Raw genomic sequence first — 56,196 nt, 5'->3', positions numbered from 1 at the left:
CTGGAGCTGGTTGATTATATGGAAAAATATTCACCCAATGCGTGGATGCTTAACTACTCCAACCCGGCAGCAATTGTCGCAGAAGCCACGCGTCGCCTGCGCCCGCAGGCCAAAATTCTTAACATCTGCGATATGCCTATCGGCATTGAAGGACGGATGGCGCAAATTGTCGGTCTGAAAGACCGCAAAGAGATGCGGGTACGCTACTACGGGCTTAACCACTTCGGCTGGTGGACATCAATTGAAGATCTGAACGGTAACGATTTGATGCCGAAATTGCGCGAATATGTGGCGAAACACGGTTATGTTCCGCCAGCGGATAACGCACATACCGAAGCAAGCTGGAACGATACGTTCGCCAAAGCGAAAGATGTGCAGGCGCTCGACCCGGATACCATGCCAAACACTTATCTGAAGTATTACTTCTTCCCGGATTACGTGGTTGCTCACAGTAACCCGGAACGTACGCGTGCCAATGAGGTGATGGATCATCGTGAGAAGCAGGTGTTTGGCGCTTGCCGGGCGATTATTGCTGCCGGGAAGTCTTCCGCCGGTGAGCTGGAGATTGACGAACATGCCTCTTACATTGTCGATCTGGCTACCGCCATTGCCTTTAACACCCAGGAGCGCATGTTGCTGATCGTGACGAACAATGGTGCCATTCATAATTTTGATGCCGATGCGATGGTAGAAATTCCTTGTCTGGTGGGGAAAAACGGCCCGGAACCGCTGACGGTCGGTGATATTCCGCACTTCCAGAAAGGGTTGATGAGCCAGCAGGTGGCGGTGGAAAAACTGGTGGTTGATGCCTGGGAACAGCGCTCCTACCAGAAGTTGTGGCAGGCGATCACACTGTCGAAAACTGTGCCCAGTGCGACGGTGGCGAAAGCGATTCTCGACGATCTGCTGGAAGCGAACAAAGCGTACTGGCCGCCGCTGCATTAATTCTCCTGTCCGGCACCGTCAGGGTGCCGGCTTTCCATTGCGCGAAAGAGTCGAAAAGCGTCAGTTTATCCGCTACTTTGAAGGCCTGGCCGGAGCGGTTTTTCCCTTTACCGTTGCAAGAAGGGGTAATGCCGGCAAGGTTATCAACGTGGAAGGAGAACAGATGAAAATTTCCCGCGTCGGTGAAGCGCCGGACTACCGCTTCTCGCTGGCGAATGAGCGCACGTTTCTTGCCTGGATCCGCACTGCTCTGGGGTTTCTCGCGGCGGGCGTTGGGCTGGACCAGTTAGCGCCGCAGTTTGCCACGCCGCTGATTCGTGAAGTGCTGGCGCTGCTGCTGTGTCTCTTCTCCGGCGCGCTGGCGCTCTATGGCTATCTGCGCTGGCTGCGCAATGAAAAAGCGATGCGCCTGAAAGAAGATCTGCCCTATACCCGCGTGCTGATGGTAATAAGCGTGGCGCTGCTGGCGGTTGCGCTGGTGGTGATGGTGCTGGTGTTCTATGCCGGATAACCGCAAAGCCCGGCGCGAAACGGATCCTGGTCTGCAACCGGAACGGACATCGCTGGCATGGTTGCGCACGCTGTTCGGCTACGGCGCGCTGATGGCGCTGGCCGTCAGGCATAACTGGCAACATTCGGGCATGCCTTTCTGGATCTCGCTCATCATTCTGGCGCTGGCAGCGTTACTGCTCTGGCGCTATACCCATAAGCGTATCTTAATGGACGTCAATAAAAGCGATTTCGCCTTACCCGGCGCAATACGTGACAAATTATTGATCTCCCTCGCGGTGCTTTCCCTCGCATTACTGTTTGCTGTAACGCATATCCGTCAGCTTATTCTTATCTTGTGAGGATGTTTGCATGCCAGGCTGCCACGTTATGGCTAAGCCCGCCAGTTCACGCTGCAACCTTAACTGCCGCTACTGTTTTTACCTCGAAAAACCGCAGCAAAATGTTATGGATGACACCACGCTGGAGGCATTTATTCGCCAGCAGATCGACGCCCAGCCGGGCGAAAGCGTGCCGTTTGCCTGGCAGGGCGGCGAACCGACGCTCTGCGGGCTGGAATTCTTTCAGCGCGTTGCCGCCCTGCAAAAAAAGTACGCCAACGGCAAACGTATTGAAAATGCCTTCCAGACGAATGGCATTCTGCTGAATGAGGAGTGGTGCCGTTTTTTTCACGACCACGGCTGGCTGGTGGGCGTTTCCATCGATGGCCCGGCGGATTTGCATGATGCTTACCGTGTGAACCGCAGCGGCAAACCATCACACCCGAAAGTCCTTAATGCCATTGCGACGCTGAATAAACATCAGGTCGAGTACAACCTGCTGTGCGTCGTCAATAATCTCAATAGCCAGCAGCCGCAGCGCCTGTATCGCTATTTACGTGCGCTTGGTACGCCGTTTTTGCAGTTTATTCCGTTGGTGGAGCTGGACGCGCAGGGGCGCTTGTCTGCCGAATCGGTCAGCGGCGAAGCCTGGGGAAACTTTCTTACCGCGATATTCGACTTGTGGGTGCGGGAAGATATTGGCCGCGTTTACGTGCAGTTATTTGACTCCACGCTCGGCGTCTGGAGCGGCTATCCGTCGCAAATGTGCAGCTTAGGCGAGACCTGCGGCCACGCTTTTGCGCTGGAAGCGAACGGCGATCTCTACCAGTGCGATCACTATGTCTCCCCGGATTACCGGCTGGGCAATCTGCATCAGATCCCGATTAAAACGCTCAACGCCAGCCATGAAGCAGCGGCTTTTGGGCAGAGTAAAAAAGCCAGCCTCAGCGAAGTCTGCCTGCGTTGTGACATGCTGCGTTTTTGCCGGGGCGACTGCCCGAAGCACCGCATCGTTGAGGGAAGAAGCGCGCTTTGCCACGGTTATCACCGCTTTTTCAGCCACAGCGCGCCGCATATGCGCGTGATGCGCGATCTGCTGCGCCAACGGCGCTCCCCTGTCGAACTGATGGCCTGGCTGCGCCGGAGCGGCTGATTTAGCGGGCTTTCGCCAGATAGTGCGCCATCTCATCGGCGGGCACCATTCCGCCGCCGGTGGCCCATACCAGGTGGGTGGCCTGCGCCAGTTGTTCAGGGCTAAAGCCGTGCAGTTGATGATAGCCGCTGTTGCTGCAAATCCGTTGCGGCCCGGACATTCCCGCCAGCGCTGACGGCTCCAGTTGAATGCCCTCTTCCTGCGCCAGCCAGCCGAGTTGCTGGTAAAGTGTGTTGTCATCAACGGTGTAGAAGCCGTCCAGCAGGCGCTCCATTGCCCGTCCGACAAAGCCGGAAGCGCGCCCGACCGCCAGACCATCGGCCGCCGTCTGGTTATCAATCCCCAGATCCTGCACCGCAATGCCGTCATGCAGCCCGGTATACACGCCCAGCAACATACAGGGAGAATGCGTTGGTTCGGCAAAAATACAGTGTACCGCGTCGCCAAACGCCAGCTTCAGACCAAAGGCGACACCGCCAGGCCCGCCGCCCACGCCGCACGGCAGATAGACAAACAGCGGATGCGCGTTATCCACCACTTTGCCAAGCCGTGTGAACTGATCTTTCAGGCGCTGTCCGGCGACGGCATAGCCCAGAAAGAGGGTGCGGGAGTTCTCATCATCAATGAAAAAGCAGTTCGCATCCGCTGCCGCCGCTTTGCGCCCTTGTTCAACGGCCACGCCGTAATCTTCGGCATACTCCACCACGTTTACGCCGTGGCTGCGCAGTAGCGCTTTTTTCCATGCCCGGGCATCGGCTGACATATGTACCGTGACGTGAAAACCAAGCCGCGCGCTGATAATCCCGATCGATAACCCCAGATTTCCCGTGGAGCCAACGGCGATGCTGTACTGGCTGAAGAAACGGGCAAATTCAGGCGACAACAGTTTGCTGTAATCGTCATCCGGCGTCAGTAATCCGGCGGCGAAAGCCAGTTTTTCCGCGTGGGTCAGTACTTCATAAATGCCGCCGCGCGCTTTAATAGAACCGGAAATCGGCAAATGGCTGTCTTTTTTCAGCCACAGCTCGCCGGTGATATCCGGACTGAAGCGGCGCTGCATTGCCGGAATCGGAACCACGTCAGATTCAATCATGCCGCGGCTTGCCGCCGTTTCCGGGAAAGCCTGCGCAATGAACGGTGCGAAGCGGGCAAGCCGCGCGTGGGCCTCGCTAACATCCTGTTGTGTCAGGCCAACATGCGGCAAAGCGCGTGCAACGGAGGTACTATTAGGGTTAAACCACTGCGTTTCTTTCAGCGCGATCAACTGCTCTATAAGCGGAAACTGCTGGATGAGTTTCTGAATGTCGGCGTTTTTCATCGGTTCGTTTTCGTAAGAATCGGAGCGTTAAAGAAAACAGGAATCAGCCAGCGGTGCAAGTGGGTCGCGGTTTTGAGAATTTATTACGTTTTGCTGCTACACGTGTAAACGCAAGCATGCTAAATACATGTATTCATCCCTGATTTTCACAAGGTCAACTGTGTTAAAACCACTGATTGCAGTTGTTATGCTGTTGGCGGGAACCTCTGTGTTTGCCGCTGATACTCCGCTGACGGCGGCGCAATATGCGCAAAAGCTGGGGGTGGGGATGGATGTCGACTGGGCGCGTACCGATCGGGGTATCCGCGAGTTCGACCCGCTGATTGTGCGTGATTTCTACGACGCTGGTATCCGCCATGTACGCATTCGCGTTGCCGATAATATGACGGAAGCGCGGCTGATCCACCTGCGTAAACTGGTGGAGGCCTGCGAACAGTATGGGGTGATTCCGGTAATTGCCTATCAGGCAGACAGCTTCAAAGCCGATCCGGACGCCAAAAACGAAGCGCAACTGGTGGCGTGGTGGTCAACGGTAGCGAATTTTTTCGGTACCGGGCACCCGATGCTCGGTTTTGATGTGATTTATGAACCGGCTGACAAACTTAACCGCGATTTGCCCGCCCTGAATCGCGCTTATGAAAATGTCGTGCGCACCCTGCATGATATCGACGCTCAACGCATGATTTTTATTGCCCCGCGTATGCGCGCCGCGCCGGAAGATCTCTCCTCGTTGAAACTGCCGCCACACAGCCAGAACTATCTGTTGGCCGAGTGGCACATTTTCCCGTGGGGGCCACTGAAAAATAACGGTAAATATCCGTGGACATCGGGCACGGCGGCGGAAAAAGCCGCCATTCGCGCGCGGATTAATACAGCGGTGCGCTGGCAGCAGAAATCCGGGCATGCCAGCTGGGTTGGCGGCTGGGCGGTAGGCGAATCCATTAAAAATGCGCCCACCGAATCACAAATGGCTTTCGCCCGTTTTATGGCCTGCGAACTGAATAAGGTGAAAATTCCCTATGCGATCAATACCGATACGCAATTTTATGACGGGGAAGAGGGCGCATGGCGGCCAGGGCCGGAGCCGTTACTGAAAATGATGATTGCGCCGGAGTGCGACAAGCCCGACGCGAGGCCGGGCCATCATGAGGTTAAATCACCGGTTCATGGCGAGAAAAACGCGTCGCCAGCGGCAGCCAGCACAACAGAATTAAAAGCCCCGCCAGCGTCATCAGCATCCCAAGGCTAAACTGGCCGTTCTGCGGCAGTTGTGAAGAGAGCCACGCCAGGCCGCCAGAGCCGATGTTCTGCAACCCGCCAACCAGCGCGCCCGCGGTGCCCGCCAGAAACGGGAATGGCTCCATCGCGCCGCTGGTCGCCAGCGGGAACAGCATTCCGGCGCCGAAGAAAAACAGCGCGGCGGGCACGATCAGCGTCCAGATATTCATCACCCCGACAATGCCCGGGAGCCACATCATCAGACCGGCCGCAAGGCAGCAGATCACCGACTGCCACATCAACGAAGTAAAGCGCTTGTTCTGCCGCCCGGCAAACCACGCGCCGAAAAAGGCCGCTGGCACTGGCAGAATAAACAGGACGCTGACCGTCATGCTGTTCAGGCCCAGCACGCCGCCCATCAATACGCCCGAGCTGGCTTCAAAGACCGCAATCCCGGCCAGACCGCCAATCAACATCAGCAGGTAACAGTTAAATGCGCCGTTGCCGAACAGGGTTTTGTAGCTGGCCAGCAGGCGGATGCGCGGCGCGTCTTTTGGCCGGGTTTCCGGCATCCAGCGCGCCATACTCCAGGTGACGACCAGGCACAGCACCAGCAAAAAGATAAAACAGGCGCGCCAGTTAAACAGCGTATTCAGCACACCGCCGATCAGCGGCGCAAGCAGCGGACTAACCAAAATCCCCATATTCAACAAACTGTTGGCGTGACGCAGTTCCGTACCGGCATACAGATCGCGCGGCAGCGTTCGCGCCATCACGCCGCCCACGCCGGTGCCAATGCCCTGTAAGGCGCTGGCCAGAATTAACATCGACAGGCTGTGCGTGGTAATGGCGATCAGCGTCGCCAGCAAAAAGATGCTCATTCCGGCCAGGATCACCGGGCGGCGACCGACTCTGTCCGCCAGCGGGCCATAGAAGAGCTGAGAGACACCGTAAGTCAGCAGATATGCAGCCATGACGCTTTGTACCGCGCCTTCGCGAACATTCAGGGTGAGCGCCATATCCGCTATCGCCGGGATATAGATGGTTTGCGCCATCTGCCCGACAGCCACCAGAAGCACCAGCATCAATAACAAATTGACGTTTCTCTGCCTTTTCATGTCGATGATTACTTTTAAAAAATGGAGGATTAAAGAATATATGGCTGCAATACAGCCTTAATACCGGAGAAATCTAGCACAGCCAGATGACAGAACCACAATTATCCGGTGCAAAGACAGGAGGGAGACAGGCAGGTTTTATAGACAACATTCGGCAACTTTTGTTGCCAGTAAGTTTCAGGAAAGGCGCAGCAGTATCGCACCGGCGGCAATGCCACAGGCGGCAACAATCCGCAGCCCGGCAACCTGCTCTTTGAGAAGAACAAACGCAATCAGAGCGCCGAACAGAATTGAGGTTTCGCGCAGCGCAGCGACGACCGCCAGCGGCGCTTGCGTCATCGCCCACAGCGCCAGGCCGTAAGAGCCCATGGTGCCGATGCCGCCGGGAATGCCCTTTTTCCAGTTGGCGACCAGATAACGCGTCACCTCTTGCCGCCGCGCCAGCATCGCCCACAACAACAGGCAAAAACCGTTAAGGAAGAAGGTCCATAATGTGTAGCCCAGCGCAGAACCGGCAAGACGAACGCCGGTGCCATCGACCAGCGTGTAACCCGCGATGAACCCCGAATTAATCAGCGCCAGCCAGATCCCTTTGCGTGACTGCGTGCGTCCGTTAAACGCCATCGCCAGTATCGACAGGCAGATCACGGCAATACCGCCCCACGCCACGCCAGAAAGCGAATCGCCGAGGATCAGTACGCTGATAAGCGCCACCAGCAGGGGCGCGGTGCCGCGCATCAGCGGATAGGTCTGGCTCATATCCGAAACCTGGTACGTTTTTGCCACCAGCACGGTGTAAACCACCTGCAACGCGCACGAGACGGCGAGATAAGGCACGCTGGCGAGCGTCGGCTGTGGCGAGAAAGGTAACAAAATCAGCGCGATCAGCGCGGCGGAACCGCTGACGGCAATTGCCGAATAGAGTTTGTCGCTGCCGGATTTCACAATGGCATTCCAGCTGGCATGAAGCAGAGCGGCAAATAGCAAAATGCAGAAAACGGAGAGTGTCATGGTGGCCCGGGCGAGTGAGTTGTCAACAAAATGTAACATGCCGCCCGCAGCGGATACCAGATTAGCGGTGTTAAAGAGGGGCGGTTGCCCGCCCCTCTTTGGTGCGGCTTGAACCTGAATTAACGCAGGAATTTCAGGACAGCTTCAAGCAGTTGCAACAAAGCAACAATGAGTTTCAGGATCAGAATAAACAGTTCCATTCCGCTCATACGCGTCTCCTCTGGTTCAGGAGCACCGGCTGGCTTACCTTTCCGCTGCCTGTTGTCAGCCGTGTTGTTGGCGTAACGCAGTGTGCTCGCTTAGGGGTTAAGGCGCTGACGGCACCACCCGTTTCAGCCAGGACTTGTTTGCGCCGTAGAATTGCGGCCCCTGCACACTGATTAGCAAGGTCAGTATATATTAACACTGTTTATATATACAGTATTTATTGGACGAAATTTTGACCTTGATCCATACTCAATGCGGGAAAAAACGCCTGAAAATTGCGCGGCGGCCTGTTTCCGCGTATAGTTCCACTGTTGACGTAACGCAGTGTGTTTGCGGCCACCAACCGCAAAAAACTGTATAAAAACCTCGCTCCGGCGGGGTTTTTTGTTTTCAGCGGCTGCATAACCAAACGTGATCCGCCGCGCAGTTTTCTGCGGGTGCGTAAAAAGCAGTTGTCGGCGACGAAATCCTGTGTTTGTATAAATCCTGTTAATTACATGACAGACAGGTCCCTAATGAACGCTTCCACAATGTCGATGAACCTACTAAAAACCGCGCATAACGCCGCGGTGGTCGTCGTGCGTGTGGTGGTCGTCGTCGGCAATGCGCCGTAGGGTCCGGAACAACACACGATTCCAAAACCCCGCCGGCGCAAACCGGCGGGGTTTTTCGTTTAACCCCCTCCGGAAAGCTGGCCCAGAAGAAAAGGACTGGAGCATGGCAAGTTCGGGCAGCACATCACAACCCACGCGCTACACTGGCGCGCAACTGATTGTTCATTTACTGGAACGACAGGGCATCACCACGGTAACCGGCATTCCTGGCGGTACGGTTCTGCCGCTGTACGACGCGCTCAGCCAGAGCAAACAGATTCGCCATGTGCTGGCGCGCCACGAGCAGGGCGCAGGTTTTATTGCGCAGGGCATGGCGCGTACGCAGGGTAAACCGGCGGTATGTCTGGCCTGTAGCGGGCCGGGTGCGACCAACCTGGTGACCGCCATCGCCGATGCGCGCCTCGACTCCATCCCGCTGGTTTGCATTACCGGCCAGGTACCCGCCTCGATGATCGGCACCGATGCGTTTCAGGAAGTGGACACTTACGGCATCTCTATCCCCATCACCAAACACAACTACCTGGTGCGTGACATCGCCGAACTGCCGCAGGTAATTTGCGATGCGTTTCGCATTGCGCAGTCCGGCCGCCCTGGCCCGGTGTGGATAGATATTCCTAAAGATGTGCAGACGGCGGAAATCACCCTGAGCGAACTGCCGGAACCTGGCTACAAAACCCCGGCCCCGGCCTGGAATGCGCAGGCGGTGCGCGAAGCCGCAGAGATGATCAATGCCGCGCAGCGTCCGGTGCTCTATCTCGGTGGCGGGGTAATCAATGCGCCGCAGCAGATTCGTCATCTGGCGGAGAAAGCCAACCTGCCGACCACCATGACGCTGATGGCGCTCGGCATGCTGCCGAAGCAACACCCGCTGTCGCTGGGCATGCTGGGGATGCATGGCGCACGCAGCACCAACTTTATCCTGCAAGAGGCGGATTTACTGGTGGTGCTTGGGGCGCGTTTTGATGACCGGGCAATTGGTAAAACAGAGCAGTTCTGCCCGAATGCCAAAATTATCCATGTCGATATCGACCGCGCGGAGCTGGGCAAAGTGAAGCAGGCGCATGTAGCGATCCAGGGCGATGTCGGCGAAGTGCTTGACGCGCTGATCCCGCACGTTGAGGCGCACTCCCGCCACGCCTGGCGTAACACAGTTGAGCAACTGCAACGCGAGTTTCCGGGCGCCATTCCGCAGGGCGGCGATCCGCTGAGCCACTACGGTCTGATCAACGCCGTTGCGGCTTGCGTTGATGATAACGCCATTATTACGACCGATGTGGGCCAGCACCAGATGTGGACGGCGCAGGCGTACCCGCTTAACCGTCCGCGTCAGTGGCTGACTTCCGGCGGGCTGGGCACCATGGGTTTTGGTCTCCCTGCCGCCATTGGTGCCGCGCTGGCGAACCCGGATCGCAAAGTTATCAGCTTCTCCGGCGATGGCAGCCTGATGATGAACATTCAGGAAATGGCCACCGCCGCAGAGAATAACCTCGATGTGAAGATCGTGTTGATGAACAACGAAGCACTGGGGTTGGTTCACCAGCAGCAGAGCCTGTTTTATAAATCTGGCGTGTTTGCGGCAACCTATCCGGGGATGGTTAATTTTATGCAGATCGCCGCAGGTTTCGGCCTGCAAACGTGTGATTTAAACGCCGCCGCCGATCCGCAGGCCGCGTTGCAGGAGATCATCGCTCGTCCTGGCCCGGCGTTGATCCATGTCCGTATCGACCCGCAAGAAAAAGTTTATCCGATGGTACCGCCGGGCGCGGCAAATACAGAAATGGTGGGAGAATAAGCCATGCAAACAACTGATAACGTCATTCTCGAACTCACCGTGCGTAACCATCCGGGCGTCATGACGCATGTTTGCGGGCTGTTCGCGCGCCGTGCATTCAACGTGGAAGGTATTCTCTGTTTACCGCTACAAAATGGCGAACAGAGCCGCATCTGGCTACAGGTTGCCAACGACCAGCGGCTGGAGCAGATGATAAGCCAGATCGACAAACTGGAAGATGTGGTGCAAATCATCCGTCACCAGAGCGATCCGGGCGTGTTTAACAAACTGGGGCTGTTCTTCGAGTAATCGCGCTATTTATGCGAAGCGCCCGGTAAGCCGATAATTAATTGTCGGCTTACGGCTGTTTTTACGGCTGTGCGTCAGAGGGGATTTCCCCGTATGATGAGCCTCTTTTACGCACCGGGAGCAGGTATGATTTGGTTGATGTTGGCAACGCTGGTGGTTGTTTTTGTGATTGGCTTCAGAGTGTTAACCTCTGATTCCCGGCGGGCGATCCGCCGTCTCACCGACCGGCTTAACATTCAACCCGTTCCGGTGGAATCGATGATGGATCAGATGGGCAAAACGGCGGGCAATGAGTACTTAAGTTACCTGGCGCGCCCGGATGAAGCACATTTGCAAAATGCGGCGCAGGTGCTGCTGATCTGGCAGGTTTCCATTGTCGATAGCAGCGAACAGAACCTGCAATACTGGCACCGGCTGATGCAAAAAGCGCGGCTTGCCGCGCCGATAACCGATGCGCAGGTGCGCCTGGCACTCGGGTTTTTACGCGAGCTGGAGCCGGATACCGTCGAACTGAACAACTTCCAGCTGCGTTATAACGCCCAGTTTATCGCGCAAGAGGGCGTCCACTGGCTGCACTGATCCCCATCATAAAATGAGTTGCCGAATTGTTAATTGCGTCACAGATGATGAATGTTACACTGCGCGACCTTCACGACGAATAACTAAGCAGGTGACAAATGAGTGAGCAAACTGTGGCGCAACCGGACGCGGTAACCCGTCCTAACTGGTCAGCCGTTTTCGCGGTGGCTTTTTGCGTTGCCTGTCTGATCACCGTGGAGTTTTTACCGGTGAGCCTGCTGACGCCAATGGCGCTGGATTTGGGCGTTTCCGAAGGCATTGCCGGGCAAACGGTCACGGTAACCGCGTTTGTGGCTATGTTCGCCAGCCTGTTTATTACGACGGTGATCCGCGCCGCCGACAGGCGTTATGTGGTGATCGCCTTTGCGGTACTGCTGACCCTCTCCTGCCTGCTGGTCTCTTTTGCTACTAACTTTACGCTGCTGCTGGCAGGCCGCGCTTGTCTGGGGCTGGCGCTCGGCGGTTTCTGGGCGATGTCGGCCTCGCTGACCATACGTCTGGTGCCGATGCGTACCGTGCCGAAAGCGTTGTCGGTGATTTTTGGCGCAGTGTCGATTGCGTTGGTGATCGCCGCGCCGCTGGGCAGTTTCCTCGGCGGCATTATCGGCTGGCGCAATGTCTTTAACGGTGCGGCGTTGATGGGAGCGATCTGCATTCTCTGGGTGTGGCGGGCGTTGCCGTCGCTGCCGGGCAAAACCGAACATCACGAGAATATGTTTGGCCTGCTCAAACGCCCTGGTGTACTGGCGGGCATGATCGCCATCTTTATGGTCTTCGCCGGGCAGTTCTCGTTCTTTACCTATATTCGTCCGGTATATATGAACCTGGCCGGGTTTAGCGTCGATGGCTTAACGCTGGTGCTGCTGAGCTTTGGTATCGCCAGCTTTGTCGGGACGTCCTTCTCTTCGGTGGTGATGAAGCGTTCGGTCAAAATGGCGCTCGCCCTTGCACCGCTGACGCTGGCTGTCAGTGCGCTGGTACTGATTTTGTGGGGCAGCGATAAAGTCGTTGCTGCGGGGATCGCCATCGTCTGGGGGCTGGGTTTTGCGCTGGTGCCGGTGGGTTGGTCAACCTGGATCACCCGCACGCTTGCCGATCAGGCGGAAAAAGCCGGTTCCATTCAGGTGGCGGTGATTCAGCTTGCCAATACCTGCGGTGCGGCGATTGGTGGTTTCGCGCTGGACCATTATGGTTTGCTGTCGCCGCTGGTGCTCTCTGGCAGCCTGATGCTGCTGACCGCGCTGCTGGTGGCGGCGAAGGTGCGGGTAAAAGCGTAAACGCCACAATTCGCCAGGTGGCGCTGCGCTTACCCGGTCAGAGTGTTCGCGTATTGCACAGCGCGTAGGCCTGATAAGGCGTTGCCGCCATCGGAGAATGTCACGCCGAGGCGCTGGCGAGCCGCATTTTGCGGCGCGAATCCCAGGAGATCAGCAGTACCGACGAGACAATCAACAGCGTGCCAAGCCAGTCCGGTAAAGAGTAAGCAACGCCAAGCAGTACCACCGAGAGCAGTGCGCTGCTCAGCGGTTCCGCGCAGCTCAGAATGCTGGCCTTCGAGCCGCCAATCATCTGCGCGCCTTTCAGATAGAGGCTAAAGGTGAGCGCCGTGCCGATCACCACCAGATAGAAGAACGCCATCAGCAGGTGCCCATCTACCGCCACACTTTCCGCTTGCCCGCCAAAAAACGGCGCCAGCATCAGCCCTGCCAGCAACATACTCCAGCCGACAATCGGCAGTGTGCCGTACCGGGCGATCAGCGCCGAGGGATAAGTGGTATAGAACGCGGCGGAAAACGCCGAAACGATCCCCCACAGCAGCGCTTGCGGCGAGATAGACAGCGACGTCAGATTGCCGTGCGTCACCAGCAGGAAAGTCCCCATCAGTGAGGTGAAAATCGCCGTAACAACCGGCATGGTGGGGCGTGCTTTCCGCACCAGCGCAAGCCAGGTCACGATGATCGTGGGCGATAAAAATTGCAGTACCGTGGCGGTAGCGGCGTTGGATTTTTCGATGGTCAGCAAAAAGGTCAGTTGTACGGTCAGCGCGCCAAACAGTGAGAAGATCAGCAGGCTGATGGCATCTTTGCGGTTTTTCAGGATGGCGAAAATTTTATCGCCGTGCACAAAAGAGAGCGTAAGCAAAATGATGCCGGTAAACAGCAGCCGCGTCATGGTTAACCACGGTGACGGGATATGACTTTTCTCCATGATGTACTGCGCGCAAACCCCGGAACTGCCCCATAACACCGCGGCTGCCAGTACATAAAGCATCCCTTTTTTTGTGGAACCCATCTTTTAACCCAACTCTGTCATGCTGATTGCTTATTGATAAGGCGCGCATCATAACACATGTACAGAGATTAACCGGAGGCGGCTGAGGGTGACCGCCTCCGGTTTTACATTAGAACCAGGCCTCCCACATTGCGCCGACGTTAAACGAATCGAGCGTACTGTCGTCGGTGCCATTGACCCGCGCGGTACGTTTGTTATCCACTTCACCGCCGGTCACGTAGAAGCGCAGCATCGGACGGAATTCCGGCCCCATCGCAATTGAGATGTTCTGCGACAGCGTCAGTTTCCAGCCGTGGTTATCGCCGCCATTGTCATAGTCGACGCGCTGATAACCGGCTTCCAGCCAGGTTGAATGGACATCGTTCCACCAGTGCATCGGGCGAATAATCGCGCCGTAGTTGCGGCGGTTATCGGCTTTGTTGGCGCTGTTATCGTAATCATGGAAGGCCAGCAGGTATTCCACCTGGGTTTGCTGGCTGAACTTGTAGTTGCCTTCGAAGCTGGCGTAAATCGCTGTCAGATCGTCGGTTTTGTTGAATACGCTGTTGTCCGCGTTATCGGAATAACGGGCAATCACTTTGTTCACGCCGTGGTCATAGGTGTGGCTCAGCACCACGCCGCCCTGCCAGGCGCGCTGGCGGTCTTCACTTTCGATCGCTTTGGAGTCAAAGCCGTAGTTGGCATAGATCTCCAGATCGAGCGGGCCGACCTTCATGCCGTGAATTTTCGAGGTGACCGCATAGTTACCCTTGTCCCCGACGTTCGAACTGCCCGTACAGGTAATACGTGACGGGTTGGCTTCATCCTCCAGCACTTCCGGGCTACAGGATTCCACGGCCGCCACGGCAGCTACGTCAAACTGTACGCCGCCAATATCAAAGTTTTTCACCCCGGCGCCCTGACCATCATGGTTCATCCAGAAGTAGTCGTTGATGCCCTGTTGCGGACGCTGGTGGAAGTCGCGCCCCGCCCAGAAGTAAGCATTCGGGTTCGAGGCCAGCAGGTTGGTTACCCCGGCATAGGCTTTTTTCAGGTTAACTTCGTCGCCCCAGTGATCGAACATCACGTTAACGTCCCAGATTGCGCCGTTGTCGCCTTTAAACGCTTTCGAAAGCTGGAACTCGCCGCCGTTGCCTTCGTTACCCAGACGACCAATGGCGGAGGCGCCATTATAGGAACCATCGACGCCGACATATTTCTGATCGCCAGACTGGAAGTGCGCGCCGTAGCGGGCATAGCCGCTGAATTTCACGCCGTAAGGAATGGCTTTATCCGGCTCCTGGGCGGTGGTTTGTGGTTCAACAATGACATCTGCTTTTTTATTGATGGCGGCATCCATTTTGGCCTGCCGTTCCGCCAGCGCTTTATCGACCGCTTTGGCGACAATGGCATCGATTTGCTCTTGCGTAAATTCTTGTGCGAAGGCGGAGCCAGAGCAAAGGGTGGCCGTAACCGCCAGCGCCACTGGAAGTATTTTATTTATTCTCATGGTTATCTCAATTTAGTAAGTTATTCGCAGACAATAGTTACCCTGCGCTGGCAGGGTAAAAATATTGCCATCACCAAAAACTAATATTTATTTTGTAGAGTCGGGTACAGATTAATTAAGATTTACCGTAATCAATTCTCCATTTATTACTGTCGATATAATGAATGCAGTTGAATAATTTCTTCAGATAATTCGCGGGCCAGTAATGACGTCATTAAATGATCCTGGGCATGCACCATAATTAACGTCATTGGCTGACGGCCTTCACCGGCATCCTGCTCAATCAATTGCGTCTGCATTTTGTGCGCCTGGCGCGAATAACCATCGGCCTCACGCAGCAGGCTGCGGGCTTCTTCAATATTGCCCTCCCTGGCCGAGCGCAGTGCCTCAAAGCACAAGCTACGCGACTGTCCGGCGTTGACGATAATTTCCATTACCGCTTCTTCAAGTGCGACCATAATCATTATTCCTGAGTAAAACCATTAAGCGCGGCGGTGGCGGCAAACCACTCTCCACTTTTCTTAATAGTGCGTTGCTGAGTTGCCAGATCTAATTGCACAAAACCATAGCGGTTTTTATATGCGTTACACCATGACCAGTTATCAATAAATGTCCACATATGGTAACCAAGACAATTACAGCCTTCGCTGATTCCTTTATGTAGCCATTTCAGGTGATCGCGAACAAAGGTAATACGATAACTGTCGTTAATTTGTCCGTTTTCAATAAAGCGTTCTTCATTCTCGACGCCCATACCGTTTTCAGAAATAAAACAGCGTGGGTTGCCATAATTCAGACGCAGGTTGGTGAGAATATCGTAAATACCTGGTTCGTAAATTTCCCACCCGCGATACGGGTTCATTTTACGACCTGGCATTTCGTAATAATCAAACAACCACTCAGGCATAAATGGCGCATCGGGATTGACCGCACTGTCCCGGCACTTTACCCGCCGCGGCTGGTAATAGTTGATGCCGAGCAGGTCGATTTTCCCTTCTGCAATCAGCGAGATATCTTCCGGCTGGCAGGCGGGGAGCTGATCGTACTCTTTGAGCAGCGCCACCAGGTCAGCGGGATACTCGCCGCGCAGTACCGGGTCGAGAAAACTGCGGTTAAACAGCAAATCCGCGTGGTGTGCCGCTTTCACATCCGCAGGATGTTGCGAGCGCGGATAAGACGGCGTCAGGTTCAGCACAATGCCGATGTCGCCGGAGTGGTGCCCGGCGCGAAACGCTCTGACAGCGCTGGCATGAGCCAGTACCGTGTGGTACGCCACCGTCGCCGCGCGTTTGAAATCCACCACGTTCGGGTAATGGAAATCGTACAGATAGCCGCCTTCGACCGGAACGATCGGCTCGTTAAAGGTAAACCAGTGCTGCACCCGATCGCCGAATAGCTCAAAGCAGATTTGCGCGTAGCGACTAAAAGCCTCAACCACTTCACGGCTTTCCCAGCCGCCTTTCTCCTGCATCACCATCGGCATGTCGAAGTGAAACAGCGTGATAAACGGCGTAATTCCCTGCGCCAGTAGTTCGTCGATGACGTCGTTGTACCAGGCGACAGCCTGCGGATTCACTTCACCGGTTCCATCCGGGATCAGGCGCGACCAGCTCAGCGAAGTACGAAAACTGTTGTGATTAAGCTGCTTCAACAGCGCGATATCTTGCCGCCAGTGGCGGTAAAACGTCGAGGTTTCCTGCGGCCCAACCTGCTGGTGAAAACGCCACGGTTCGCGAGCAAACCACGTATCCCAGGTAGTGGCGCTTTTACCGCCTTGCTGGCTTTCCCCTTCGGTTTGCAATGCCGAGCAGGCGCTGCCCCACCAGAAGTTTGCGGGAAAAACGTATTTCATTACCGACTCCTTTTAGTTACTGCGGACGGTTTCCGTCATCGGTGCGCTGGTCTGCGCTTTTTGTTCTTCTGCTTTCATCAGCGAGTGTTCATACGCCCGCAGGAATGGCAGATACATCAGGGCAGACATCACCATACAAATCAGGCACATCACCACCGGGCTAAAGGCCCAGTTCGCCGCCCATGAGGCACCGATTGGCGCGGGTGTTGTCCACGGCGTCAGCGAAACCACCTGTGCCAGCAGGCCCATTTTGGTCGCGGTGTAAGCCAGCACGGCGTTAACCAACGGCACACAGACAAACGGCACAAACAGCATCGGGTTCATGATGATGGGCGCACCGAAAAGAATCGGTTCGTTGATGTTGAAGAAGCTTGGCACAACGCCCATTTTGCCAATGGTACGCAGATGTGCGACGCGGCTGCGCAGCAGCAGGAACGCCAACGGTAAGGTCGAACCCACGCCGCCAATCAGCAGATAGTGATCCCAGAAGCCTTGCAGATAGACGTGCGGCAGCGCAGCGCCCGCTGCCAGCGCGGCCTGGTTGGCAGAGAGGTTGGCCATCCAGAACGGGTTCATAATACCGGTGACAATCAGCGAACCGTGAATACCGGCGAACCAGAAGATTTGGCACAGCAGCACGGAGAGCAGAATGGCGGGCAGGGAATCAGAGGCGGAAACCAGCGGCTCCAGCAGGTGCATAATCGCCTGCGGCAGGATCATCCCGGTTTGCGCTTCGATAAACAGGTTCAGCGGGTGCAGCGTACCAATGATCACCACCACCGGAATCAAAATCTCAAACGAACGCGCCACGCCGGTTGGAACCTCTTTCGGCAGGCGGATGGTGATGTTGTGCTGTTTGAGCCAGGCGTAAACGCGCGACGAGTAGATGGCGGTCAGCAAGGCGGTAAAAATGCCCTGGCCGGAGAGATACTGGGTGGAGATTTTGCCGTCCGCATACGGCGCGGCAACCAGCAGAAACGCCATAAACGCCAGCAGGCCGGTCATCACCGGGTCGAGGTTAAACTGGCGACCGAGGCTGGCGCCAACCCCAACGGAGATAAAAAACGTCATCACTCCCATGCTGAGGTTAAACGGCAGCATCAGTTGCGCGCGGTATTCGGTAGAGAAATCGAGCCAGGCGCGGGCAAAACCGACGGTGGTGTCGGCGGAAAATGGTGGGAAGATAAACACCAGCATAAAGGAGCCGATGATCATAAACGGCAGCGCAGCGGTAAAACCGTCGCGGATGGCGATAACGTACTTCTGCTGTCCAAGACGACCGGCCAGCGGCGTAATGGATTGCTCAATAATCGTAATCATTGATTGATATAAGGAACTCATAAGAACACCTTTTTAATGCGCCGCTTCAATCAGCGACAAAGCGTAGTCCAGTACCTCATTACCGCGTTGCATGCCGTAATCCATCGGATTGATGGGTTGAACCGGAATGCCGTGTGCGGCGGCCTTTTCTGACAGTGTATTTAACATGTACTTAACCTGCGGTCCGAGAAGCACGAGCTGATAACGCGGAAATTGTGTGTCGAATTCCGCGACGCCGTACGCGTCGATCTCCACTGGCAGCTCCCGTTCCTTCGCCGCCTCAAGCATTTTTCTCACCAACAAGCTGGTGGACATCCCGGCAGAGCAGCACAACATAATCCTGAACATCGTTAACCATCCTCGAAGTGTAAAAAGTTATTGCGGGGATGATTGGATATCATATGGAAACCGGTTTCCATTTTTTCTCCACAGAAGTGTGATAGCTATCAACATCTGCTATCCATAAGGCTTTTTTATTGGATTTACATCACGGAATTTTGCGCTTCGTTGATAGCAAAAGAGGTGAAATGGAAAATCGGTTTCCATCAAAAAGGGAAACCGTTATACTGCGAGTGGTTATAGATTGAACCGATTTTGCAGGACGAATTTTCAGGCGCAGGCTACGCGCTGTTCAGGGGAGAAAGATGTCTACAATCAACGATGTATCACGTTTAGCTGGGGTCTCCAAAGCCACAGTCTCACGGGTGTTGAGTGGTTCGCGCGGCGTTAAGGAAGCCAGTCGCCTCGCGGTACTGAAAGCGGTCGAAGAGCTGAATTATCGGCCCAATGTTATCGCCCAGTCATTGCTCAGCCAGTCGACAGGCTGCATCGGGGTGATTTGCGCCCAGGAGAATATTAACCAGACCACCGGTTACCTGTATGCGCTGGAAAAACATCTCAGCCAGAATCAGAAACATTTGCTGTTGCGCTTCGCCAATACCAAAGCCGGGGTGATGAGCGCGCTGGATGAACTGACCTGCGGGCTGTGCGACGATGTATTGATTATCGGCGCGCGTTTCCCTCTGAAAATTGAAGATGAAAATGTGATTCTGGTCGATTGCGAAGAATCCATCGATTCCACGCCCAACAGCATTCAATTCGATCACGCTTTTGCGGCGGAAACCGCCTGCAACTACCTGATTAGCCAGGGCCGCCGACAAATTGCGCTTATCCATCCCGATACCGCTGCGGCTGAGCAGGTATTGCACGGCTACAAGCTGGCGCTGGAAAACAATTTCCTGCCGTTTAACCGCAACCTGGTTTTTATGGATGACACCAGTTCATCGGTGGCGTTGCAGGTGCTGCTCAATAATGCCACCACGCTGAATTTTAACGCGCTACTGGTGGCTGACGAGCAGGAAGCGCAGCGCGTGATCCCGCAACTGCAAGCGTTTAATAAATCGGTGCCGGGCGACATTATGGTCTTCAGCCTTGCTGGCTCTTTGCATTTACCGGGGATCCCGACCATCCCGGCGATTGAATATTCAATGGATGCGATGGCGGCGCGCATTGTGGCATGGCTGAATGAGAAAACGCAGAGCGTGCTGGGTTCGTACCGCGTGCGCGGCGATTTAATTATTCCTGACGTCGGTAAGCGCTAATAAATAAAAAGCCTCCATGCGGAGGCTTTTTTAATGGCATTTCAGACGTTACGCAAGGCTATATTCTTTAACCAGCGTGTGAATATCCAGTTCATCCGAATAATCCACCCCCGCTATGCCAAAGCCGTTCAGTTCGTGAAACTCCTGCAAATAACCGGCAAAATCGCCAATGACCATAAAGTTATCCGCAGTCACCTGTTTTCTGAGTAATTCCACCGCGTTTTGCACATCCGGGCGAAGTTCATAATCATCCATGCGAATCAACCGTTGAGCATCGGTAGTCACCTTGCCAAGAGGGGGATAAAGATGATCCAGCATCAGCCGGTGCATTTGCTCAATACAGGTTTCATGTAACCGTTTCTGTTTCATGACTTTATACAACAGGGTGATATACAGCGGAAACACAGGAATAAACGCGCTGGCCTTGGTGACCAGCGCTTTACAAATAACCGCATAAGCATTGCCGCTGATACGTTGCAACTGCGCATTAATTTCATCGGCGGTATTATGTAAATGCGCTTTTGCGGCACCCAAAGAGCCCTCTTTATAAAGCGGCCAGGTTGATTCCGGGCCAATATACGAATAGGCAACCGTTTTAAACCCTGTGGCTAATACATCGGCTTGTTCCAGCATGGTGATCCAGCGCTGCCAGTCTTCGCCACCCATCACTTTTACTGTATCGGCAAGCTGCTGTTCGGTAACAGGTTCCAGCGTCTGTTCTACCATGCGCTGACTTTCCAGTTCAAAACCAGGGCCGGAGAAAGCCTGGCCGCGAACGCCCAGCGTTGAGTGATAACGCGTACCGTCAGGATGAAGGCGTATGCCAGACGCAACGGAATACACCACCAGATCGATTTTCCCGCCAAATTCTTGCTGGATAAAATCAATCACGTTTTGCCGCGTGGTATCGGAAAAAGCATCGGCAATAAAATCTTTCGCGATCAGCCCTTTTTCACTCGCCCGTCGCTGAAACAGAACGTTGTTATACCAGCCCGCGCTGCCTGCGCCTTTTTCACCGGGACCCTTTTCAAACGAGACGCCAATGGTGTCGGCGCCGCCGCCAAAAGCCAGCGCAATACGTGAAGCCAGCCCATAACCGGAGGAGGCGCCAATCACCAGAACCTTTTTAGGCCCATAGATCTCGCCGTGTGATTCGACATAGGCAATCTGTTTATCAATGGCTTTCAGCAGCCCTTCCGGGTGGCAGTTTTTAGCCACATTACCCTGAATAATCGGTTTCATAATGTGTTATCTCCGGTCAGTGTTTTACGGCGGGAGATAACACAAGTGCTTCTCCTTTAATGACAACATCGCCATGCTGATTTGTGCAGGTGGTTTTCAGACTGACCCGTTTTTTCTCCGTATCAATAGCAATAATTTCCACGGTTGCTGTCACCGTATCGCCAATAAAAGTTGGTTTGGTAAATTTAAGATCCTGCGCCAAATAAATAGAGCCTTTACCGGGGAGTTTATTTGCAATAACTGCAGAAATTAAACCGCTTACCAGAATTCCGTGAACAACACGCTGGCCAAATATGCTTTTTTTACCCGCGGCATCGTCAAGATGCACTGGGTTCATGTCACCTGAGGCCTCTGCAAAATTCATCACGTCTTCTTCAGTGAGTTTTTTTGTAAATTGCGCTTTTTGCCCTGTTTGTAAACATTCGGCTCTTTCTGTCATTTTTAAAAACCTCCATTTAAATATATCATGTAAATATCCTTTTTTGAGCGGTGATAAGAATTATCAAATTTAAATACTATCGATCTTGAAATCGCCTTATTTATATAAAATTCATAGTAAGCATTGAATAAATTGTATGGGTCAGCTTTTACTCAAACATTGACATTAATCAAAGTACCCTTTCACCTAATTAGGATAAAAATTCTCGTAGTTTAATTAAGCGAAAGGCTAAAATAATGAAGGATACTGATATTGTTATACTTGGCGCAGCAAGGACAGCTATTGGCTCGCTTAATGGTTCCCTTGCCAATATATCCTCACCTAAACTGGGATCTATAGTGATTAAATCACTTCTTGAAAAGTCTCATATTCCGGTAAAAGAAGTGGATGAGGTTATCATTGGTCAGGTTTTAACGGCGGGGTGTGGGCAAAATCCAGCGCGACAAACATTAATTCATTCCGGTATTTCACAGGATGTTCCCGCACTGACAATTAATAAAGTTTGTGGCTCAGGAATGAAAGCATTACAGCTTGCATATCAGTCATTAAAGTGCGGTGAAGCTGAGCTGATTATTGCGGGCGGGCAGGAAAATATGAGTCAGTCGCCGCATATTCTTCCTCACTCCCGTAATGGAATGAAAATGGGTAACTGGGAAATGCAGGACAGCATGGTTAATGATGGATTATGGGATGCATTCCATGATTATCACATGGGGATGACTGCGGAAAATATCGCGGAGAAATATGGTATTACGCGTGAAGAGCAGGATGAATTTGCGCTGGCCTCGCAACGTAAAGCCGCTGCTGCCCTTGAGGCTTCCCGTTTTGTCAGTGAGATTGTGCCGGTTGTTATTATCAAACCCGGTAAAGATACCATCGTAGTTGAAAAAGATGAATTTCCGCGTCCACAAACCACGCGTGAAGGGCTGGCAAAACTACGCCCGGCTTTCAAGAAAGAGGGAACCGTAACCGCCGGCAACGCTTCCGGGGTAAATGATGGCGCGGCCATGGTTATTTTGGCTACCGCGAAAAAAGCCAGAGAACTGGGTATTACACCGCTTGGCCGAATCGTTGAATTTGCAACCTCAGGCGTTGCACCGGAAATAATGGGAACCGGGCCGATTGAAGCTTCCCGAAATGTACTTAAAAAATCAAACTGGCAGGTCAGCAACCTTGATCTTATTGAAGCCAATGAAGCGTTTGCGGCGCAGGCTATCGCGGTTAACCGTGAAATGGGCTGGGATCTGACGAAAGTGAATGTTAATGGCGGTGCCATTGCTCTCGGTCACCCTATTGGCGCGTCTGGCGCCCGTATTTTTGTGTCGTTAATTCATGAAATGCAGCGCCGAAAAAGTAAAAAAGGTCTGGCGACATTATGCATTGGCGGCGGCATGGGCATTGCTGTCACAGTTGAGATGGATTAACGCGGCGATCCGGAATTTTATTTGATACAGGAAACAGGTCATGGAAGAAAAAATTGCACTGGTAACGGGCGGAATTCGGGGTATTGGTGAAAAAATTAGCCTGCGATTTCTTAAAGAAGGTTACCAGGTCGTTGCGTTTGATAATGATGCCAGTCGGCTGAACGACTGGGCGGAAACGCAAAAAGCAGCAGGCTTTGAAAAAATCGATACGGTTGTTTGTGATGTCAGTAATTATGAACAATGTCAGTCTGCCGTTGCCTCGGTATTGAATAAATATGGCCACATTGATGTGCTGGTCAATAATGCCGGTATTACCCGTGATGCAACGTTCAAGAAAATGGATAAATCCCAGTGGGATGCAGTAATTCAGGTTAACCTGAATAGCATGTTTAATATGACCAAACCGGTGATTGACAATATGTTAGCCAATCAACGTGGTCGCATAATTAACATGTCATCCATTAACGGTCAGAAAGGGCAGTTTGGTCAGGCTAATTATTCTGCGGCTAAAGCAGGCGTTCACGGTTTTACCAAAGCGCTGGCGCAGGAAGTTGCGCGTAAAAACATTACCGTAAACACCATTTCTCCAGGATATATCAATACGGAAATGATGCAGGCGATTCCGGATGATGTGCTGGAAACTATTAAAGCGCAAATTCCGGTTGGTCGTCTTGGTGAAGCCGATGAAATCGCAGAGCTTGTGTTATATCTCTGTGGTGATAAATCGGGTTATATCACCGGCTCTAATATTGCCATTAATGGCGGCCAGCATATGTGTTAACAGGTAAGTGATTGCCGAATTTCAGCAGGTATGATGGCTCATACCTGCTGAGCTTTTAGTGAGTATTCAGGATATTCCATTATGCTAAAGCAGCTAGATTCATTTTTAGAGTTAGCCAAAAGAAAAAGTCAGAAAACCATTGCAGTAGCTGCTGCGGAGGATGCTTTTGCACTCGATGCAATCAGGATGATCGTCGTGCAGGGGTTAGGTCGCGCTATTTTAGTCGGTTGCCGCGAAAAAATCGTCACCATTGCCGGGCGTCTGGATTTTGATATCAGAGAAGTTGAAATCATTGATCTTCCCGATAAAACGCAAGCGTGTAATAAAGCTGTGGAGCTGGTGAAGTCAGGAAAGGCCGATATTTTAATGAAGGGCCTGGTCGACAGCCCCGTTTATCTGCGGGCCATCCTTAATAAAACCTTTGGGATTGCTGCATCCAGCCTGGTCACGCAGATGGCTTTTATTCAGAGCCCTTTTTATAGAAAGTTATTCGCTATTACTGATGCCGGAATTAATATTTCCCCGACAAAACAGGATAAAAAAATCATGGTTACGCAGTCAGTGGATTTACTCCACCGGCTGGACATCAGTAATCCGAAGGTTGCCCTCATAGCTGCCGTGGAACATGCCACACCTGCAATCCAGGCAACGATAGATGCAGCGGAATTAAGCGAAGAACATTTTGATAATTGCATCGTTGAAGGGCCGCTCTCTGTTGATCTGGCGTTTAGCCACGATTCCTGCCGGCATAAAGGGCTGGATACGCAGGTCGGCGGTGATGTTGATTTAATCGTGCTGCCCGATGTTAACAGCGCGAACGTCTTCTATAAAACCGTGATGCAGCTCGGCAGCGCTTCAAGCGCCAGTGTCCTGACAGGCACTTCCGCTCCCGTGGTATTTACTTCGCGCTCGGACACGGCCACCACGAAGTATTTTTCTATTGCTTGTGCAATAGCTCAGTGTAAGGACTAGTTATGTATATTCTGGTCATTAATCCTGGATCAACCTCAACCAAGCTGGCGATTTATAACAACAGAACGCAACTGGTTTGCCGGACATATAACCATAATGAAGCTGAGTTAGGTCCGTATTCAAATATCCTGGAACAAAAACAATTCCGCAAAGAAATTATTCTTGGCATGTTGCATGAACACGGTTTCAGAACCAAAGATATGGATCTGTTTGTCGGGCGCGGCGGGCTGGTCCGCTATCTTGAAAGTGGTGTTTACCGTATTAACGACGCCTACTTACACGATGCAAGCGTGGGTCTTAACGGTGAGCATGCTTCAAATCTCGGCGCTATTCTGGCCTGGGAACTGGCAAAAGACGCTGATAAAGAGAATATGGCTTATACCGTTGATCCGGTGGTGGTGGATGAGTGTGATCCTGTTGCTAAAATCTCCGGCATGCCGGAAATATCGCGGGTCGGCGCTTTTCATGCCCTTAATCAGAAAGCGGTTGCTCATCGTTACGCCATTCAGGTGGAAAAACCTTATGCCAGCCTGAATTTAATTGTTGCGCACCTCGGCGGCGGTATCAGCGTCGGCGCTCATCGCGATGGCCGGATTGTTGATGTGAATTCCGCATTAGGCGGCGATGGACCGTTCTCGCCGGAACGCGTGGGTCGTCTCCCTTGCCTGGCTTTATTAAACCTCTGTTTTTCTGGTGAATATACCTATGATTCGCTGAAGAAAAAGCTCATTGGTGAAGGCGGTGTGTTTGGCTATTTAGGCACGAAAGACATTCGCGATGTTGAGCAGCTAATCAGCGATGGAAATCAAAAAGCGTTAGAGGTGCTTGAGGCGATGGCTTACCAGGTCGCAAAAGAGATCGCCTCATGCGCGGCTGTTCTCGCGGGCCGCGTCGATGCCATTATTCTCACCGGAGGCGTTGCCCGGAGCGGCAGAGTGATTAATGACATTCGTAAACGCATCGGCTTTATTACCCCTGAATTTATCGTTTACCCCGGCGAGGATGAATTATTTGCTCTGGTTGACGGAGCACTGTCGGCAATAGAAGGCCGAAGAGAATTACTGGAATATTAATAGGAGAATATTATGTTAGATAAAAGTAATACAACACTGACTCCTGACAGAACAACACTGGTCGAGTCAAATGGCTGTGTTTATCTTTCTTTCGCATTCAATGATAAGAAAGACAATATGTTAATTAAACTTGGTTTGTTTGAAGTTAATTATCTTGCCGATGAGTTTGATGAATTAAATCAAAGGATCCTTATTAGCTCTGAATATAATTAGCCAACACGCTAATCACCAAATTCTGTGCTACGGACGTTATTCCTCAGTAACGTAAATAAGCAGGCATGCAGCCACAGGCAAACAGGAAGCGCTTCTTTCTGTTTGCCTGTTTTTTCAGGCGCGCACTTTCATGGTGATAAAACGACCAGAGTTGTGGAAATCACGCCTTTACTACCGGGGATGGTTTTGACCGGGCTTTGCGGGTTCCTCAATTCGTCGGCACAATGCGGTTTGTAAGCTGCTTAGCAAACTTATGACATTGATTTGCCATAAATTTGCTAATGACAATTTGCTATAAGCCAGATTTTTTCGTTGTTAGACAGGGTGCGGTGCGGCTTTTATCGTTCGTCATGATTTGTAAATTCCACGCAATCATTTGATGAGGGAGCAATTTTGTCCAGCTTACTGAATAGCTTAAAAACAAAACCCACGCGCTTTACTCTGGCGCTGAAAATCGCGTTACTCAGCAGTGTGGTGGCTTTCTCTTCAGCCTCTTTCGCCGATGAACCCTTAAAAGAGGGTATTACGCCAGCACCGATGCCAGCCAAATTCCGGCGGCGGCTAAGCTGCGTAAAGACACGGTGGTGGCAGGCATCTCTGAACCGCAGGGTATTTTTAACCCCTATTTCTTTGTTAACGGCTGGGACGAAAACGTCACCAACGTGATTTTCTCACGCCTGATCGACTGGGATAGCCACGGCAATCTGGTGCCTGGCCTGGCGGAAAGCTGGAGCGTCAGCCCGGACAACAAGGTCTACACCATTAAGCTGCGCCCGAACCTGACTTTCAGCGACGGTTCGCCGCTGACTGCCGAAGACGTGGCGTTTACCCTGACCGTGCTGTATGACCCGAAATATGATGGCGATACTGACATCACCCTCGCCAATATTGCGGGCGGCGCGGAGTATAAAGCCGGAAAAGCCGATAGCGTCAGCGGCCTGAAAGTGATCGACCCGCTGACCTTACAGGTCACCACCACGCAGCCAGGCGCGACTACGCTGGCGAAAATCGGCGGCCCGGTGCTGTCGAAAGCGTATTACGGTAAAGAGTATCAGCGCGGTAACCTCGATTATCTGCGCACGTTGCACGGGAAACCGCTGGGTAACGGGCCATATGTCTATGAAAAATACATTCCGGGCCAGGAGATTCGTTTCCACGCCAACACCCATTTCTACCGTGGCACACCGCCAACGCCGCGCTTTATCTATCGCGTAACCAACCCATCCACCAACTTCCAGTTGTTCCAGACCGGCGAAACCGATTACGACTCGTTCACTTCGCGCCCGGATGATATCGAACAACTGAAAATGCTGGGCTTCGCCAATATCAACCTGTTTGGCTCCAGCGACTACAGCAAAGTGGAATTCAACGTGCGCCGCCCGGCGTTGCAGGACGTGAAAGTGCGCCAGGCGCTGATTTACGGCCTTGACCGCCAGAAGCTGATCGATGTGGTTTATCAGGGCTACGGCAAAGTGGCGATTGAACCTATTGCCCCGATTTCATGGGCGTATAACACCGACGGCGTGAACCCGTACAAATTCGACCCGGCACAGGCGAAGAAACTGCTTGATGAAGCGGGCTGGAAACCGGGGCCGGATGGCATCCGCGTGAAGGACGGTAAACGTCTGGAGCTGACGCTGCTGGTGAGCAAGAAAGTGCTGAACGATGCGCTGATCCCCATCGCCAAAGAGAACTGGCAGCAGATTGGCGTGCTGCTGAAACCGCAGGTGGTGGATTTCAACGCCCTGATGGCGCAGCGTAAAGCAGGCAACTATGACCTGGCCTCTTTCAGCACCAGCACGCTCAACGATCCGCATGATGGCGTGTGGGATTACTACAGCACGGAAGCGAAAGAGTCCGGCTATAACAATCCGCAGGTTGATAAGCTGATCAACGAAGGTAATGCGGTGCTGGATGTGGAAAAACGCAAACCGATTTATCACCAGCTGTATAAAGTGCTGGCGGACGATCCACCGGCGATTCTGCTGGGTAACCGCGAGATTCTGTCGGCCAGCAGCGCCCGCGTCACCGGCTTTAAGCCGGATATCTACAACGGACTGACCGGTAGCCTGCCGGATGTGAAAATCGTCAAGTAACACCAACAACTGCCGGGGCTCCCCGGCAGTTGTCATGAGAAAGCTATGCGAAATTTTATCCTCAGGCGACTGCTGCAAACCCTGCCAATGCTGCTGCTCGCATCACTGATTATTTTTATGCTGTTCGCGAAAACGCCGGGCGACTTTATCGACGGTAACATTACCCTCACCGCCGCCCGCGCCGCCGAACTGAAAGCCATTTATGGACTCGATCAACCGCTCTTCACCCGCTATCTGCACTGGCTCGGCCAGTTGCTGCGCGGCGATTTGGGGTTCTCGCTGCAATACCAAATCCCGGTGAGCCAGCTACTTAACCAGTACATCTGGAACTCGTTCCTGCTGGCAAGCGTTGCGCTGGTGTTTTACTGGGGCATCGGGCTGGCGGTGGGCATTGCCTCAGCGCTGAAACCCAATTCGCTGTTCGATCATCTGGTCAGCGTGGTGGTGTTCGCCGCCATGTCATTCCCGACCTTTTTCCTCTGCCTGTTGCTGATTAAGTGGTTCGCGGTCGATCTGCACTGGTTGCCGGTGGGCGGCATGACCAACACCGGCAGCGACGATAGCGGCTGGGCGTGGGTGATGCAGGTTGCGGCGCATCTGGTGTTGCCGGTCATGGCGCTGGTGATGTTGCAGGCGGGCAGCCTGACGCGCTATTTCCGCGCCAGTATGCTGGACGTGGTGAAGATGGATTTTATCCGCACCGTGCGCGCCAAAGGTCTGCGCGAACGCACAGTGATCCTCAAACACGCGCTGCGCAATGCGCTACTGCCGATCATCACCCTGCTCGGTTTTGAGCTGCCGGGGCTGTTTTCCGGCGCGATCATCACCGAAAAGGTGTTTAACTGGCCGGGTGCGGGGCATATCCATATTGATTCGCTGGCCGCCCGAGATTATCCGGTGCTGATGGGGTTCACTCTGTTTCTGGCGGTATTAACCATTGTTGGCAACCTGATTGCCGATGTGCTGTACGCGTGGGCCGACCCGCGTATTCGCGTGAGGTCGTGATGTTCGGTTCCCTTTTCTCAACCAATCGCCGCCTGCGCAAGGCGGAAATTCCGGCGCTGGCGCAGGCCACGCCCTCTCCGTGGCGCCAGGCGTGGAAAGCGCTGCGCCACAATCATCTCGCGATGCTGTGCCTGGTTCTGCTGGTGGTCATGACCATCTGGTGCGTGCTGGGGCCGGTGTGGTCGCCGTGGAAAGATGACGCCACCGACGCGCTGATGATCAACAAACCGCCTGGCGCAGAGCACTGGCTGGGCACCGATTTTCTTGGCCGCGACATCTATACCCGCTTACTGCTTGCCGGGCGTATCTCGCTGATTATTGGCCTGCTGACCATGCTGCTGTCGGTGGCGCTGGGCTACCTGCTGGGCGCGATCTCCGGTTATGCCGGCGGCTGGACGGAAAAACTGATTATGCGCCTCGCGGATCTGGTGATGACGATCCCCAGCCTGCCGCTGCTGATTGTCGCCGGAGCGATGTTATCAGAGCTCGATTTCTCGTCCGATTCGCGCATCTATATGGTGGTAGTGATGCTCAGCCTGCTGGAATGGCCGAAGCTGGCGCGGCTGGTGCGCGGGCAAATCCTCTCGCTGCGAGAACGCGATTTTATGCTGGCGACGCAGGTTCTGGGCCTCTCTTCGCGCCGCCGCCTGTTCGGCCATCTGTTGCCGAACACTATTCCCATTCTGGTGGTGATGGCGACGATGGCGGTGGCGAATGCCATCCTGATGGAATCTGCGCTCAGCTATCTCGGCCTTGGCGTCGTACCGCCAACGCCCTCATGGGGTAATATGATGGATGCGGCCAACAGCCTGATCGACTTTCAGCGTCGCCCGTGGCTGTGGATGCCGCCGGGTATCGCCATTTTTCTGACCGTCATCGCCATTAACGTGCTGGGAGATGGCCTGCGCGATGCGCTGGATCCGAAAATGAAACGGAGCCTGAAATGAGCGAGCCGCTAATTACCTTTAATAACTTATCCATCTCCTTCGCCAGCGAGCAGGGGCGCGTGCGCGCTGTACAGGATGTCTCATTTGCCATTCAGGCCGGGCAAACTATTGGCGTGGTGGGTGAATCCGGCTGCGGCAAAAGCGTTACCGCCATGTCGCTGATGGGGCTGTTACCGCCGCAGGTTGCGCGTATCGACGGCGGAGAAATCCGCTTTCAGGGCACCGATCTGCTGCGCCTGAAGCCGTCAAAAATGGCCGATCTGCGTGGTAATCAGTTAGCGATGATCTTTCAGGAGCCGATGACGGCGCTCAACCCGGTGCTGACCATTGGCGAGCAGCTCTGTGAACCGCTGATTCGCCATCGTGGTGAAACGCCAAAAGCGGCCTGGGCGCATGCCACGCAATTGATCGCCGATGTCGGGCTGGCGCGGGCGGAGAGCCTGATGAGCAGCTATCCGCACCAGCTTTCCGGCGGTATGTTGCAGCGCATCATGATTGCCATGGCGCTAAGCTGCCAGCCGAAACTGCTGATTGCCGACGAGCCCACCACGGCGCTGGATGTCACCGTACAGGCGCAAATCCTGCGTTTACTGCGTGACCAGGCGCGGGCGCAGCAGATGGCGCTGATGCTGATCACCCATGATTTGGGCGTTATCGCGCAGATGGCGGAACACGTCGTGGTAATGTACGCCGGGCGCATCGTTGAGCAAGGTCCGACCGCCGATGTGCTGCGCAACCCACTGCACCCTTATACCAAAGGGCTGATCGCGTCGCGCCCTGTTCCGGGCGAGCGCCGACGCCGCCTCTATTCCATTCCCGGCCAGGTGCCGGATCTGGCCGAGCTGCCGCCGTACTGCGCGTTCTTCGATCGCTGCGAACGTGCCACGGCGCAGTGCCGCGCGGGTATTCCGCCGCTGATCGGGCAAACGCGGCAAGCCGCATGTATTCACAGTGAGTTAGCGGAGCCGGTCGCATGAGCCAACAATATGTGATTGAAGTGGATGGTCTGAAAAAGCACTTCCCGCTGCGCGACGGGCTGTTTGGTCAGGAAACCGGACAGCTACGCGCCGTGGACGGCGTCAGTTTTAACATTCGACCCGGCACCATTTTTGGCCTGGTGGGCGAATCCGGCAGCGGTAAAACCACCGTCGGACGCACGCTGCTGGGGCTGTATGACAAAACGGCGGGTAGCGTGAAGTATCGCGGTCAGGAGTTGCAGGATATGACGCCGAAACAGATGCGCGCGCTGCGCCCGAAAATCCAGCTGGTGTTTCAGGATCCTTACAGCTCGCTGAATCCGCGCATTCGCATTGGCGATGCGATTGGCGAAGCGATGCTGGAACACAAGCTGTGCAGCAAAGCGGAACTGCGCGATAAAGTGCTGGAGGTGATGAAAATCTGTGGCCTGGCCCCGCAGCATTACAATCGCTTTCCCCATGAGTTCTCCGGCGGCCAGCGCCAGCGTATCGGCATTGCCCGCGCGCTGATCCTCAACCCGGATTTTATTATTGCCGACGAACCCATCTCGGCGCTGGATGTCTCCATCCAGGCGCAAATCATTAATCTGTTCTCCGATTTGCGCGATGAGCATGGCGTCACCTTCCTGTTTATTTCTCACGATCTCGGTGTCGTGGAGCATTTGTGTGATGACGTGGCGGTGATGTATCTGGGGAAACTGGTGGAAACCGCTAGCCGCGATGCGTTGTTCAGCCAGCCGCTGCACCCTTACACCCAGGCGCTGCTGGCGGCGGTGCCAACGCTCGACCCGGAAAGCGAACCCGTGGCGGTGGTGCAGGGGGAAATCCCCGATCCGTCGCGCCCGCCTTCCGGCTGCCGCTTCTCTTCACGCTGCCCGCAGGCAACGGAACGCTGTCGTACTGAAATCCCGGAACTGCGTGAAGTGCGCCCCGGCCATCAGGTGGCGTGCCACTGGGTGGAGTCGTGGCAATAAAAAAGGGAGGCTTCCGCCTCCCGGATTGATCAATTCACTTTCGGAAAATCCACCACCGTATCATTGACGCGGTTAATCATATTGGTGAACAGAATCGCGCTGACGGCGCTGATGGTTTCCACCACCTGGCGATCGTCGAAACCGGCATTGCGAAAGGCGGCAACGGTATCGTCAGCCAGTGTGCCGCGCGTGGTGACCAGCGTTTGCACGAATTTCACCAGCGCATCAATGTGCGCATCCTGCGGGTATTCGCCGCGACGCAACTGCCGGGTCTGCTCTTCGCTGTAACCTGCACCTTTTGCTGCCAGTGTGTGGGCGGCCAGGCAATAATCACAGCCGCTTGCTTCGCTGACGGCAAGGTTAATGGCTTCACGCTCTTTGGCGCTCAGGCTGCTTTTCGTCAGCATGGCATTATGTTGCAGCGCCTGGCCCAGCGCCTCCGGCGAGTGGCTGCCGATAGTCAGATAAGCATTCGGCACTTTGCCCATTGCGCGTTTGATGGCAGTAAATAATTCTGCGGCTTTACCGGTGGCTTCTTCAGCCTGAATGTGGGTTAAACGGCTCATGATTTGCTCCTGTTCAGTGTTAAATGAGGGCCGCTGTGGCGGCGTTGGGCTTATGTTAGGCTGCGCGGACGGTGTAGAATGCGCCAAATCGTCTCTGTTTTTTGTCTTATCGTCTCAGGGGAAAGATGGATACTCTCAGCCAGATGCTCACCCTGCTTGCGCCGGTCTGTGCGGTGAATCTTCACTGCCGTTTCGCCGGGCGCTGGCAGGCCGATCACGTTCAACTTGCGCCCGGCGCGGTGCCCTGGCATGTGATCCTGAAAGGGGAAGCTCGGCTGAATGTGGCGGGTAAAACCTACGATGTGCGCGCGGGAGACGTGCTGCTGCTGCCGCACGGTTCTCCGCATCTGTTGCAGGGGCTGATTGACTGGGGACACCTTGCGCCGGTGTCCAGCCAGTACAACGGCACGCTGACGGAGGTTGTGGCGGAAGGTGAAGGTAGCGCGGTGGAAGTGTTATGCGGCGAGTTCAATTTTGGCCCGCACAGCGGCTGGCTGTTTGCCCATGAAGTCGATGTTGTCCATTTGCATACCGACGGGCAGCAGGATTTTCCGGAGCTGCAAACCCTGCTGGCGATGCTGGTGCGTGAAAGCCTGAGTAACCAGCCCGGCGGGGCGAAGATGGTACAAAGCCTGGCGATGTCGTTTTTAACGATGCTGCTGCGCATTTTACTGGCCGCACAGGAGCCGCCAGCCGGGCTGTTGCGGTTGATGAGCGATCCGCGCCTCGCGCCTGCGGTACTGGCGGTACTGGCCGAACCAGCGCAGCCGTGGACGCTGGAGACGCTGGCACAGCGTTGCTTTCTCTCCCGCGCAACTTTCGCCCGCCATTTTTCCCGCTGTTATCACCTGACGCCACAAAGTTGGCTGACGCAAATCCGCCTTGCGCAGGCCGCGCGTTTGTTGCACCAGCAGCGTGGTCTGACGGTCGATGTCATTGCAGAACGTTGCGGGTTTCTCTCCCTCTCTTCGTTTTCCCGTGCGTTTAAGCAACGTTACGAGCAAACACCTGCACAATACCGGCGAACATAGCTCACATATTCATGGCAGAAAAAGGCGAACGGGACGATGTAATGAAAATCATCATGGATGCACTGTTGGTGATTTCCGGGTTGTATTAAACCCGGTTTACGTTGCAGGCCCGGTAAGCGTCGCGCCACCGGGCATAGCGGGGTTAGATAAAGGTGAAGATTTCGTCGCGCGGCAGGCGGGATTTCGGCAGGGCGGCGTTGAAGTCTTTATCGCTGCGCACGCCGAGCGAGACCAGCACCACGCTGGTCAGCCCTTTTTCACGCAGGCCCAGCGACAGATCCAGCGCGCGCTGGTCAAAACCTTCCATTGGCGTGGCGTCAATGCCAAGCATTGCCGCGCCCAGCAGAAGGCCGCCTAACGCCAGGTACACCTGTTTCTCCATCCACTGCGGCAGATCGCGCAGTTCGTAGCGATGCATATCGACGTAAGAACGGCGGCTTTTATCCTGGCCCGCCTGCGCGCCTTCTGCGACAAAGCGGCCATCTTTCTGCTCCTGCGCGAGAACGTTTTGCAGGTGTTTGTCGTCAATATCACTGCGGATGCACAGCGCAATCACATGCGAGGCGTTCAGGACTTTCGGCTCGTTATAGGCAAAAGCGCCGGTGGTGGATTTGGCAATGGCTTCACGCCCTTGCGCCGTGGAGGCGACAACAAAGTGCCACGGCTGCGAGTTAACGGAGGAGGGGCTGTTTTGCAGCACGTTCAGCAGCGTTTCGATTTTATCCTGCGGCAGCGTCTGGCCGGGTTCGAATGCTTTTACGGTATGGCGGGCAACGACGGCATCATCAAGGGTCATTTTTTCTCTCCTGGTGAAAATATGAACAAATCAGGGACGGTACTGTTGATTGCAGCGAGCATAAACGCAAAACATAACCAGATAAATCGGTGTAAAAAGGCAGCACTTTCACTCGAGGAGTGAAAATAACATTTCCCGCCACAGGGTTTTCTGGCAAAACAGAAGGGTTTTTGCGCTACGGGAGCCACCATGATTCGCCTGGAAGATGTCACGCTGTTTGTTCGCTCGGCCATGCTGGGCAGTTTTTCCAATGCTGCGCGGGAAGCCGGATTACTGCCGGGTCAGGTCAGCGCTGCCGTCAACCGGCTAGAGCGCGATCTGGATAAGCGCCTGTTTGTGCGCTCAACGCGCAGCCTGCGTCTGACCGCGGAAGGAGAAAAATATCTGCCCTTCGCCCAGGAGATGCTGGAAGTGGTGCAGGCGGGCGCTGAAAGCTTGCACAGCGGCGATAACGAGATCCGTGGCGAATTGCGCGTTGCCGTTCCTTCGGACATTGGCCGCAATGTCTTGCTGCCGTTGATCACCCGTTTTTGCCAGCAGTACCCGAAAATTTCGCTGCGCCTGTCGCTTTCCGATCAGGTAAGCGATGTCTTTCGCGATCCGGTGGACATCGCCATCCGCTACGGCGTGCTGGATAACAGCAGCTATGTCGCGCTGCCGGTGGCCGAGGATAATCGACGGGTACTGGCCGCTTCCCCTGATTATCTGGCACAACACGGTCGCCCCAAAACGCTGGATGAAGTGGTGAATCACCACTGTCTGTTATTCACCATGAACAACCAGGTGTATGACAAATGGAGCTTTCCGGAAAACGGCATGCGGCGTCAGCTTATTGTTAAAAGCCGTATGTTGTGTGATGACGCGGATATTGCCCGCCGCTGGGCGGTGGACGGAATGGGCATCGTCTATAAATCATGGATCGACATCAGCGCGGATGTGCTGGCAGGCCGGCTGGAGGTGTTGTTACCGCAACATGCTGGCGAAGCCGCGCCGCTGAATCTGGTGTGCCCGCACCGCAAACAGTTCAACCCGGCCATTCGCCACTTGCATAGCGTACTGCGCGAAAATCTGCGACCGATCACCGCGTTATTGCAGACGCATCCGGTGTTTAAACCGCACGGATGACCAAAAAACGCACGGCTCAGCAGGCCAGGATTAAAGTCTTTGCGTAAACAGATACGCTATTTCACGGAGGTATGAGCAAATGGCTTTACGTTCACTGGGTACAACTGGCTTGCAGATCCCCGCACTGGTTTTTGGCGGCAATGTTTTCGGCTGGACGGTAGATGAAAAGCAGAGCTTCAGCCTGCTGGACGCGCTTTTCGAACGCGGCTTTACCGCGATTGATACCGCGGATGTCTATTCGGCATGGGCACCGGGCAACAAAGGCGGCGAATCAGAAACCATTATCGGCAAATGGCTGGCGGCGCATCCGGGCGCGCGCGATAAAGTGACACTCTTTACCAAAGTGGGAGCCGATCTGCGCGAACCGGGTAAAAAAGGGCTTTCCGCCCGCTGGATAGCGCAGGCGGTTGAGGATTCACTGCGCCGTCTGCAAACCGACTATATCGATCTCTACTTTTCGCACTGGCCGGATAACGACACGCCGTATGAGGAAACCCTTGGCGCGTATGAGAAGCTGCTGAAAGCGGGGAAAATCCGCGCCGTCGGCGCGTCGAACCTCAATGCGGAGCAGCTGGCGGAATCGCTAAAAGTGGCGGATGCGAAAGGGTTGCCGCGCTACCAGGTGTTGCAACCGGAATACAACCTCTACGATCGTTCCGGTTTTGAAGGCGCGTTGCAGAACTTAACGGTGCGGGAGAATATCGGCGTGGTGACTTACTACAGTCTCGCTTCCGGTTTCCTCTCCGGGAAATACCGCAGCGAAAAAGATCTCAGCCAGAGCCAGCGCGGGCAGGGCATTGCCAAATACCTGAATCCACGCGGTTTCGCCATTATTGATGCGCTGGAAACCATTGCTGCAAAACATAACGTAAAACCGGCCGAAGTCGCGCTTGCCTGGCTGATTAACCAGCCGGGCGTCACCGCGCCGATCGCCAGCGCCACCAACGTCGCCCACGTTGAAAGCTTTGTCACTGCCGTAGCGTTAAACCTCTCTGCTGATGAACTGGCAACCCTGACCAAAGCGGGTGACTGATCCTCAGAGGCCCGGCGATGGAAAGTGTGCCGGGCCGTGACCTCTTATCTCAAAGCTGATTCACCTGCGCCCGCCTACCCAGTGCCATACAGATCATCGGCAGCGGCAGCGTGACGATCAGCAGCAGCCACAGCAGGGTATAAACGGAATCGACGCCGTCGTTTTGCAGGTTGGTGTAGAGCTTGACCGGAATACCCTGCGGAAAGTAAGCGAAGATCATCACAATGCCGAACTCGCCAACCGCCCGCACCCAGGCCAGCGCAATAGCCGAGGCCAGCCCTGGCATCGCCATTGGCAGCGCCAGATAGCGAAAGCGCTGCCAGCCGCCCGCGCCAAGCGTCTGCCCGGCTTCAAGAATCGTTTTCGGTACGGTGCTGAAGGCGCTGCGCGCCACCACAATAAAGTAGGGAAGCGCGCCGTAAAGCTGTGCCAGCACAAAGGCGGCAGGATTGTTGACCAGCGTCATGCCGACCTGCGACAGCCACTGACCAAATAGGCCGTACGGCCCCCATGCGGAAACCAGCAGAATACCCATCGACAGCGGCGGCGTCAGCAGCGGAATCATTACCAGCAGCTCGGCGATCAGACGTTTGCGCCCGGTAGCTCGCGCCAGCCACCAGGCCACCGGCAGTCCGATCAGGATAATCAGGCACAGCGCCAGCAGCCCAAGGCCGAGCGACACGGCAATCGCATTGTCATCCCGCCAGGCAAGCCGGAAGTGGCCCCACGGCGTTTCATGCAGCAGGGTAACAAACGGAATGCACAACAGCAGCAATGCGGGAAGCGACAACCAGCCCGCCATACGCCCGGCCTGGCGCATCAGCGGTACAGCGCGTTGCCTTTCGGCGCGGCGTAACCATATTGATTAAAGATCTGCTGCCCCTGCGCACTTTGCATAAATTCAACGAATTTCTTCGCCTGATCGGTGCCGTTTGGCGCGTTCTTCAGTACTGCCGCGTAAAACACCATCGGCTGCGTGTGCAGGGTTTGATCTTTGCCAGCGCTGTCTTTAATGGTGAAGCTGACAGTGTCATACCACTGTTTCGCCAGCGCCGGGTTACTCAGGTTGATCTCATCCGGCAGCGCAACATACGGCAGATGGGCGGAACGTACTTCGCTTTCGTAACCGGCTGCGGCATCAATCTGGCCGCTCTCGAGGCGCGCCAGCAGGCCGCCTTCCTGGTGAGTCTGTTCCGGGTTTTGCAGGTCGCCCAGCACTTTCTGCGCGATGCCCGGCTGGTGGTAATATTTTTCCGCCAGCAGAAGGGTAAAGACAATGTTCTGCCCTTTCGGATCGACATACGGATCGGTGCGGCCGAAGCGAATATCTTTCTGCGCCAGCAGCTTCAGCCAGCCGGCATCATGATGTTTACTGGAGTCGGCAAACTGCGCGGCATATTTCCCGTTCGGGCTGTACGCTATCACCATGCTGGTGCTGGCGACCGGGACGGCATCATCGATTAAGCCTGCATCTTTCAGGATCTGCATGGGGCCAGGGTTGATGGAGACAAACACGTCCGCCGTCAGTTTATGGCTCGCCAGCAAACGCGCCATCCCGTAAGCGCCCTGTCCCTGGCCCTGCCAGGCACCGTTTTCCGCTTTCGCAAACACCGGTCCCAGCCCCTGATCCATCACTTTGCCCATCGAACCGGCATAAGTGACGCGAATATCTTTTGCCAGAACGGGCGTAGCGCTCAACACTGCCAGCGCTATCACCGCTGCACACTTGCCTGTCATCGTTTTCATCATGCTTCTCGTTATATACAAAAGTAAATAACGATTATCTTTTCCGCACGGGGAATGAACAACGTAAGTGGCCGATTCGTTGATGTTTTGTTGAAGTTAGCGAAGCGGCAGGCGGCAATTACTGTGCACTGACATCTCCTGTCAGCGAGGACGTTTATCTTTCCCTTAATAGAATCAGGGGATTGCATAGCACGCGGAAATTTCATTTTAGTTTTCCTGTTTTCTGCCGTTAATCCCTATGAACAAAAACAAGGTTTTACCTGAAACTTCGGGCCGTGGCGCGATGGTCAGGCTGTACTTTTAACGTCTTGTGAGACTTTATTCCGGAACCCGCAGCAATGAAGGAAAGTCACGACAGAAAACACGACCCGTTGATTGAGCGGCTGTGCGAAATTTTCGCTGCGCTCTATCAGGGCAAAACCATCGATAAGGCGTGGCTGTGCGATAAATTCGGCATAACGGAACGCACGGCTTACCGCGACCTTGCGCGGCTGGGACATATCCTCGATCAGGTTTCGCCAGGACGCTATAAACTCAGCGCCCACCTTCTTCCGACATTACACAGCGGTCATCTGGCGGAATTCGCTGACTTTACCGGCGTGGCGCATCTCTTTCCGCGCCAGGACGGACAATCGCTGCGTAACAGCATGAAACAGCGCAGCAATATCTCCTTTCACGCACCGAGCAGCCGGCAAAATCAGCAGCTCGAGCCGCTGCTTAACCAGTTAAATCAGGCCATTAGCCAGCGCACAGAAGTGGAATATCGCTACCGCGACAAAGCCCGGCGCGCGCAGCCTTACCGGCTGATTAACCAATACGGCTTGTGGTACCTGGCGGCCATAGAAAAAGGGCAGTTAAAGGCGTTCGAAGTGGCGCGTATTGAGCGGCTAACCAGCACCGACCAGCGCTTTGAGCTGCTCGCTGAGGTGGTCGCCGAGCTGGAAAATCATGTCGGTATTCGCTTTGGCTCGCGGGTGGAGACGGTACTGCGCGTATCGGCGCATGCCGCGGAGTATGTCACCCGCCGGGCGCTGTTCCCCGCGCAACGCATTATTGAACACCACGACGATGGCAGCCTGACGCTCTCTACGGCGATCAGCGATCCGCATACGCTTTTTCGCTGGCTGCGCTACTGGCTGCCAGACATCGGCATTCTTTCGCCTGCCTCGCTGCGCGAGCAATTTGAACAGGATTTACATACCCGTTTTCACGCCGTATAGCGGCCGCGACGTTATCAAGGACAGGGACTTATATGTTTGGTTCGCGTAAACCGAAACCGTTAACACAGAGAGGCGATAGTATGACATCCGGACGCATCAGCCCGCAGTTCTCCCGGCAACGGGAAAAAGCCGATGATGAGGATAAATCACTTTTCGCTCCAGCGATTGCGCCGCGTTTTACGCTGGAAAGCGATGTCGCCCTGGCGGCGGAAGTAATTGAACAACTGGATGAAGCGAAAGCCAAAATCGAGCACTACCAGCAGATCTACCTCGACTGGGGATTCTCTGCCGTTGACCCGCAAGGAAAAGGTATTGTCCTTAATTTTTACGGCCCGCCAGGCACCGGAAAAACCCTGACCGCCGAGGCGCTGGCCGGTTCGCTGGCGCGCAATATCATGCTGGTGAGCATTACCGACCTGGAAAGCAAATTCATGGGCGAAACAGCGAAGAATATTGCTGCGCTTTTTCGCCAGGCCGAACGCGAAAATGCCGTGTTGTTTTTTGACGAAGCCGACACGCTGCTTGGTAAACGCCTCTCTTCTGTCACGCAGGGTATTGATAATGAGGTCAATGCCATGCGTTCCACCTTGCTTATCGAACTGGAAAAACACGCGGGTATCGTGATTTTCGCCACCAACTTTGTGAAAAATTACGATAGCGCCTTCCTGAGCCGCATCACCCATCATATCGGCTTTACCCTGCCCGGCGAGCCTGAGCGCCAGCGCATCTGGGCCAAACTGCTGGTGGCGACCATTCCTCTGGCGGACGACCGAGAAACCCTGATCGCGCAGGCGGTTGCCCTTTCCGATGGCCTTTCCGGGCGCGATATGCGCAATGCGATGCGGCTGGCATTGCCGAAAGCCGTTCGCAGCCCGCAACAACAACTGGCGCTGGCGCATATTGAAAGCGCGCTGACGCAGATCCGCGAAGCGTATCGCGCGATCGCCTCTTCTGCATCACACATACCTCCACACATTGACACAGCAAGAAAAATGCTCGGCGTGAGCTAAGGGATTAAAAATAATGGGTTGGTTAGATTCTGTATGCGATTTTGCTTCCTCTGTGGTTTCCTCGGTTGGCAGCTTTGTTTCGTCGGCGGTGAGCAAGGCGAAAGAGTACGTCAGTAGCGCCATTGGCTGGATGGCGGAAAAAGCGGAAGGTTTTGTCGGTAAAGTCAGCCAGATGTGGACGCGCATTAAACCGCACATCAGCAAAGGCCGCACCTTCCTGAAGATGGTAGGCGCGTACTTTACGCATCCCTGGGTCAAAACAGCGCTGGCATTGCTGGATAAAGGGCTGGCGTGGCTGGAGAAAGCCGATAAACACCCGCTGGTGCGTCGCGCGCAGAAAGCGATTCAATGGGTGATTGACTGGTGCAAAGGCGCGCGTCAGCAGCAGCTCGATAAAGCCGCGCTGGAAGAGGCTCGCCGCCATGCAGAAGCGCTGGCCGAAGCGGAACGTGAACTGCACGGTGAAGAGAAATCCGCCGTTTCCGCCATTGCGATGCTGAACAACTACATGATTGCCAAAGCGGAAGTGGACATCGCCCTTGAGCGCGACGATTTGCAGGACTTTGAATACTACCTGCGCCTGCGCGCGGTACAGAAACTGCTGGCGTTTTACGAAAGCCGTATGGAATCCGTTACCCGCGTGGAAGAGATTGATGATGACCTGCTGTTTATCATTTTCGCCGCTAACCGTCTGATTCAACAGGATGCGGAGTTCAGCGAAGAGCACACACTGCAACTGGATGCACTGACGACTCGTCAGTTCGGTAAGCCGATCATTCCGTTTATCTTCGAAGAGATGATCATCGCCTGGGAGAAAAGCCGTCAGTTACTGGAGGCGGACTGGGAACGCGATAGCAAGGTGCTCTCCCGCAGCCGCATGCTGCGCGATCGCCTGTTGCGCGCCCAGAACAATGAAACGCTGAGCGCGGAAGATATGGCTATGCTCAACGACTTGCAGATTTCCCTGCCGCGCGAAGAACAAGAATTGAATGCACTGGAAGATACCTTGCAGGCGCGTCGCTGTTACGTGAATGCGGCCGAAGGCTTCCTGCAAATGCTGGAAAAAGACGAACAGCAACTGATTGATGAAGGAAATGAATTTCTGCTGGAGCGCGGCGCGGAAGTGGGGCGTCTGCTGATTCAGTGTTCACAGGACAACCGCCCGTGGTCGGCGCTCTCGACGGAAGAACAGTATCTGATCAACGACTTTGCGCTCATCTTTGCCAACGATTGCGAGCAACGTACCGAAAAAGGGCTGATGGTTGAGGTGATGGCATGAACCTGCTGGCAGAGGTCGGCCATTTCCTGATTCCCGGTCTGGATGTGTTACAGCTTTTCTTTTTTTTGGTGATGGTAGCTGGCGTGGCGATGACTATTCGCAGCGTGAAGCGTCGGGCGAAAGAGGCGAACTGGCAAACATTATGGGATGGTCAGACGCAGGGAAAAATGAATTCCGGGCTGGGTTCCGCCGCTGAACTTAGCCTGTCGGTGGCGACGAAAGCGGAGAAGATCGCCGCCATTATGCCGGGGATGCTGTTAATTGTCGGCCTGCTGGGCACCTTTCTTGGCCTCGGGCTGGCGCTGGATAAAGCCTCCGGCATTCTGCATAACACCGGCAACAGCATTGGCGCAATGGATAGCGCCATGGGCGATCTGATGAATATGATGCAGGGGCTGGGGGTGAAATTTAAAACCTCCACCTGGGGGATTATCGCCTTTATTGTCCTGAAGTGGTGGGAAACCCATAACGGCTATGAAGAGCGCCGCTTAAGCTGGTGCATGGCCCGGTTGCAGCAGGCGATTGATGAGAGCCGCGAAGCGGAAGAGGCCGCGCGCCGTGCGCAACTTCAACAACAGCAGCAGGCGCAAATAACGGCGACTGACACGCTCGTTGCGGCATTCGCGCAGGAAACCCAAACGCTGCGCGATACGTTTGCGCAGCAGGTAAAACAGGGCGAAGAAGCCGAAGCGCAGCGCCACGCGCAGCAACAGCAGGCGCAGATAACGGCCACCGAAAGCCTCGTCGCGGCGCTGGTGCAGCAAACTCAGACATTACGCGATGAGTTTGTTCAGCAGGCGAAACGCGCCGAAGAGTACGAAACGCAACGCCATACGCATCAACTGGCGACATTGACGGAAATTGCCGATATCAACGGACAATCCCGCAGCCTGCTGGAGAGCTATACGCGCAGCAGCCAGCAGAACCTGGAGGCGCTGCAACAGGCGGCTGGCGCGATGAGTAAAGCTTCGCAGAAAGTGGCGGATTCCGCGGAAAGCCTGCAAGGAGTTGTTTCCACGCTGGGCGAGGATTTAAGCAGCGTGATGAACGATATCCGCAGCGAGCTTTCTGCTGTGGTGACAGAGATGAACAGCGACTTTACCCGCAACGTACAGCAGATGAGCGAGATGCTGTCTGCTTCCACCCGCCAGCTAAGCGCCACCATGGAAACCATCGAACGCTCTCTCAAAGCGGCGATTGGCGAGATGGGCGATGCCTTCAGCAGCAATATGACGGAGATGGCCAGCCAGCTCACCTCGGCGACCTCCGTGATCAGCCAGTCGGTCGATACCATGTCGGCGCGTATTGATAGCACCATGACGGAGCTGAGCGAGAAAACCAACGAGGCGGCGAAAGTACAGAGCCGGGTGATGAACGACTTCTCCATCACCAGTGAAAACCTCAACATTGAAGTGCAGGAGATGACGCAATACATCAAGCGGGTCACCAAAGAGATCCAGACCAGCCTGATGGCCGTCTCCGTCAGCAACCAGCGGCTGGAGTCGCTGCCGAAGCGCTTTAATGACTCGCAAGCCGCGCTGGAAAACGCCTGCAAGGTCATCGTCACGTTGCATGAGAAGCTGGAAGACCTGTGCGACGTCACGGCGAGACAGCTCGCCAGCCAGTTGCCCTCGGCAGAAAAAGAGGCGCTTATTGCCGCGGTGATGGATATGCAGCGTAAGCTCGCGACATTGCTGACCGAAGCGCAACACTACAGGCTGAATCCGCTGCCTGAAAGCGCAGAGGCGTAAATCAGCCGATGAAAGATAAACCAAATGAGTGGGTCTCTATCTCGGATCTGATGGCGGGCGTGATGGCCGTGGTCATGCTGATGCTGGTGTTATCGGTGCTGCAAAATAAAGTGGCGGAAGTGAAGCGCGAGCAGGAGAAAAACAGCGGCCTGGCGGCAGCGCAGCAGAAGCTGAACACCCTGATGCACAGCATGCAAAAGGAGATGGCCGATCGTGGTGAAGAGATGCTGGTGGGGTTTGATATGGCCAGCGGCAAAATCACCCTGCGCGACAAAATCTTCGCCAAAGGCAGCGCCTGTATCACCGATCAGGCAAAAGATGCGCTGGCGCGCCTGGCCCCGCGGATTGCTGAGTTTGTTGGCAGCGCGGCGAATACCCAGGTGTTTGTTGAAGGACATACCGACAACTTGCAGGTCAGTAATCCGGTCACCGATATTTCTCGTTTCTGCACCGTTTATGACGACAACTACACGCTCTCCGCCGCCCGTGCGCGGGAAGCGCGCAAGCTGCTGGTCACCTCGCTGGATGAACAACAATCGCGGCGCGTGATTGTCGCCGGTTTTGGCGATTCACAGCCGCTCAGCGGCATTTCGCCTGATGATGAGCGCAACCGCCGCGTTGAAGTGCAATTTCTCACCCATGCTGCCGCACGTCAGGACAGCACTACCACAGAGTCAATAACCGATGGCAAATAACTACAGGCAGGATACAGACCTGGAGCTTCTGCGCTATGCAGACCAGGAGATGCTGGGCGTACTGGTGAACTATTTAACCACCGACAAAGATGGTTCCACGCGCTACACCGAGTCATTAACCGGCGATGAGGCATTCAAGGCCGCAAACGGCGATTTTCGCCAGGTTTGGCAGCTTATTGGGGCTGAATTGCAGCATTTTGGCGGCGATTCTCTGATGAATTTCATTCGCCGCAACGGCGTGCCGTACAAAGAGATCCTGACCGATGTGTGTAAAAAAATCGGCGTGAAAACGGATTTCTCCGCCGACACGGTAGAAATCGAGAAAGCGATGCTGGCGAAATTGTTTGAGGATTCCTGGGAAAACATGAGTGAAGCCGAACGCGCCAGCGTGCGCGCACAGTTGAAAATCAACGGCAATCTGGCGGGCGGCGCGGCGCTGTCCGCCATTATCGCGGCGATTCGCCTCGGCGGATTTATGTCTTACCAGGTGTCGTTGATTGTGGCCAATGCTGTCGCCAGAGCGTTGCTGGGGCGCGGGCTGGCGCTGGCGGCCAATGCGGGACTGGTGCGGGCGATCGGTATTTTTGCCGGTCCAGTGGGGATGGCGATCTCCGCGCTGCTCACGCTACCGGCGCTGACCGGCCCGGCCTACCGCGTTACGTTGCCGTCGGTGGTACAAATTGCGGCGATGCGCCAGCAGCTTCTGAAACCTGAAGAGGACATTTTTTGATGGATACCATATTTACGTTTGACTGGCTTAAGGTCTATCCGGACGTGCTGGAAGCGCTGCAAAACGGGAAAGCGGTGCTGCGCGACGGCGTGGCGTACTGGACGGAACTGGCGGAAAAATCAGGGATTGCGCAGCATATGCCGCTCAAACAGATCCCTTTTAACCCGGAATCCATCACCGAACTGAAACAGCTGGTACAGATGGCGCAGGCCACGCAACTGGCGGCGATCGGCCTTTCGACAGGCATTGTTGTCGGCGCAATTGTGGTGCAAACCCTGTACCTGGCGAAAAAAATCGACAAGCTACAACAAAGCATCGACGTGATCTCCGCCGATATTCATGCGCAGAACGTCATCTTTTATATGGAAAAACTGTCGCGCTATTTTGGCGTGGTGGAATCGGCCCGCGTGCTGCTGCTGGATAAAGCGCTGGTGGAGGAGACCAAAGACGTAGCGGCAAGCCTGCTGGCGCAGTTGGCCTGCGAGCGTAATGAAGTGTTGTCGCTGATTGATAATCTGCTCTCGTTCGCCGATGAGCTGACCGATCGCCATCTTGAGCAGGTGCTGGATTTTATCACCCTGATGATGGATATCCTGCCGAAAGCGATCTACATCGAAAGTCAGCTTTGCGACCGCTACGGCAAATTCCGTCTGGCCGAACACCTGATGCGTGAGAATGCGCAGCGCTACCGCGCCACGCTGGAAGAGTACCGCCAGTGGTGTAACCGTAAAGCGAAACAGGCGATCAGTGGTAAAGCGAACCCGGAAGCGCTGGCCTTCCATAACAAAAAAACGGAGCTTAGCGAGCTGTTTAACTCGCCGGATAACCCGCTGTTGCTGAGTGAGTTGCAGCGTTTTACGCCAGAATTGTTGCCACGTTAAACCGGCGCAGGCACGCCCGGCGCTACGGTTTTACAGCGCTTGTCGCGCCGGGCGGAAGAGCATTCGTTGATATCCACATCGTCGGCGATCACCACCACGTTGTTTTCAACGCTATTCATGGCTTCTTCGTTAGCCGCGATATTGCTCGTCGGTAACCTGTTCAAGCCAGGTCACCGGGCTGCCATTTAACGACTCGGCGATGGCGATATGTGTCATCGCTGTATCCGCTGTCGCGCCGTGCCAGTGTTTAACATCCTCCGGGATCCAGACGATATCGCCCTGGTTCATCTCCTGAATGGCTTCGCCTTCGCACTGGATCCAGCCTTTACCGTGGGTGACGATCAACGTCTGGCCGAGCGGATGGGTATGCCACGCGGTGCGCGCGCTCGGTTCAAACGTCACCGTTGCGCCGCCCACGCGGGCAGGTTCTTCGGCCTTAAACGGCGCGTCGATACGAACATGGCCAGTGAAATATTCCTTTGGGCCTTGCGCAGAAGGAACGGAAGCATTGCGGATGATCTTCATGGTCTTCTCCAGTGTGGGTCTTATCGTTAAGTTTACTCACCGGGCGGAAAATCGGTGGAGGCTGGCGTGACCGCTGCCCCGCACGTTTTCCGGGAACAGCGATCATAGCCCTGCCGATTACCTGCGACTATTGGGAGAAATCGGCATGAGCTTATGAGCCAGAGTCATGAATGGCGGCGCAGTACCATCGCCGCGCTGGCGAGCGTGAAGAGCGCCATGATCCACACCATTGTCCATGGCGTGCCGTCGCGAAACCACGTCAGCAGCAGTGATGAAATGATACCGCTGCCGTACTGCAAGGAACCCATTAACGCGGCGGCTGACCCGGCAATGGCAGGCACCGCATCAAGCGCCGCAGCGGTAGACGTCGCGGCGATGATGCCGTTCATTGAGAAGAACAGGAAGACACAGACAACGACCGCAGCAATGCCACCCAGTTGCAGCTTCACCACCAGCGCCAGCGCAACGGCTGCAACAGCGGCACCGGCTACGGCGATTTTCAGCAGTCTTTCCAGCGGATGGCGCTGCACCAGCCGCCGGTTCACCATACTCATCCCCATCAGCCCCACAATATTGATGGCGAACAGCCAGCCGTAATATTGCGGATCGATACCGTAATAGCGGATATAGACAAACGGCGACCCGGTAATAAACGCATACGCGGAAACGTAGAAAAAGGTCAGGCACAGCGTAAAACGCATAAAGGTACGATTGCGCAACAGCGAGAAATAGTTGGTAAATGCGCCCGCCAGCGAGGTGTTGACCCGTTTTTCCGGCGGCAGGGTTTCCGGCAGCGCATAGAGAGAGAAGAACATCAGCCCGCCAATCACCGCCAGCAGCCAGAAAATGGCGTGCCAACTGGTGATCTTAATGATTTGCCCACCCGTCAGCGGCCCGATAATCGGGGCGATAGCCATAATGATGGTCAGCGTCGAGAGCATCTGCGCGGCGCGGGTGCGGGCAAACAGATCGCGGATCATCGCCCGCGCCAGCATCGGCCCGGTACAGGCGCCAAAGGCCTGGAACACGCGCCAGAAGACAATTTGCTGAATGTCCGTCGACAGGGCGCAGCCAGTGGAACCGATAATAAACAGCAGCATACCGATAAACAGCGGTCGACGGCGGCCAATGGCGTCGCTGATCGGTCCCCATACCAGTTGTGCCAGCGCGAAGCCGATTAAAAAACCGGTAATGGTTAGTTCGATATCCCCTTGCAGCTCGCTGGCCATCAGCGGCATGGCGGGCAGATAGATATCTGTCGACAGAGAAGTAAAGGCCATCAGCGCGCTGAGGATCGCGAGGAACAGCGGCCCGTGTATCTTGTTGCTCATAGGATCCTGATTCAGTAACGAGGAGGGTGCCGACAAAGGCGGAACGTTATCTTAATCAGAGCGACACAAATGATGATGTCATTAAATCATAATGACGTTATGAGGGAGATTCATGAATGGCGCTCGCTGGCCGTCATGGTAAAGATCACCGGCTGCGCGCTGTCGTTGGCATAGTGGTGCGGGATATCCGTTTGCGCCACGGCGTGGTACCGGCCATTGACCCGGTGGTGGATCTCTACAACGCTATCAGCCTGCGCTACGCTGTTCCGGTTGGCGACGAAAACTAAGGTTCATCCTCAAGAGCCTGCCGGAAATGCCGCAGGCTGCATTATGTGAGGCAGGCGACGAACCGATCGCCGGATTGCAACGTATGATGCCAGGCTGTTGCTGTGAGAAAACAGCGTTGGGTTTCTGACTCTGAAGGGGGGTAAAGCATGGATTTCACTGGACTGAGCGCATTTCCGCTGACGCCGCTGGTTGATGAGCGGCTGGATGAAGCGGCATACGTTCGGCTGATCGAAAAACTTCGCGTGGCCGGGGTGGATTCGATTGGGGCGTTAGGATCGACGGGTTGCTATCCCTATTTCAGCCGTAATGAACGCGCTGCTGCGTTGCGTCTGGCGACGGAACACTCCGGCGCGGTGCCGGTGATCGCCGGGATTGGCGCACTGCGTACCCGCGATGTGCTGTGGCTGGCGGAAGATGCGCAAAAAGCGGGCGTTAGCGCGGTGTTGCTGGCGCCGGTTTCCTATCACGCGTTAACCGAAGATGAAGTGTTCGGCCTGTACGCGGCGGTGACACGCGAATTGTCGGTGCCGCTCTGCGTTTACGATAATCCCCGTGCGACGCATTTCACCTTCAGCGATGCGCTGCTTGCCCGCATCGCCCAGTTACCCAATGTCGGCTCGATCAAAATTCCTCCCATTGCCGCGCTGGAGCGGATTGCGGCGCTGCGGGCGCACATTCCGGCACATATTACGCTCGGCATCAGCGGCGATGCCATCGCAGTTGATGGTCTGAGCGTTGGCTGCGGGATCTGGTATTCGGTGCTCGGCGGACTCTTCCCGCAAGCGGCGCTGGCCATCTCCCGCGCGGCGCAGGCCGGTGACATGGCGCAGGCACGGGCGCATTCCGACGCGCTGGCACCGCTGTGGGATCTGTTCAACCGCTATGGCGGCAGCCTGCGCGTGATCGCAACTGCCGCCGAATTACTGGGCGTGGTGACGGCGCCGTGTCTGCCGCCGCCATTACAGACGCTGCAAGGCGACGCGCGCCATGAAGTGGCTGGGGTGATCGAAAGGCTGCGTCTGGCTGCGGGGTGATTGTCGCCCCGGCATTGACGTTCCTGCCGGGGTTATGCTCCCAGCCTCTTCGCCACAAAGCGTGATATCGCCGGGCCGGTGATCAGCACCAGAATAAAGCGCCCGGTCTGCATCGCCATCACAAACGAGATATCAACGTGACTTGAAGAGGCGATGATCGCCACCGTGTCTGCCCCGCCGGGGCTGGTGGCGAGATAGGCGGTGAGCGGATCGATACCGGCGAACTGCACCAGCAAAAATGCAAAGCCGCAGCACACGGCCACCAGTGTCAGCACCGACAGCAACACGCGCGGCAGTGCGCGGGCGGCGTACCAGACAATCTCCCGCGTAAAGCGCAACCCGATGCTCCAGCCAATCACCGCGTAGGAGAGCGCCAGCAGCCACGGCGGCAATTCCAGTGATAACACCCCGGTATCTTCGATAATGGTTCCCAGAATTAACGTTATCAGCATCGGACCAGAGGGAAGTTTTACCCGCCGGGCGATCAGATAACCTGCCGCAATGACCAGCAACGTACCGACAAACGGCAGCCAGCGCACCGGGCCGAACAGGGTAAATGTCGCGACCGCATGATCCGGGCTGGTCGCGCCCATCCATATGCGGGTTACCAGCACCGCAACCAGCGCCACAATCATCACCCGCAGATACTGCATAAACGCCACCAGGCGGACATCGGCACCGAAACTCTCGGCCATAATGGTCATGGCTGCCGCCGCGCCTGGCGATGAACCCCAGATCGCCGTGGAGCCAGGAAAAACCTGTAGCTTCGCCATAATCCAGCCGAGAATGGCACTGGCGAAAATCACCGAAACAATACAACTGATAAACAGCGGCCAGTCGGCAGCAATGCGACCGAACACCGAAGGGGGAATGGCATGGGCGATCATGGCGCCGACCACCGCCTGCGCAACGCCGAAACTGGTTTTGCTTACTACCACAGGCCGGTTAAGGATGGCGAGAATAATCCCGGCAAACATCGGACCCAGCAGGAGCGCCGCAGGCAAATGGACCAGCTCCATCATGGCAACAAAGAGCAGTGAGAGGATGAGAAGAGGCAACCAGTTACGCAGTTTGGGTATCGCCATCAGCAGCACTCCGGATGAGTGACAGTGATAACCGTGGGATCAGCGAAAAACATAACACTCCCCGAATAATAACAGTTTGAAAAGCAAGGCATGTCTTTCGAATGTAAGCGTTCTCTTCGGGCTGTGCAATCTTTCATCTGGCACTGTGTAACACAGTTCGCTTTTGTATATTACATTAATATTACAGGTAAAATTTAAGAGGCAGGTTAACAACATCGTTTGTCAGCCCAGGATAAAAGGCAACTTGTTAATTAATTTCTTAATCACTCACTTGCCACATGAAAAATCCTAAAACATGATCGATATTCTTGCTATTAAGAAAAAGATAACTAATTTTAGTAGGTCGACTATTAGACAGGTAGCAAAAATTAGAAAATGAAATTTTCCCTTCATCCTTTTTTTCTTTTTTCATAATTAAGATATGTTAATCAACCTGTTAATACATACGGTGTTAAAAAATTCCGTATGAATAAACTTTTGGGCTCTCGTAGTGCATTTGGTTGATATATTCCAGTTCTTTTTTTTCGTTTTATGTTACCGATGAGCTTGCGAAGTTTTTAACGGAAATATAATGTATTGTTAACAACTCAGATGGTGCAGGCGAGCCGGCAGATAAGAATACCTGAGGACATTATTTATTAATAATACAATGGGTTGGAAAACTTTGTTTTTCAATGTGAAAGATAAACCCTGCGGCAAACGTTAACATTACTCTGACAAACGTATCAGTCATGTGGACGAGGCGAGAAATAACCTTATCGGGGGCTGAATATGTATATCATCTCACAGGACAGTTACTTTGTGATGGGCATGGATATACTGCTCAAAGCGATTAATCCTTGCGCAACGCATACATTGATTGCGTACGATCGTGGGGATGAACAAATATTATTCTTTAGTGTTGATAAACTCATTTTAATCCTGAGTGAAGAAAAAAGTTTTCCTTCATTTATATGTTCAAGATTCATAAAAGTGGACAAAGCTTCCTCTTTGTCTTTTCTGAAGCATGAGCTTAAGAAAATTCTTAAGCTATTGAAAGGAAAGGCAAAGTTTGATACTTCCCGGGAAATCCACCTGAATAAAACGGAACATAAGATTTTACTCCACCTGCTGGATTACCAGGCGGGTGATGAAATTGCGCAAGCGCTCGGTTTGGATAAGAAAATCGTCAGTAATTATAAAAATGCGATCCTGCGGAAACTCGGGTTAAACAGCGTCGCGGAACTGATCCAGATCTACAATAACTGGAATGACTGTTTTTGCTGTATTGCCGGTAAAGTTGTACCGGAGGCAACCTTTCAGGAGCGCAAAGACAGCAACGAGTTGAAAATGGTCAGATCCCCGACACGCTACACTCTTCCTGCTCCCCCTGGCCGACATTTGTTAACGCATATGCAATAAGCTTTCTTCGCAAAACGGTTCAGATTGCCTGGTGCAACGCCGCGGCAATATACCAGGAGATTCTGTTGGCACCTTCCATGATGTATTCACGTCAGAAGAGCTATCAGAAATCATAGGCATTGATGACCTTCATTAATTCCTCGTCGTTTTTATACTTTTCCCGTAACGTTTTGAGCTGAACCACGGCCTTACCGCAGGTAGCTTCAAGGTTGGCATCCAGTGCTTTTTGCTGTTGCTCATTGAGATCGCTGTCCTGTTCGCTGGCAAAATGTTCACACTGCTCGGCAAGCGCGCGGAAATCACTGACATCTTTTGGTAACGGCGCTGCGGCAAAAGTGGTGTTGAAGTAAAAAACGGTGATGACGATAAAAAGTGAGCGTTTCATCGGTTGTTGTCTGTCGGTGGTTATCTGTCGGTTTTTGGAGTGTCTATGTTACTCCTGAACATCCTGAGTGATAAATCGCAGTTGCGCCCGATATTGGTTGATTTATGCGCAGATAACATTGGTAAGGTTTATGCTACGGGGTTCGTCTTTCTGGCCGGGCGCGTTTGATGAATGCGGTAATATTTCCTTATCCTCCATTATTATCGTCACCCTTGCAAATACAGAGGGGGCCCATTAGGGGGAAGGGAAAATAGTGTATTGCATTGTTAATGCTGTTTGCATTGCGTCGTAACGCGAATAACAAACCATCAAATAGCAATCATTGTGTTAAACGCATTAGCGTTTATTGTAATTCTTATTTAAAGCGTTTTTAGAAGATTCTTACAGTGCATGCTTATATAGTTTTCATCCATGCGATTCGATCTTAATGTGCTTTTTTAATGGATTAATAAGTTATAAAATTAAGGTGCAATGCAAATGACTGAAATATTAAATGGATTTGAGAAGTGCGTCGATATTTATAGGGATTATAATAATTATCTTGATAAGCATCAGCTTAATGGGATTTGCTTCGGTTCTTCTCTGTACTGGACTTCTGATGCGCTGCGAGAAATTGCCAATGATAAAAATACAGTTGGATTTGCCATTAATGACAAACAGCGTTTTTTTGATTTTGGTAACTATGTGCAAAATTCTGCCATAAAAATGCACAGAACAACAGAAGGGCGTATACAACTTCTGCAAACGCTAAACAGGCAGGAGGATTTATTGGCAAGGCGAGCCGGTTACAGATTACATTATGAGTTGGCGGGCGATACTGCTGCGAGATTCCACATGAAATGTATTCTGAACAATGTTCCTGCATATAATAATACTGCCATTGTTATATCCACGGCATTAAGCGAAAGGATCCTGCATCCCCTTGAGCATACGTATTCCAGCTTTTCACATTCTACGGCATTGTTAAATTGTGGCGGATCGGTTTATTTATTTGATGTTAACGAGGGGGTTTACAGGCTGAGAAAAAATAATGCCTGTTCATGCGAAGCTGTTTTTAATGTTATCGCCCATAACCTTGGTTTATCCGGTATCGGAAACATAAAATATGATCTGCGCTGGGATGGTCATATTTTTATGCGCTTGAAAAAAACAAGATCGTGATTATAAAAACTGATGAACCATAACATCTCGGGGGTGTTTTATACCCCCGATTGACAATCGGGGGTATAAAAATAAAAATCAATTTTATGATATATAAATCCTGATTATCTCTTTATTTTTTGTATTATTGAAAATAAAAGATTCCACTATTTACGTGGCTTTTTACTCCATGGAAGTAAATCTGCGATGCTTTTCTCTCCTTCCGACTCTTTTAAGCGCCGCTGTTGCTCAGCAAACTGGACGTATTCCGTTTGTGCTTTTTCATCTGCTGCTTTTTTACTTATTTTTCCTGCATCTTGCAGAACATCACGGTCGTTGAACTGCAGAAATTGATCCAGCTTTAACTGCCAGTCACGCAGAAATACCTGCTGACGACGGCGGGCCTGGTCTTCGGCAAAGTCCAGCCACATATTAACCACGCGGTTGAGTTCGCTAACCTCATTCTGGTTGAGATAATTTTTTGCCACCGTCACGTCGCTTTTACGCACTTCTTCACCTTTATAGCTGGTTAATCCCATATTGGGTTGACGAGCATCAGCCCGCTGATGAATAAGCTCAGCGGCGGTCAGGCCGGTACAGGCAAAATGTAATTTGTTCTGGATAGTCTGGAAAAATAGCGTCGTTTCTTTGAGTGACGGCTGGTAATCGGCGGATAACGCAAAGATCTCCCGAACCCGTAAATATACCCGGCGCTCACTGGCCCGAATATCGCGGATGCGTTCCAGCATCTCATCGAAATAATCAGGCACGGCAGAAGAACCGACTGGCGGGTTTTTCAGCCGCTCGTCGTCCATCACAAAACCTTTAATCAGGTATTCCTGGAGCGTCTGGGTTGCCCACTGACGGAACTGTGTGCCCCGGGTGGAGCGAACGCGGTAGCCGATGGCAAGTATGACTGGCAAACTGTAGTGAAGAGTGTTGCGACTTACCTGCCGTGTCCCTTCCTGTTGAACTTGTAAGTAAGGCTTACAGGTTGCGTTTTGTTCAAGTTCTCCCTCTTCATAAATGGCTTTGATATGTTGGGTTATTGCTTGCGGGGTGACTTGGTAAAGTGCGGCAATGGATGCCTGCGGGAGCCATAAGGTTTCATGCTCGAAGCGGCATGTAATGCGTACTTTCCCGTCACCGCTGGCGAACATGATAAATTCACCTGCCGGGGATTGGGTTAAGCGTTCATCTGCCATGCTGCCTCCGCGATATGCGTTCTGATTGCTGAATAAGCTATGCAGTATGCCAGATACTCATACTGCATTTCATTAGCGCAACCACTATGAAGATAAAGGAGAAAGGGCGCTCAGTTAGGCTTTGATTGCAGATAGGCGTTTTTCATGACGCTTTTCACTTCCCTGAGTTGCCTGCGGGTTTTATCCAGCTCGCTTGCCAGCCACTCTTCCTTCTCGCTGTGTTTGGTTAGCACAATGCAACCCTGCATCACCTTCACCAGCAGATGTTGCCCGGTATCAAACCCGGCATCGCGCAGCCACTTGCCGGAAAGCATAATGCACGGCGTACTGGTGTCGCCCTGATTCGGGCGATAGCGCACAATTACACTGTGCTCGGTTCCGGTGGGCGTAAAGTCTGGGGTAGAATGCGGATCAGCCATTATCAACTCCTTGATAGTTGGGGATGGTTAGACGCTCCGGTTGTGTTGCATCACATCGGGGCGTTGTTTATGAAGTCCGGTTTCATGTGGTAGGTACCACATGAATATAACTTAGCTGAAGTGGTACCTACCATGCAAGAGAAGAAAAAGCTGAATTTTGATCGATCTAAAAGCACGATGAAGAACATCCGCTTTGAGGACGAGCTTTTGGAGCAGATTGAGAAGGCAGCCGGAAAAGGGAATTTTAGTAAGTGGGTGAAAGAGGCTTGCAGAATGCGGCTCGAGGTGGAACAGGGAAAAGCATAAAAATGACTTGTTTTTATTTTTAAAGGATTGGAATTAGTTTCTCTAAATCTGTTTTAGAAAGTATGGAATCAGAATGAAATTATTATGTTTTTATAAATTCATATATAACTAAAATTCAAAAGAATAACAGATCTTAGTCGTTTTCATATTTGATTTATTGTTAAGCTAATAAGCTGTCAAAAATGTAGGTGAGATAAAATATAATGTTTGGTTTCCTCTAAGAGAAAACCTGGCGGCATATTCAAATAATTTTTAATCTAATAAATTGTTTAATTCCTTAACTCTATTAAATTCGTGCTGATGTGATCTTCCAGAATTTTCTTCGGCGCGGGAGAGCGTTTTATACAGGACGCTCTGAAACGAATAGTTGTAGTTATATATTCAACTTGATTAGAGTGAATGTATAACTTACCAATAAGGAGAATTGTGAAATTAGTTGTGTTGTTGATGTTTTGATCTGTTCCACAAAAAATTATCTATATGCTTATAACGAATAAATTAAGGAAATGATTAATAAGAATTGAATAAACTATTAGCATATGTGGAATGTTTTCATTTTGGCGGAAGATCACAGGAGTCGAACCTGCCCGGGACCGCTGGCGGCCCCAACTGGATTTGAAGTCCAGCCACCTCACCGGAGATGACGATCTTCCGCGCCTGCATTGCTACATGGAGGCGGGGCGCATTATAGCTACTTTCAGTCATTTACCACATACCCTCATCAGAATTTTTCTCATTGTGCTGCCAGCAAAATCGTCGGTTTAAGATAAATCCCTATCTTTTCCATCGTTTAGCCGCTTCGCTTCGGTGAAAGGGGGTGCGATCACAGAAAAGAATAAACGTAAATTGATAACAAGAAATCGCAATACCCGGCTGAAAACCAATCGTTTACAACGAGTGAAACCGCTCTCTGTGCACTTTTCACGCGTAAAGGAAACAAAAATGGACAGTCAGATTATTTCTGTGAAAGAAAAAATTGGCTACGGGATGGGCGATGCCGCCAGCCATATCGTCTTCGATAACGTGATGTTGTACATGATGTTTTTCTATACCGATATTTTCGGTATTCCCGCCGGGTTTGTCGGCACCATGTTCCTGCTGGCGCGCGCCTTAGACGCCATTTCCGACCCGTGCATGGGGCTGCTTGCCGACCGCACGCGCAGCCGCTGGGGGAAATTCCGCCCGTGGATCATCTTCGGCGCGCTGCCGTTTGGCGTGGTCTGCGTGCTGGCATACAGCACGCCGGATCTCAGCATGAGCGGCAAAATGATTTATGCCGCTGTAACTTATACGTTACTCACCCTGCTTTACACCGTGGTCAATATTCCTTATTGCGCGCTCGGCGGCGTTATCACCAATGACCCGACACAGCGCATCTCGCTGCAATCCTGGCGCTTCGTGCTCGCCACCGCAGGCGGCATGCTCTCCACGGTGCTGATGATGC

57 protein-coding genes, 1 tRNA gene and 3 pseudogenes (1 of these 61 only partly in view) are annotated in these 56,196 nt (G+C 53.7%); 37 read left to right on the top strand and 24 right to left on the bottom strand.

From position 1 onward, the window contains the following. The 4 genes from DK872_RS14210 to DK872_RS14195 form a co-directional block, all read left to right on the top strand. Positions 1-945, top strand: the 3' portion of a protein-coding gene (locus tag DK872_RS14210) for a 6-phospho-alpha-glucosidase (protein WP_161518469.1). Its footprint begins 378 nt before the window's first position; only the last 945 of its 1,323 coding nucleotides appear in the window; its start codon lies off the left edge, out of view; its stop codon occupies positions 943-945. A 163-nt stretch (positions 946-1,108) separates the two neighbouring features. Further along, positions 1,109-1,456, top strand: coding sequence for a YidH family protein (locus DK872_RS14205; RefSeq protein ID WP_007369411.1), 348 nt, complete (start codon positions 1,109-1,111; stop codon positions 1,454-1,456). Beyond that, complete coding sequence (locus tag DK872_RS14200; RefSeq protein ID WP_007369412.1) at positions 1,446-1,796, top strand: DUF202 domain-containing protein; 351 nt, start codon at positions 1,446-1,448, stop codon at positions 1,794-1,796. The genes DK872_RS14205 and DK872_RS14200 overlap by 11 nt, the downstream gene beginning before the upstream one ends. 10 nt (positions 1,797-1,806) lie before the next feature. After that, a complete protein-coding gene (locus DK872_RS14195) occupies positions 1,807-2,928 on the top strand; it encodes an anaerobic sulfatase maturase (protein WP_161518468.1) in 1,122 nt (373 codons plus the stop codon). A gap of 1 nt (position 2,929) precedes the next feature. Here DK872_RS14195 and DK872_RS14190 read toward each other — a convergent pair whose 3' ends face one another. Next, on the bottom strand, positions 2,930-4,246 hold the full coding sequence (locus DK872_RS14190; protein WP_071921727.1) for a D-serine ammonia-lyase: 1,317 nt from the start codon (positions 4,244-4,246) through the stop codon (positions 2,930-2,932). A 160-nt stretch (positions 4,247-4,406) separates the two neighbouring features. On the opposite strand from DK872_RS14190, the gene DK872_RS14185 reads away from it, so the two are divergent. Further along, complete coding sequence (locus tag DK872_RS14185; RefSeq protein ID WP_050998872.1) at positions 4,407-5,495, top strand: cellulase family glycosylhydrolase; 1,089 nt, start codon at positions 4,407-4,409, stop codon at positions 5,493-5,495. Here the strand turns inward: DK872_RS14185 and emrD are convergent. The 3 genes from emrD to tisB form a co-directional block, all read right to left on the bottom strand. After that, on the bottom strand, positions 5,398-6,582 hold the full coding sequence (gene emrD, locus DK872_RS14180) for a multidrug efflux MFS transporter EmrD (RefSeq protein WP_079517163.1): 1,185 nt from the start codon (positions 6,580-6,582) through the stop codon (positions 5,398-5,400). The two genes, DK872_RS14185 and emrD, sit on opposite strands and share 98 nt — an antisense overlap. A gap of 177 nt (positions 6,583-6,759) precedes the next feature. Further along, complete coding sequence (locus DK872_RS14175; RefSeq protein ID WP_007369417.1) at positions 6,760-7,593, bottom strand: DMT family transporter; 834 nt, start codon at positions 7,591-7,593, stop codon at positions 6,760-6,762. Positions 7,594-7,712: 119 nt separating this feature from the next. Further along, the gene (tisB, locus tag DK872_RS14170; RefSeq protein WP_064562565.1) at positions 7,713-7,802 is read right to left on the bottom strand and encodes a type I toxin-antitoxin system toxin TisB; all 90 of its coding nucleotides are present in this window, start codon (positions 7,800-7,802) and stop codon (positions 7,713-7,715) included. Positions 7,803-8,315: 513 nt separating this feature from the next. Between tisB and ivbL the strand changes: the two genes are divergently transcribed. The 5 genes from ivbL (at position 8,316) to nepI (ending at position 12,350) form a co-directional block, all read left to right on the top strand. After that, positions 8,316-8,414, top strand: a complete 99-nt coding sequence (gene ivbL / locus DK872_RS27335) for an ilvB operon leader peptide IvbL (protein ID WP_139227959.1) — start codon at positions 8,316-8,318, stop codon at positions 8,412-8,414. A gap of 103 nt (positions 8,415-8,517) precedes the next feature. After that, positions 8,518-10,206, top strand: coding sequence for an acetolactate synthase large subunit (gene ilvB, locus DK872_RS14160; protein ID WP_071921725.1), 1,689 nt, complete (start codon positions 8,518-8,520; stop codon positions 10,204-10,206). A 3-nt stretch (positions 10,207-10,209) separates the two neighbouring features. Continuing rightward, a complete protein-coding gene (gene ilvN / locus DK872_RS14155; protein ID WP_007369420.1) occupies positions 10,210-10,494 on the top strand; it encodes an acetolactate synthase small subunit in 285 nt (94 codons plus the stop codon). Between the two features lie 126 nt (positions 10,495-10,620). Continuing rightward, on the top strand, positions 10,621-11,073 hold the full coding sequence (locus tag DK872_RS14150; RefSeq protein ID WP_090397932.1) for a DUF1198 domain-containing protein: 453 nt from the start codon (positions 10,621-10,623) through the stop codon (positions 11,071-11,073). A gap of 98 nt (positions 11,074-11,171) precedes the next feature. Continuing rightward, positions 11,172-12,350 (top strand): purine ribonucleoside efflux pump NepI, encoded by a 1,179-nt coding sequence (nepI, locus tag DK872_RS14145; RefSeq protein WP_072440486.1) that lies wholly within the window; start codon positions 11,172-11,174, stop codon positions 12,348-12,350. 100 nt (positions 12,351-12,450) lie between these two features. Here nepI and DK872_RS14140 read toward each other — a convergent pair whose 3' ends face one another. The 6 genes from DK872_RS14140 to DK872_RS14115 form a co-directional block, all read right to left on the bottom strand. Next, on the bottom strand, positions 12,451-13,365 hold the full coding sequence (locus DK872_RS14140; RefSeq protein WP_072440484.1) for an EamA family transporter: 915 nt from the start codon (positions 13,363-13,365) through the stop codon (positions 12,451-12,453). 109 nt (positions 13,366-13,474) lie between these two features. Continuing rightward, positions 13,475-14,854: a carbohydrate porin gene (locus DK872_RS14135; protein ID WP_072440482.1), complete on the bottom strand. Its 1,380-nt coding sequence runs from the start codon at positions 14,852-14,854 to the stop codon at positions 13,475-13,477. A gap of 146 nt (positions 14,855-15,000) precedes the next feature. Continuing rightward, a complete protein-coding gene (locus tag DK872_RS14130; RefSeq protein WP_007369426.1) occupies positions 15,001-15,312 on the bottom strand; it encodes a PTS lactose/cellobiose transporter subunit IIA in 312 nt (103 codons plus the stop codon). 5 nt (positions 15,313-15,317) lie between these two features. Beyond that, on the bottom strand, positions 15,318-16,706 hold the full coding sequence (locus tag DK872_RS14125) for a glycoside hydrolase family 1 protein (protein ID WP_007369427.1): 1,389 nt from the start codon (positions 16,704-16,706) through the stop codon (positions 15,318-15,320). Positions 16,707-16,718: 12 nt separating this feature from the next. After that, positions 16,719-18,047 (bottom strand): PTS cellobiose transporter subunit IIC, encoded by a 1,329-nt coding sequence (locus tag DK872_RS14120; RefSeq protein WP_007369428.1) that lies wholly within the window; start codon positions 18,045-18,047, stop codon positions 16,719-16,721. A 12-nt stretch (positions 18,048-18,059) separates the two neighbouring features. Next, positions 18,060-18,374, bottom strand: coding sequence for a PTS sugar transporter subunit IIB (locus DK872_RS14115; RefSeq protein ID WP_161518467.1), 315 nt, complete (start codon positions 18,372-18,374; stop codon positions 18,060-18,062). A 296-nt stretch (positions 18,375-18,670) separates the two neighbouring features. Here DK872_RS14115 and DK872_RS14110 point away from each other — a divergent pair, with 296 nt between their 5' ends. Then, on the top strand, positions 18,671-19,627 hold the full coding sequence (locus DK872_RS14110) for a LacI family DNA-binding transcriptional regulator (RefSeq protein WP_007369430.1): 957 nt from the start codon (positions 18,671-18,673) through the stop codon (positions 19,625-19,627). Between the two features lie 48 nt (positions 19,628-19,675). Here the strand turns inward: DK872_RS14110 and fabV are convergent, their stop codons facing one another. Both fabV and DK872_RS14100 read right to left on the bottom strand, forming a co-directional pair. Then, complete coding sequence (gene fabV, locus DK872_RS14105; RefSeq protein ID WP_071921722.1) at positions 19,676-20,869, bottom strand: enoyl-ACP reductase FabV; 1,194 nt, start codon at positions 20,867-20,869, stop codon at positions 19,676-19,678. 16 nt (positions 20,870-20,885) lie between these two features. Beyond that, positions 20,886-21,308: a MaoC family dehydratase gene (locus DK872_RS14100; protein ID WP_007369432.1), complete on the bottom strand. Its 423-nt coding sequence runs from the start codon at positions 21,306-21,308 to the stop codon at positions 20,886-20,888. Positions 21,309-21,544: 236 nt separating this feature from the next. Here DK872_RS14100 and DK872_RS14095 point away from each other — a divergent pair, with 236 nt between their 5' ends. From DK872_RS14095 to DK872_RS14050, 10 genes and pseudogenes are all read left to right on the top strand, one after another. Beyond that, the gene (locus DK872_RS14095; RefSeq protein WP_071921721.1) at positions 21,545-22,732 is read left to right on the top strand and encodes an acetyl-CoA C-acetyltransferase; all 1,188 of its coding nucleotides are present in this window, start codon (positions 21,545-21,547) and stop codon (positions 22,730-22,732) included. 40 nt (positions 22,733-22,772) lie between these two features. Continuing rightward, positions 22,773-23,513, top strand: a complete 741-nt coding sequence (phbB, locus tag DK872_RS14090) for an acetoacetyl-CoA reductase (protein ID WP_071921720.1) — start codon at positions 22,773-22,775, stop codon at positions 23,511-23,513. Between the two features lie 81 nt (positions 23,514-23,594). Continuing rightward, the gene (locus DK872_RS14085) at positions 23,595-24,485 is read left to right on the top strand and encodes a phosphate acyltransferase (RefSeq protein ID WP_072440474.1); all 891 of its coding nucleotides are present in this window, start codon (positions 23,595-23,597) and stop codon (positions 24,483-24,485) included. A gap of 2 nt (positions 24,486-24,487) precedes the next feature. Beyond that, on the top strand, positions 24,488-25,558 hold the full coding sequence (gene buk, locus DK872_RS14080; RefSeq protein ID WP_035886815.1) for a butyrate kinase: 1,071 nt from the start codon (positions 24,488-24,490) through the stop codon (positions 25,556-25,558). Between the two features lie 12 nt (positions 25,559-25,570). Further along, positions 25,571-25,771, top strand: coding sequence for a hypothetical protein (locus DK872_RS14075; protein ID WP_007369437.1), 201 nt, complete (start codon positions 25,571-25,573; stop codon positions 25,769-25,771). Between the two features lie 393 nt (positions 25,772-26,164). Further along, a pseudogene (locus DK872_RS14070) lies at positions 26,165-27,867 on the top strand (ABC transporter substrate-binding protein). A 45-nt stretch (positions 27,868-27,912) separates the two neighbouring features. Further along, a complete protein-coding gene (locus DK872_RS14065; RefSeq protein WP_161518466.1) occupies positions 27,913-28,872 on the top strand; it encodes an ABC transporter permease in 960 nt (319 codons plus the stop codon). Next, complete coding sequence (gene opp4C / locus DK872_RS14060; RefSeq protein ID WP_161518465.1) at positions 28,872-29,819, top strand: oligopeptide ABC transporter permease; 948 nt, start codon at positions 28,872-28,874, stop codon at positions 29,817-29,819. The genes DK872_RS14065 and opp4C overlap by 1 nt, the downstream gene beginning before the upstream one ends. Then, on the top strand, positions 29,816-30,796 hold the full coding sequence (locus DK872_RS14055) for an ABC transporter ATP-binding protein (protein ID WP_071921716.1): 981 nt from the start codon (positions 29,816-29,818) through the stop codon (positions 30,794-30,796). Before opp4C ends, DK872_RS14055 begins: the two co-directional genes overlap by 4 nt. Further along, entirely contained in the window at positions 30,793-31,770 is a 978-nt protein-coding gene (locus DK872_RS14050) for an ABC transporter ATP-binding protein (protein ID WP_161518464.1), read from the top strand. The genes DK872_RS14055 and DK872_RS14050 overlap by 4 nt, the downstream gene beginning before the upstream one ends. 29 nt (positions 31,771-31,799) lie before the next feature. Here the strand turns inward: DK872_RS14050 and DK872_RS14045 are convergent, their stop codons facing one another. Continuing rightward, on the bottom strand, positions 31,800-32,336 hold the full coding sequence (locus DK872_RS14045; RefSeq protein ID WP_007369443.1) for a carboxymuconolactone decarboxylase family protein: 537 nt from the start codon (positions 32,334-32,336) through the stop codon (positions 31,800-31,802). A 125-nt stretch (positions 32,337-32,461) separates the two neighbouring features. Between DK872_RS14045 and DK872_RS14040 the strand changes: the two genes are divergently transcribed. Further along, a complete protein-coding gene (locus DK872_RS14040) occupies positions 32,462-33,367 on the top strand; it encodes an AraC family transcriptional regulator (protein WP_107146765.1) in 906 nt (301 codons plus the stop codon). Between the two features lie 142 nt (positions 33,368-33,509). Here DK872_RS14040 and DK872_RS14035 read toward each other — a convergent pair whose 3' ends face one another. After that, positions 33,510-34,163 (bottom strand): oxygen-insensitive NAD(P)H-dependent nitroreductase NfsB, encoded by a 654-nt coding sequence (locus DK872_RS14035; protein ID WP_007369445.1) that lies wholly within the window; start codon positions 34,161-34,163, stop codon positions 33,510-33,512. 189 nt (positions 34,164-34,352) lie between these two features. Here DK872_RS14035 and DK872_RS14030 point away from each other — a divergent pair, with 189 nt between their 5' ends. Both DK872_RS14030 and DK872_RS14025 read left to right on the top strand, forming a co-directional pair. Then, positions 34,353-35,288, top strand: coding sequence for a LysR family transcriptional regulator (locus tag DK872_RS14030; RefSeq protein ID WP_071921713.1), 936 nt, complete (start codon positions 34,353-34,355; stop codon positions 35,286-35,288). Between the two features lie 79 nt (positions 35,289-35,367). Then, complete coding sequence (locus tag DK872_RS14025; RefSeq protein ID WP_035886809.1) at positions 35,368-36,321, top strand: aldo/keto reductase; 954 nt, start codon at positions 35,368-35,370, stop codon at positions 36,319-36,321. Positions 36,322-36,370: 49 nt separating this feature from the next. On the opposite strand, the gene DK872_RS14020 is transcribed toward DK872_RS14025, so the two are convergent. Together DK872_RS14020 and DK872_RS14015 are read right to left on the bottom strand one after the other, a co-directional pair. Further along, on the bottom strand, positions 36,371-37,123 hold the full coding sequence (locus DK872_RS14020; RefSeq protein ID WP_035942317.1) for a molybdenum ABC transporter permease: 753 nt from the start codon (positions 37,121-37,123) through the stop codon (positions 36,371-36,373). 17 nt (positions 37,124-37,140) lie between these two features. Continuing rightward, on the bottom strand, positions 37,141-38,058 hold the full coding sequence (locus DK872_RS14015) for an extracellular solute-binding protein (RefSeq protein WP_369878897.1): 918 nt from the start codon (positions 38,056-38,058) through the stop codon (positions 37,141-37,143). Between the two features lie 347 nt (positions 38,059-38,405). Here DK872_RS14015 and DK872_RS14010 point away from each other — a divergent pair, with 347 nt between their 5' ends. From DK872_RS14010 to DK872_RS13980, 7 genes are all read left to right on the top strand, one after another. Then, on the top strand, positions 38,406-39,287 hold the full coding sequence (locus tag DK872_RS14010) for a YafY family protein (protein ID WP_007369451.1): 882 nt from the start codon (positions 38,406-38,408) through the stop codon (positions 39,285-39,287). Between the two features lie 80 nt (positions 39,288-39,367). Next, positions 39,368-40,297: an ATP-binding protein gene (locus DK872_RS14005; RefSeq protein ID WP_035942318.1), complete on the top strand. Its 930-nt coding sequence runs from the start codon at positions 39,368-39,370 to the stop codon at positions 40,295-40,297. A gap of 13 nt (positions 40,298-40,310) precedes the next feature. Further along, positions 40,311-41,576, top strand: coding sequence for a hypothetical protein (locus DK872_RS14000; RefSeq protein ID WP_007369453.1), 1,266 nt, complete (start codon positions 40,311-40,313; stop codon positions 41,574-41,576). Beyond that, the gene (locus DK872_RS13995; RefSeq protein WP_161518463.1) at positions 41,573-43,327 is read left to right on the top strand and encodes a hypothetical protein; all 1,755 of its coding nucleotides are present in this window, start codon (positions 41,573-41,575) and stop codon (positions 43,325-43,327) included. Before DK872_RS14000 ends, DK872_RS13995 begins: the two co-directional genes overlap by 4 nt. Before the next feature lie 8 nt (positions 43,328-43,335). Beyond that, positions 43,336-44,022 (top strand): OmpA family protein, encoded by a 687-nt coding sequence (locus tag DK872_RS13990; RefSeq protein ID WP_007369455.1) that lies wholly within the window; start codon positions 43,336-43,338, stop codon positions 44,020-44,022. Continuing rightward, positions 44,012-44,752 carry a DUF3944 domain-containing protein gene (locus tag DK872_RS13985; protein ID WP_071921710.1) on the top strand — a complete coding sequence of 247 codons (741 nt, stop codon included), beginning with the start codon at positions 44,012-44,014 and terminating at the stop codon, positions 44,750-44,752. Before DK872_RS13990 ends, DK872_RS13985 begins: the two co-directional genes overlap by 11 nt. Then, complete coding sequence (locus DK872_RS13980; protein WP_007369457.1) at positions 44,752-45,633, top strand: hypothetical protein; 882 nt, start codon at positions 44,752-44,754, stop codon at positions 45,631-45,633. Before DK872_RS13985 ends, DK872_RS13980 begins: the two co-directional genes overlap by 1 nt. Here DK872_RS13980 and DK872_RS27835 read toward each other — a convergent pair. From DK872_RS27835 to DK872_RS13970, 3 genes are all read right to left on the bottom strand, one after another. Beyond that, positions 45,630-45,752, bottom strand: a complete 123-nt coding sequence (locus DK872_RS27835; protein WP_255416474.1) for a hypothetical protein — start codon at positions 45,750-45,752, stop codon at positions 45,630-45,632. The two genes, DK872_RS13980 and DK872_RS27835, sit on opposite strands and share 4 nt — an antisense overlap. Positions 45,753-45,762: 10 nt before the next feature. Further along, a complete protein-coding gene (locus DK872_RS13975; RefSeq protein WP_161518462.1) occupies positions 45,763-46,158 on the bottom strand; it encodes a cupin domain-containing protein in 396 nt (131 codons plus the stop codon). 164 nt (positions 46,159-46,322) lie between these two features. Next, positions 46,323-47,489 (bottom strand): multidrug effflux MFS transporter, encoded by a 1,167-nt coding sequence (locus DK872_RS13970; protein ID WP_161518461.1) that lies wholly within the window; start codon positions 47,487-47,489, stop codon positions 46,323-46,325. A 191-nt stretch (positions 47,490-47,680) separates the two neighbouring features. On the opposite strand from DK872_RS13970, the pseudogene DK872_RS13965 reads away from it, so the two are divergent. Then, positions 47,681-47,904: pseudogene (locus DK872_RS13965) on the top strand (hypothetical protein); the annotation flags it as partial. Between the two features lie 19 nt (positions 47,905-47,923). Continuing rightward, positions 47,924-48,811, top strand: coding sequence for a dihydrodipicolinate synthase family protein (locus DK872_RS13960; protein WP_161518460.1), 888 nt, complete (start codon positions 47,924-47,926; stop codon positions 48,809-48,811). A gap of 32 nt (positions 48,812-48,843) precedes the next feature. Here the strand turns inward: DK872_RS13960 and DK872_RS13955 are convergent, their stop codons facing one another. Further along, positions 48,844-49,896 carry an AbrB family transcriptional regulator gene (locus tag DK872_RS13955; RefSeq protein WP_090397957.1) on the bottom strand — a complete coding sequence of 351 codons (1,053 nt, stop codon included), beginning with the start codon at positions 49,894-49,896 and terminating at the stop codon, positions 48,844-48,846. Between the two features lie 771 nt (positions 49,897-50,667). On the opposite strand from DK872_RS13955, the gene DK872_RS13950 reads away from it, so the two are divergent. Further along, positions 50,668-51,297 carry a LuxR C-terminal-related transcriptional regulator gene (locus tag DK872_RS13950; RefSeq protein WP_090397959.1) on the top strand — a complete coding sequence of 210 codons (630 nt, stop codon included), beginning with the start codon at positions 50,668-50,670 and terminating at the stop codon, positions 51,295-51,297. Positions 51,298-51,400: 103 nt separating this feature from the next. Here the strand turns inward: DK872_RS13950 and DK872_RS13945 are convergent, their stop codons facing one another. Continuing rightward, positions 51,401-51,682: a hypothetical protein gene (locus tag DK872_RS13945; protein WP_007369466.1), complete on the bottom strand. Its 282-nt coding sequence runs from the start codon at positions 51,680-51,682 to the stop codon at positions 51,401-51,403. Positions 51,683-52,159: 477 nt separating this feature from the next. Here DK872_RS13945 and DK872_RS13940 point away from each other — a divergent pair, with 477 nt between their 5' ends. Further along, positions 52,160-52,843 (top strand): hypothetical protein, encoded by a 684-nt coding sequence (locus tag DK872_RS13940; protein WP_090397961.1) that lies wholly within the window; start codon positions 52,160-52,162, stop codon positions 52,841-52,843. 146 nt (positions 52,844-52,989) lie between these two features. Here the strand turns inward: DK872_RS13940 and DK872_RS13935 are convergent, their stop codons facing one another. Both DK872_RS13935 and DK872_RS13930 read right to left on the bottom strand, forming a co-directional pair. Then, a complete protein-coding gene (locus DK872_RS13935) occupies positions 52,990-54,027 on the bottom strand; it encodes a virulence RhuM family protein (protein ID WP_107146774.1) in 1,038 nt (345 codons plus the stop codon). A 110-nt stretch (positions 54,028-54,137) separates the two neighbouring features. Then, positions 54,138-54,446, bottom strand: a complete 309-nt coding sequence (locus DK872_RS13930) for a SymE family type I addiction module toxin (RefSeq protein ID WP_007369470.1) — start codon at positions 54,444-54,446, stop codon at positions 54,138-54,140. Between the two features lie 132 nt (positions 54,447-54,578). Between DK872_RS13930 and DK872_RS13925 the strand changes: the two genes are divergently transcribed. Further along, a complete protein-coding gene (locus DK872_RS13925) occupies positions 54,579-54,752 on the top strand; it encodes a YlcI/YnfO family protein (RefSeq protein ID WP_072000377.1) in 174 nt (57 codons plus the stop codon). A 558-nt stretch (positions 54,753-55,310) separates the two neighbouring features. Here the strand turns inward: DK872_RS13925 and DK872_RS13920 are convergent. Further along, positions 55,311-55,405: transfer RNA gene (locus DK872_RS13920), tRNA-Sec, on the bottom strand. 289 nt (positions 55,406-55,694) lie between these two features. Here DK872_RS13920 and DK872_RS27555 point away from each other — a divergent pair. Continuing rightward, a pseudogene (locus DK872_RS27555) lies at positions 55,695-56,196 on the top strand (MFS transporter); the annotation flags it as partial.

The organism is Kosakonia sp. MH5, from assembly GCF_009935945.1.
In the GTDB taxonomy this organism is placed as follows: domain Bacteria; phylum Pseudomonadota; class Gammaproteobacteria; order Enterobacterales; family Enterobacteriaceae; genus Kosakonia; species Kosakonia radicincitans.
This window is presented reverse-complemented; position numbering and strand designations above follow the sequence as displayed.

Coding starts and splice junctions, on each gene's coding strand:
- DK872_RS14205 (WP_007369411.1), top strand. CDS start 1,109: ATGAAAATTTCCCGCGTCGGTGAAGCGCCGGACTACCGCTTCTCGCTG.
- DK872_RS14200 (WP_007369412.1), top strand. CDS start 1,446: ATGCCGGATAACCGCAAAGCCCGGCGCGAAACGGATCCTGGTCTGCAA.
- DK872_RS14195 (WP_161518468.1), top strand. CDS start 1,807: ATGCCAGGCTGCCACGTTATGGCTAAGCCCGCCAGTTCACGCTGCAAC.
- DK872_RS14190 (WP_071921727.1), bottom strand. CDS start 4,246: ATGAAAAACGCCGACATTCAGAAACTCATCCAGCAGTTTCCGCTTATA.
- emrD (WP_079517163.1), bottom strand. CDS start 6,582: ATGAAAAGGCAGAGAAACGTCAATTTGTTATTGATGCTGGTGCTTCTG.
- DK872_RS14175 (WP_007369417.1), bottom strand. CDS start 7,593: ATGACACTCTCCGTTTTCTGCATTTTGCTATTTGCCGCTCTGCTTCAT.
- tisB (WP_064562565.1), bottom strand. CDS start 7,802: ATGAGCGGAATGGAACTGTTTATTCTGATCCTGAAACTCATTGTTGCT.
- ivbL (WP_139227959.1), top strand. CDS start 8,316: ATGAACGCTTCCACAATGTCGATGAACCTACTAAAAACCGCGCATAAC.
- ilvB (WP_071921725.1), top strand. CDS start 8,518: ATGGCAAGTTCGGGCAGCACATCACAACCCACGCGCTACACTGGCGCG.
- ilvN (WP_007369420.1), top strand. CDS start 10,210: ATGCAAACAACTGATAACGTCATTCTCGAACTCACCGTGCGTAACCAT.
- DK872_RS14150 (WP_090397932.1), top strand. CDS start 10,621: ATGATTTGGTTGATGTTGGCAACGCTGGTGGTTGTTTTTGTGATTGGC.
- nepI (WP_072440486.1), top strand. CDS start 11,172: ATGAGTGAGCAAACTGTGGCGCAACCGGACGCGGTAACCCGTCCTAAC.
- DK872_RS14140 (WP_072440484.1), bottom strand. CDS start 13,365: ATGGGTTCCACAAAAAAAGGGATGCTTTATGTACTGGCAGCCGCGGTG.
- DK872_RS14135 (WP_072440482.1), bottom strand. CDS start 14,854: ATGAGAATAAATAAAATACTTCCAGTGGCGCTGGCGGTTACGGCCACC.
- DK872_RS14130 (WP_007369426.1), bottom strand. CDS start 15,312: ATGGTCGCACTTGAAGAAGCGGTAATGGAAATTATCGTCAACGCCGGA.
- DK872_RS14125 (WP_007369427.1), bottom strand. CDS start 16,706: ATGAAATACGTTTTTCCCGCAAACTTCTGGTGGGGCAGCGCCTGCTCG.
- DK872_RS14120 (WP_007369428.1), bottom strand. CDS start 18,047: ATGAGTTCCTTATATCAATCAATGATTACGATTATTGAGCAATCCATT.
- DK872_RS14115 (WP_161518467.1), bottom strand. CDS start 18,374: ATGTTCAGGATTATGTTGTGCTGCTCTGCCGGGATGTCCACCAGCTTG.
- DK872_RS14110 (WP_007369430.1), top strand. CDS start 18,671: ATGTCTACAATCAACGATGTATCACGTTTAGCTGGGGTCTCCAAAGCC.
- fabV (WP_071921722.1), bottom strand. CDS start 20,869: ATGAAACCGATTATTCAGGGTAATGTGGCTAAAAACTGCCACCCGGAA.
- DK872_RS14100 (WP_007369432.1), bottom strand. CDS start 21,308: ATGACAGAAAGAGCCGAATGTTTACAAACAGGGCAAAAAGCGCAATTT.
- DK872_RS14095 (WP_071921721.1), top strand. CDS start 21,545: ATGAAGGATACTGATATTGTTATACTTGGCGCAGCAAGGACAGCTATT.
- phbB (WP_071921720.1), top strand. CDS start 22,773: ATGGAAGAAAAAATTGCACTGGTAACGGGCGGAATTCGGGGTATTGGT.
- DK872_RS14085 (WP_072440474.1), top strand. CDS start 23,595: ATGCTAAAGCAGCTAGATTCATTTTTAGAGTTAGCCAAAAGAAAAAGT.
- buk (WP_035886815.1), top strand. CDS start 24,488: ATGTATATTCTGGTCATTAATCCTGGATCAACCTCAACCAAGCTGGCG.
- DK872_RS14075 (WP_007369437.1), top strand. CDS start 25,571: ATGTTAGATAAAAGTAATACAACACTGACTCCTGACAGAACAACACTG.
- DK872_RS14065 (WP_161518466.1), top strand. CDS start 27,913: ATGCGAAATTTTATCCTCAGGCGACTGCTGCAAACCCTGCCAATGCTG.
- opp4C (WP_161518465.1), top strand. CDS start 28,872: ATGTTCGGTTCCCTTTTCTCAACCAATCGCCGCCTGCGCAAGGCGGAA.
- DK872_RS14055 (WP_071921716.1), top strand. CDS start 29,816: ATGAGCGAGCCGCTAATTACCTTTAATAACTTATCCATCTCCTTCGCC.
- DK872_RS14050 (WP_161518464.1), top strand. CDS start 30,793: ATGAGCCAACAATATGTGATTGAAGTGGATGGTCTGAAAAAGCACTTC.
- DK872_RS14045 (WP_007369443.1), bottom strand. CDS start 32,336: ATGAGCCGTTTAACCCACATTCAGGCTGAAGAAGCCACCGGTAAAGCC.
- DK872_RS14040 (WP_107146765.1), top strand. CDS start 32,462: ATGGATACTCTCAGCCAGATGCTCACCCTGCTTGCGCCGGTCTGTGCG.
- DK872_RS14035 (WP_007369445.1), bottom strand. CDS start 34,163: ATGACCCTTGATGATGCCGTCGTTGCCCGCCATACCGTAAAAGCATTC.
- DK872_RS14030 (WP_071921713.1), top strand. CDS start 34,353: ATGATTCGCCTGGAAGATGTCACGCTGTTTGTTCGCTCGGCCATGCTG.
- DK872_RS14025 (WP_035886809.1), top strand. CDS start 35,368: ATGGCTTTACGTTCACTGGGTACAACTGGCTTGCAGATCCCCGCACTG.
- DK872_RS14020 (WP_035942317.1), bottom strand. CDS start 37,123: ATGGCGGGCTGGTTGTCGCTTCCCGCATTGCTGCTGTTGTGCATTCCG.
- DK872_RS14015 (WP_369878897.1), bottom strand. CDS start 38,058: ATGACAGGCAAGTGTGCAGCGGTGATAGCGCTGGCAGTGTTGAGCGCT.
- DK872_RS14010 (WP_007369451.1), top strand. CDS start 38,406: ATGAAGGAAAGTCACGACAGAAAACACGACCCGTTGATTGAGCGGCTG.
- DK872_RS14005 (WP_035942318.1), top strand. CDS start 39,368: ATGACATCCGGACGCATCAGCCCGCAGTTCTCCCGGCAACGGGAAAAA.
- DK872_RS14000 (WP_007369453.1), top strand. CDS start 40,311: ATGGGTTGGTTAGATTCTGTATGCGATTTTGCTTCCTCTGTGGTTTCC.
- DK872_RS13995 (WP_161518463.1), top strand. CDS start 41,573: ATGAACCTGCTGGCAGAGGTCGGCCATTTCCTGATTCCCGGTCTGGAT.
- DK872_RS13990 (WP_007369455.1), top strand. CDS start 43,336: ATGAAAGATAAACCAAATGAGTGGGTCTCTATCTCGGATCTGATGGCG.
- DK872_RS13985 (WP_071921710.1), top strand. CDS start 44,012: ATGGCAAATAACTACAGGCAGGATACAGACCTGGAGCTTCTGCGCTAT.
- DK872_RS13980 (WP_007369457.1), top strand. CDS start 44,752: ATGGATACCATATTTACGTTTGACTGGCTTAAGGTCTATCCGGACGTG.
- DK872_RS27835 (WP_255416474.1), bottom strand. CDS start 45,752: ATGAATAGCGTTGAAAACAACGTGGTGGTGATCGCCGACGATGTGGAT.
- DK872_RS13975 (WP_161518462.1), bottom strand. CDS start 46,158: ATGAAGATCATCCGCAATGCTTCCGTTCCTTCTGCGCAAGGCCCAAAG.
- DK872_RS13970 (WP_161518461.1), bottom strand. CDS start 47,489: ATGAGCAACAAGATACACGGGCCGCTGTTCCTCGCGATCCTCAGCGCG.
- DK872_RS13960 (WP_161518460.1), top strand. CDS start 47,924: ATGGATTTCACTGGACTGAGCGCATTTCCGCTGACGCCGCTGGTTGAT.
- DK872_RS13955 (WP_090397957.1), bottom strand. CDS start 49,896: ATGGCGATACCCAAACTGCGTAACTGGTTGCCTCTTCTCATCCTCTCA.
- DK872_RS13950 (WP_090397959.1), top strand. CDS start 50,668: ATGTATATCATCTCACAGGACAGTTACTTTGTGATGGGCATGGATATA.
- DK872_RS13945 (WP_007369466.1), bottom strand. CDS start 51,682: ATGAAACGCTCACTTTTTATCGTCATCACCGTTTTTTACTTCAACACC.
- DK872_RS13940 (WP_090397961.1), top strand. CDS start 52,160: ATGACTGAAATATTAAATGGATTTGAGAAGTGCGTCGATATTTATAGG.
- DK872_RS13935 (WP_107146774.1), bottom strand. CDS start 54,027: ATGGCAGATGAACGCTTAACCCAATCCCCGGCAGGTGAATTTATCATG.
- DK872_RS13930 (WP_007369470.1), bottom strand. CDS start 54,446: ATGGCTGATCCGCATTCTACCCCAGACTTTACGCCCACCGGAACCGAG.
- DK872_RS13925 (WP_072000377.1), top strand. CDS start 54,579: ATGCAAGAGAAGAAAAAGCTGAATTTTGATCGATCTAAAAGCACGATG.